Annotated in this window: 32 protein-coding genes, 1 tRNA gene and 45 pseudogenes (1 of these 78 only partly in view); 51 read left to right on the top strand and 27 right to left on the bottom strand. The window is 72.1% G+C overall.

From position 1 onward, the window contains the following. From UK94_RS37960 to UK94_RS34540, 9 genes and pseudogenes are all read left to right on the top strand, one after another. Positions 1-295 (top strand): annotated as a pseudogene (locus tag UK94_RS37960) (histidine kinase); its annotated part reaches 25 nt to the left of the window's first position; the annotation flags it as partial. Between the two features lie 17 nt (positions 296-312). Continuing rightward, positions 313-674, top strand: a pseudogene (locus UK94_RS37955) (response regulator); the annotation flags it as partial. 1 nt (position 675) lies between these two features. Further along, positions 676-1107 (top strand): response regulator transcription factor (locus UK94_RS37950; RefSeq protein WP_235486289.1); only part of this gene is annotated, 432 nt, incomplete at its 5' end. Between the two features lie 723 nt (positions 1108-1830). Continuing rightward, positions 1831-1902: pseudogene (locus UK94_RS72675) on the top strand (hypothetical protein); the annotation flags it as partial. A gap of 1 nt (position 1903) precedes the next feature. After that, positions 1904-1976 (top strand): annotated as a pseudogene (locus UK94_RS72670) (hypothetical protein); the annotation flags it as partial. A gap of 1 nt (position 1977) precedes the next feature. Further along, positions 1978-2359: pseudogene (locus tag UK94_RS37945) on the top strand (flotillin family protein); the annotation flags it as partial. A gap of 1517 nt (positions 2360-3876) precedes the next feature. Next, a pseudogene (locus tag UK94_RS02855) lies at positions 3877-4716 on the top strand (helix-turn-helix transcriptional regulator); the annotation flags it as partial. Between the two features lie 17 nt (positions 4717-4733). After that, positions 4734-4970 (top strand): annotated as a pseudogene (locus UK94_RS02850) (DUF397 domain-containing protein); the annotation flags it as partial. Positions 4971-5930: 960 nt separating this feature from the next. Further along, positions 5931-6089 (top strand): hypothetical protein, encoded by a 159-nt coding sequence (locus UK94_RS34540; protein ID WP_173402671.1) that lies wholly within the window; start codon positions 5931-5933, stop codon positions 6087-6089. 1583 nt (positions 6090-7672) lie between these two features. On the opposite strand, the gene UK94_RS37935 is transcribed toward UK94_RS34540, so the two are convergent. Then, a partial coding sequence (locus UK94_RS37935; protein ID WP_235486287.1) for an SPFH domain-containing protein occupies positions 7673-8300 on the bottom strand: 628 nt, incomplete at its 3' end. An 81-nt stretch (positions 8301-8381) separates the two neighbouring features. On the opposite strand from UK94_RS37935, the gene UK94_RS02835 reads away from it, so the two are divergent. Beyond that, positions 8382-9212 (top strand): NUDIX domain-containing protein, encoded by an 831-nt coding sequence (locus UK94_RS02835; RefSeq protein ID WP_157734093.1) that lies wholly within the window; start codon positions 8382-8384, stop codon positions 9210-9212. Between the two features lie 203 nt (positions 9213-9415). Here the strand turns inward: UK94_RS02835 and UK94_RS72665 are convergent, their stop codons facing one another. From UK94_RS72665 to UK94_RS02810, 14 genes and pseudogenes are all read right to left on the bottom strand, one after another. Next, complete coding sequence (locus UK94_RS72665) at positions 9416-10675, bottom strand: DMT family transporter (protein ID WP_011601763.1); 1260 nt, start codon at positions 10673-10675, stop codon at positions 9416-9418. A gap of 239 nt (positions 10676-10914) precedes the next feature. After that, positions 10915-11420: pseudogene (locus tag UK94_RS37930) on the bottom strand (glycosyltransferase); the annotation flags it as partial. A 1-nt stretch (position 11421) separates the two neighbouring features. After that, positions 11422-11751, bottom strand: a pseudogene (locus UK94_RS37925) (glycosyl hydrolase); the annotation flags it as partial. A gap of 59 nt (positions 11752-11810) precedes the next feature. After that, a pseudogene (locus UK94_RS37920) lies at positions 11811-12258 on the bottom strand (glycosyl hydrolase); the annotation flags it as partial. A gap of 55 nt (positions 12259-12313) precedes the next feature. Continuing rightward, positions 12314-12632, bottom strand: a pseudogene (locus tag UK94_RS37915) (epimerase); the annotation flags it as partial. Between the two features lies 1 nt (position 12633). Beyond that, positions 12634-12691 (bottom strand): annotated as a pseudogene (locus tag UK94_RS37910) (hypothetical protein); the annotation flags it as partial. 39 nt (positions 12692-12730) lie between these two features. Then, a pseudogene (locus tag UK94_RS37900) lies at positions 12731-12796 on the bottom strand (hypothetical protein); the annotation flags it as partial. Between the two features lies 1 nt (position 12797). After that, a pseudogene (locus UK94_RS37895) lies at positions 12798-12975 on the bottom strand (NAD-dependent epimerase/dehydratase family protein); the annotation flags it as partial. A gap of 1 nt (position 12976) precedes the next feature. After that, the coding region (locus UK94_RS37890; RefSeq protein WP_235486285.1) for an NAD-dependent epimerase/dehydratase family protein at positions 12977-13238 on the bottom strand (262 nt) is incomplete at its 3' end. A gap of 8 nt (positions 13239-13246) precedes the next feature. After that, positions 13247-13623: pseudogene (locus UK94_RS37885) on the bottom strand (DegT/DnrJ/EryC1/StrS family aminotransferase); the annotation flags it as partial. Position 13624: 1 nt separating this feature from the next. Beyond that, positions 13625-14024: pseudogene (locus UK94_RS37880) on the bottom strand (DegT/DnrJ/EryC1/StrS family aminotransferase); the annotation flags it as partial. Between the two features lies 1 nt (position 14025). Then, positions 14026-14200 (bottom strand): annotated as a pseudogene (locus tag UK94_RS37875) (DegT/DnrJ/EryC1/StrS family aminotransferase); the annotation flags it as partial. Positions 14201-14225: 25 nt separating this feature from the next. Beyond that, positions 14226-14377, bottom strand: a pseudogene (locus tag UK94_RS37865) (DegT/DnrJ/EryC1/StrS family aminotransferase); the annotation flags it as partial. A 1036-nt stretch (positions 14378-15413) separates the two neighbouring features. Further along, complete coding sequence (locus UK94_RS02810; protein ID WP_055748610.1) at positions 15414-16325, bottom strand: metallophosphoesterase family protein; 912 nt, start codon at positions 16323-16325, stop codon at positions 15414-15416. A gap of 590 nt (positions 16326-16915) precedes the next feature. Between UK94_RS02810 and UK94_RS37860 the strand changes: the two are divergent. The 12 genes and pseudogenes from UK94_RS37860 to UK94_RS02780 all read left to right on the top strand — a co-directional run. Then, positions 16916-17137: pseudogene (locus UK94_RS37860) on the top strand (sulfur reduction protein DsrE); the annotation flags it as partial. Position 17138: 1 nt separating this feature from the next. Next, on the top strand, positions 17139-17425 hold a 287-nt coding region (locus UK94_RS37855), incomplete at its 5' end, for an MSMEG_0572 family nitrogen starvation response protein (RefSeq protein WP_235486283.1). Positions 17426-17650: 225 nt separating this feature from the next. Next, a pseudogene (locus UK94_RS02800) lies at positions 17651-18893 on the top strand (AIR synthase related protein); the annotation flags it as partial. A gap of 1 nt (position 18894) precedes the next feature. Continuing rightward, a pseudogene (locus UK94_RS37850) lies at positions 18895-19180 on the top strand (AIR synthase); the annotation flags it as partial. Between the two features lie 268 nt (positions 19181-19448). After that, positions 19449-20230: pseudogene (locus UK94_RS02795) on the top strand (alpha/beta hydrolase); the annotation flags it as partial. 1 nt (position 20231) lies between these two features. After that, positions 20232-20333: pseudogene (locus tag UK94_RS37845) on the top strand (alpha/beta hydrolase); the annotation flags it as partial. Positions 20334-20449: 116 nt separating this feature from the next. After that, a pseudogene (locus UK94_RS37840) lies at positions 20450-20779 on the top strand (YihY/virulence factor BrkB family protein); the annotation flags it as partial. A 1-nt stretch (position 20780) separates the two neighbouring features. Then, positions 20781-21023: pseudogene (locus UK94_RS37835) on the top strand (YihY/virulence factor BrkB family protein); the annotation flags it as partial. A gap of 1 nt (position 21024) precedes the next feature. After that, positions 21025-21577 (top strand): YihY/virulence factor BrkB family protein (locus UK94_RS37830; protein ID WP_235486281.1); only part of this gene is annotated, 553 nt, incomplete at its 5' end. Positions 21578-21669: 92 nt separating this feature from the next. Then, a complete protein-coding gene (locus UK94_RS02785; protein ID WP_011601753.1) occupies positions 21670-22236 on the top strand; it encodes a phage holin family protein in 567 nt (188 codons plus the stop codon). A gap of 79 nt (positions 22237-22315) precedes the next feature. After that, positions 22316-22389: pseudogene (locus UK94_RS72660) on the top strand (DUF3618 domain-containing protein); the annotation flags it as partial. A gap of 1 nt (position 22390) precedes the next feature. Next, the coding region (locus UK94_RS02780; protein ID WP_235486279.1) for a hypothetical protein at positions 22391-22861 on the top strand (471 nt) is incomplete at its 5' end. Between the two features lie 156 nt (positions 22862-23017). On the opposite strand, the gene UK94_RS02775 is transcribed toward UK94_RS02780, so the two are convergent. After that, a complete protein-coding gene (locus UK94_RS02775) occupies positions 23018-24211 on the bottom strand; it encodes a DUF4407 domain-containing protein (RefSeq protein WP_011601751.1) in 1194 nt (397 codons plus the stop codon). A gap of 270 nt (positions 24212-24481) precedes the next feature. Between UK94_RS02775 and UK94_RS02770 the strand changes: the two genes are divergently transcribed. After that, entirely contained in the window at positions 24482-24925 is a 444-nt protein-coding gene (locus UK94_RS02770) for an SRPBCC family protein (RefSeq protein ID WP_041938704.1), read from the top strand. 48 nt (positions 24926-24973) lie between these two features. Here UK94_RS02770 and UK94_RS37825 read toward each other — a convergent pair whose 3' ends face one another. From UK94_RS37825 to UK94_RS02760, 3 genes and pseudogenes are all read right to left on the bottom strand, one after another. Further along, the gene (locus tag UK94_RS37825; protein ID WP_235486384.1) at positions 24974-25372 is read right to left on the bottom strand and encodes a transglycosylase SLT domain-containing protein; all 399 of its coding nucleotides are present in this window, start codon (positions 25370-25372) and stop codon (positions 24974-24976) included. Between the two features lie 114 nt (positions 25373-25486). After that, positions 25487-25762, bottom strand: a pseudogene (locus tag UK94_RS37820) (hypothetical protein); the annotation flags it as partial. Positions 25763-25808: 46 nt separating this feature from the next. Continuing rightward, the gene (locus UK94_RS02760; RefSeq protein WP_011601747.1) at positions 25809-26921 is read right to left on the bottom strand and encodes an anti-sigma factor RsbA family regulatory protein; all 1113 of its coding nucleotides are present in this window, start codon (positions 26919-26921) and stop codon (positions 25809-25811) included. A gap of 433 nt (positions 26922-27354) precedes the next feature. Between UK94_RS02760 and UK94_RS37815 the strand changes: the two are divergent. From UK94_RS37815 to UK94_RS37800, 4 genes and pseudogenes are all read left to right on the top strand, one after another. Next, a pseudogene (locus UK94_RS37815) lies at positions 27355-27718 on the top strand (Tex-like N-terminal domain-containing protein); the annotation flags it as partial. Between the two features lie 2 nt (positions 27719-27720). Continuing rightward, positions 27721-27794: pseudogene (locus tag UK94_RS37810) on the top strand (hypothetical protein); the annotation flags it as partial. Between the two features lies 1 nt (position 27795). Beyond that, positions 27796-28711, top strand: a pseudogene (locus UK94_RS37805) (RNA-binding transcriptional accessory protein); the annotation flags it as partial. Position 28712: 1 nt separating this feature from the next. After that, on the top strand, positions 28713-30042 hold a 1330-nt coding region (locus tag UK94_RS37800; RefSeq protein WP_235486277.1), incomplete at its 5' end, for a helix-hairpin-helix domain-containing protein. Between the two features lie 235 nt (positions 30043-30277). Here the strand turns inward: UK94_RS37800 and UK94_RS02750 are convergent. Then, the gene (locus tag UK94_RS02750; protein ID WP_157734092.1) at positions 30278-31225 is read right to left on the bottom strand and encodes a DUF4394 domain-containing protein; all 948 of its coding nucleotides are present in this window, start codon (positions 31223-31225) and stop codon (positions 30278-30280) included. Positions 31226-31554: 329 nt separating this feature from the next. Here UK94_RS02750 and rpsR point away from each other — a divergent pair. The 7 genes and pseudogenes from rpsR to UK94_RS37785 all read left to right on the top strand — a co-directional run. Next, the coding region (rpsR, locus tag UK94_RS02745; RefSeq protein WP_235486382.1) for a 30S ribosomal protein S18 at positions 31555-31732 on the top strand (178 nt) is incomplete at its 5' end. Positions 31733-32419: 687 nt separating this feature from the next. Beyond that, positions 32420-34645, top strand: coding sequence for an ATP-binding protein (locus UK94_RS02740; protein ID WP_055748604.1), 2226 nt, complete (start codon positions 32420-32422; stop codon positions 34643-34645). A 28-nt stretch (positions 34646-34673) separates the two neighbouring features. Beyond that, the gene (locus UK94_RS02735) at positions 34674-35093 is read left to right on the top strand and encodes a roadblock/LC7 domain-containing protein (RefSeq protein ID WP_011601739.1); all 420 of its coding nucleotides are present in this window, start codon (positions 34674-34676) and stop codon (positions 35091-35093) included. Next, a pseudogene (locus tag UK94_RS37795) lies at positions 35090-35292 on the top strand (DUF742 domain-containing protein); the annotation flags it as partial. The gene UK94_RS02735 and the pseudogene UK94_RS37795, both read left to right, overlap by 4 nt. A 1-nt stretch (position 35293) precedes the next feature. Then, positions 35294-35449 carry a DUF742 domain-containing protein gene (locus UK94_RS37790; protein ID WP_235486380.1) on the top strand — a complete coding sequence of 52 codons (156 nt, stop codon included), beginning with the start codon at positions 35294-35296 and terminating at the stop codon, positions 35447-35449. Then, positions 35430-35937, top strand: a pseudogene (locus UK94_RS02725) (ATP/GTP-binding protein); the annotation flags it as partial. The gene UK94_RS37790 and the pseudogene UK94_RS02725, both read left to right, overlap by 20 nt. 1 nt (position 35938) lies before the next feature. Next, positions 35939-36056 (top strand): annotated as a pseudogene (locus UK94_RS37785) (ATP/GTP-binding protein); the annotation flags it as partial. A gap of 1418 nt (positions 36057-37474) precedes the next feature. On the opposite strand, the pseudogene UK94_RS37780 reads toward UK94_RS37785, so the two are convergent. Together UK94_RS37780 and UK94_RS37775 are read right to left on the bottom strand one after the other, a co-directional pair. Continuing rightward, positions 37475-37907 (bottom strand): annotated as a pseudogene (locus UK94_RS37780) (alpha/beta hydrolase); the annotation flags it as partial. A gap of 1 nt (position 37908) precedes the next feature. Then, the coding region (locus UK94_RS37775; protein WP_235486378.1) for an alpha/beta fold hydrolase at positions 37909-38212 on the bottom strand (304 nt) is incomplete at its 3' end. A gap of 260 nt (positions 38213-38472) precedes the next feature. Between UK94_RS37775 and UK94_RS02710 the strand changes: the two genes are divergently transcribed. Continuing rightward, positions 38473-38545 (top strand) — tRNA-Lys (locus tag UK94_RS02710). A 42-nt stretch (positions 38546-38587) separates the two neighbouring features. On the opposite strand, the gene UK94_RS37770 is transcribed toward UK94_RS02710, so the two are convergent. Then, positions 38588-38797, bottom strand: a complete 210-nt coding sequence (locus tag UK94_RS37770; protein ID WP_235486376.1) for a hypothetical protein — start codon at positions 38795-38797, stop codon at positions 38588-38590. A gap of 391 nt (positions 38798-39188) precedes the next feature. Between UK94_RS37770 and UK94_RS75705 the strand changes: the two genes are divergently transcribed. After that, a complete protein-coding gene (locus UK94_RS75705; RefSeq protein ID WP_011601699.1) occupies positions 39189-39383 on the top strand; it encodes a hypothetical protein in 195 nt (64 codons plus the stop codon). Between the two features lie 669 nt (positions 39384-40052). Further along, a complete protein-coding gene (locus UK94_RS34300) occupies positions 40053-40436 on the top strand; it encodes a hypothetical protein (RefSeq protein WP_041938693.1) in 384 nt (127 codons plus the stop codon). 3444 nt (positions 40437-43880) lie between these two features. Here the strand turns inward: UK94_RS34300 and UK94_RS34535 are convergent. The 4 genes and pseudogenes from UK94_RS34535 to UK94_RS37760 form a co-directional block, all read right to left on the bottom strand. Further along, complete coding sequence (locus tag UK94_RS34535) at positions 43881-44114, bottom strand: hypothetical protein (RefSeq protein WP_041938691.1); 234 nt, start codon at positions 44112-44114, stop codon at positions 43881-43883. A 1421-nt stretch (positions 44115-45535) separates the two neighbouring features. Next, positions 45536-45688 carry a hypothetical protein gene (locus UK94_RS33515; protein ID WP_157734089.1) on the bottom strand — a complete coding sequence of 51 codons (153 nt, stop codon included), beginning with the start codon at positions 45686-45688 and terminating at the stop codon, positions 45536-45538. Beyond that, positions 45685-46256, bottom strand: a pseudogene (locus UK94_RS02665) (SDR family NAD(P)-dependent oxidoreductase); the annotation flags it as partial. The pseudogene UK94_RS02665 and the gene UK94_RS33515, both read right to left, overlap by 4 nt. A gap of 1 nt (position 46257) precedes the next feature. Further along, positions 46258-46383 (bottom strand): SDR family NAD(P)-dependent oxidoreductase (locus tag UK94_RS37760; protein ID WP_235486373.1); only part of this gene is annotated, 126 nt, incomplete at its 3' end. Positions 46384-46486: 103 nt separating this feature from the next. Between UK94_RS37760 and UK94_RS37755 the strand changes: the two are divergent. The 14 genes and pseudogenes from UK94_RS37755 to UK94_RS34530 all read left to right on the top strand — a co-directional run. Further along, a pseudogene (locus tag UK94_RS37755) lies at positions 46487-46692 on the top strand (helix-turn-helix transcriptional regulator); the annotation flags it as partial. Between the two features lie 34 nt (positions 46693-46726). Continuing rightward, positions 46727-47240 (top strand): annotated as a pseudogene (locus UK94_RS37750) (XRE family transcriptional regulator); the annotation flags it as partial. 819 nt (positions 47241-48059) lie between these two features. Then, positions 48060-48312 (top strand): annotated as a pseudogene (locus tag UK94_RS37745) (sigma factor); the annotation flags it as partial. A gap of 1 nt (position 48313) precedes the next feature. Next, positions 48314-48596: sigma factor-like helix-turn-helix DNA-binding protein (locus UK94_RS37740; RefSeq protein ID WP_268761191.1), on the top strand; the 283-nt coding region annotated here is incomplete at its 5' end. 82 nt (positions 48597-48678) lie between these two features. Further along, complete coding sequence (locus UK94_RS02645) at positions 48679-49668, top strand: hypothetical protein (RefSeq protein ID WP_011601687.1); 990 nt, start codon at positions 48679-48681, stop codon at positions 49666-49668. Between the two features lie 690 nt (positions 49669-50358). Beyond that, positions 50359-50673 carry a hypothetical protein gene (locus UK94_RS02640; protein WP_011601685.1) on the top strand — a complete coding sequence of 105 codons (315 nt, stop codon included), beginning with the start codon at positions 50359-50361 and terminating at the stop codon, positions 50671-50673. Positions 50674-51000: 327 nt separating this feature from the next. Continuing rightward, positions 51001-51705 (top strand): annotated as a pseudogene (locus UK94_RS37735) (serine/threonine-protein kinase); the annotation flags it as partial. A gap of 1 nt (position 51706) precedes the next feature. Continuing rightward, positions 51707-53312, top strand: a pseudogene (locus tag UK94_RS72655) (NHL repeat-containing protein); the annotation flags it as partial. A gap of 167 nt (positions 53313-53479) precedes the next feature. Beyond that, a pseudogene (locus tag UK94_RS75700) lies at positions 53480-53598 on the top strand (hypothetical protein); the annotation flags it as partial. 1 nt (position 53599) lies between these two features. Beyond that, a pseudogene (locus UK94_RS37720) lies at positions 53600-54060 on the top strand (serine/threonine-protein kinase); the annotation flags it as partial. Between the two features lies 1 nt (position 54061). Then, positions 54062-54161, top strand: a pseudogene (locus tag UK94_RS37715) (hypothetical protein); the annotation flags it as partial. A gap of 1 nt (position 54162) precedes the next feature. Further along, positions 54163-54919: pseudogene (locus UK94_RS37710) on the top strand (serine/threonine protein kinase); the annotation flags it as partial. A gap of 772 nt (positions 54920-55691) precedes the next feature. After that, positions 55692-55992, top strand: a pseudogene (locus tag UK94_RS37705) (protein kinase); the annotation flags it as partial. Positions 55993-55997: 5 nt separating this feature from the next. Continuing rightward, positions 55998-57671, top strand: a 1674-nt coding sequence (locus UK94_RS34530; RefSeq protein WP_235486275.1) for a serine/threonine-protein kinase, incomplete at both ends; no start/stop codon positions are given.

The following is a 57671-nucleotide window of genomic DNA, read 5'->3' as shown; positions in this document are numbered from 1 at the left end:
TCATCACAGCGAGGCGACACCGGCAGATCGCCGGATCGACCAGGCGCGCTGCGGCCTGGCCGATGCACCGACCGGCTCAGCCTCGGGGCGACCCGAGCCGGACACAGCATCAGGCCCCGGGCTGGGCCTCGTCGGGATGCGCGAGCGAGCGGAGCTCTTCGCCGGCACGCTCAGCGCCGGCCCCCATGAAGGTGGGGGATTCGCGGTCGTGGCCCGGTTCCCCCTCCCACCCGCAATCGTCATGGCAGATCGGTCCTGTGAGCGCCCGCCGACATCGGTCCAGCCGTGTCCTGCCNGACAGGATGCAGTCTGATGGTGGTGACAGCCGATGGCTCTGCATCGGCGGAGACCCAGGAAGGGCTCAGTAGCCGCGCTGATTCCGACCGTCCGTCCCGCCCCGTGCCGGCGGCGGACGGTCGCGTCCGGGTCCTCATCGCCGACGACGAGGCTCTGGTGCGCGCCGGTTTCCGAGTGCTGGTCGACTCCGCTCCCGATCTCGCCGTGATCGCGGAGGCCGGGACCGGCGCGCAGGCGGTGCGGTTGGCCAGGCACCTGCGCCCGGATGTCGTTCTCATGGACATCCGTATGCCGATCATGGACGGCTTGGAGGCGATGCGGATCATCGCTGCGGACCCTGGCACCGCCGCGACACGCGTCCTCGTGGTGACGACCTTNGATCAGGATGAACACGTCTTCGCGGCCCTGCGTGGCGGCGCCAGCGGATTCGTCCTGAAGGACACTCGTCCGGAGGACCTCCTGGCCGCGATCAGGATCGTGGCCGCCGGCGACGCGCTGCTGACCCCGAGCGTCACCCGGCGTCTCATCGCCGAGTTCGCCCAGCGGCCACAGCGGCCCGTCCGGGGCGAGGAGCTGACCCGGTTGACGGAGCGGGAGCGCGAGGTGCTCGTCCAGGTCGCAGCGGGGCTGTCGAACTCCGAGATCGCCAGGCGGCTGTTCGTCGGCGTCACCACCGTCAAGACGCACGTCAGCCGGCTACTGACCAAGCTTGGGGCGCGCGATCGGGCGCAGCTCGTGGTCGCCGCGTACGAGTCCGGCGTAGCAGTCCCCGGCGCCGGTCCGCTCGCGCCGGGATCGGACCACTCGTGAGACCGATTCAGATGGGGGCGTGCCCTGTTGTCGCTTCCACGTGGCTGACCGCCGAACGGGTCACCTTGGCCTGCCGGCTGCTCGAACGGGGGGAACAACGCCTCGATCTCGTGGCCCGGGCCAGTGGTCTCGGGACCGCCGCGGGTCTACGGGTCGCTCTGCGTCGACGCACCGGCCTCACGCCGACCGCCTACCGGCGCCGGTTCGAGCCGGGCCGACGAGCGCCAGAACCGGNCGGTCCGGCCGTCAGCGGCTGACGGAGATGCGGTCAGCGTGGACCGGANTGCTCCAGACGACCAGCGTCTGGTCAATACAGAAGGCGACAGCGACAAGCTCCTGATCCCAAGGATGGCGACTTGTAGTCTCTTCTCGCCTGCAACGACCGTTCAGCCATGGCCTTCCGCGCCCCGCGTGCGAGGAGGAGGTTCGAGGATGGTGGGCGATCCGTCCGTCATCGGCCGCGTCGGCGCNCTCATCGTGGGCACTCGGGGCGACGCCGGGCCGGGCGAGGTGGTGGTGCGGGTACGCGGNGGAATCGAGACTTTCCTCGCCCTGTCCGACACTCCGCTGCCCAAGGGCGCCTCCGTGCTGGTCATCGGAACGCGCGGGCCTCGGACCGTCGAGGTGGTGCCGTGGCTGGATCCCGCCGCCGTCTTCGGCGGCGATCTCTGACGAAAGGTTCACGGCGTGTTTGGTTACCGAGTCCCCGCACCCGACCAGGCGATGCTGATCTCGGGCGGGAAGAACCGCGGTGGGATGCCTTTCAAGGTGATCACCGGTCACGGCGGATTCATTNTGCCGTTCTTCCGCAAGGTCCGCTTCCTGACCCTGGCGATGTGCGAGGCCGAGGTCACGGAGACGTGCGTCACNCACCAGGGAATCTCCCTGAACGTCCGCGCCGTGATCGCCTTCAAGGTGGGCAACGACAGCGAGAGCATCGTCAACGCCGGCCAGCGCTTCCTGTCCGACCAGGGCCAGATGGCCGTGCTGACCGGGCGGATCTTCTCCGGCCACCTGCGTTCGATCATCGGCTCGATGACGGTCGAGGAGATCATCCGTGACCGGCAGAAACTCGCCACCGAGGTACTCGACGGGTCGAAGGCGGAGATGGCCCGGATCGGGCTGACCGTCGACGCGTTGCAGATCCAGTCCATCGACGACGGCAGACTCGGCTACATCGCGGCGATCGCGGCGCCGCACAACGCCGCCATCCAGCGCCAGGCGCAGATCGCCCAGGCCGAGGCCAACCAGGNCGCCGCCGAGGCCGAGCAGCGCTCGCAGCGGGCGCAGGCGGAGTACGCCCGGCAGACCTCCATCGTCCAGGCCCAGTACCGGGCGGAGATCGACCGAGCCCAGGCCGAGGCCGCGCAGGCCGGACCGCTTGCGCAGGCCCAGGCGGAGGTCGCGGTGACCGCGGCCCGGACCGAGCTGGCCGAACGGGAGGCTCAGCTGCGCCAGCAGCAACTCGTCACCGAGGTCGTCAAGCCCGCGGAGGCGGAGGCCGAGCGGGTTCGCGTCCTCGCCCTCGCCGAGGCCGAGAAGATGAGGATCCAGGCCGAGGCCGCCGCGTCGCACAACCGGGTTGCTCTCGACCGGATGCTCATCGACCAGCTCCCGGAGATCGTCCGGCAGGCGGCCTCAGGGCTGGCGGGCGCGAACGTCACGGTGCTCAACGGCGCCGAGGGCATCGGTGAGATCGCCAGTGGACTTGTCGGGCAGGGTGTGGCCATCTTCGAGGCCCTGCGCGCGGGCGTCCGGCAGCCGGCCTATGCCGCCGACGGCCAGGACACCGGCGCCAGCACCGGACACCCCGGCATCGCGACCGCCCGGCCCGTTCAGGAGACGTAGACGTGCTTACGGCCGGCGCCGACGGGACGCGCCTCCGGCCGACCGCAGTATCCGTATTCCACGCGGCGCCGCCACACTGTGAGCCGGCATTGATCGGCATCGATCGTCCAGGTCCGCCGCTCGACCCGGTCCTCGACCTGAACCGGGTTTCGGGTTCCTNCCTCGCCGGCGCGGCGATGTGCCCAGGAGTGCGCCGCCTCCCACTCCAGGAAGGTGGCCACCAGTTCGCCATCTCCGTCGTAGACCTGGAATCGGCGAGTCGCCATTGTCACGCCTTTCAGCCAATTGCCGAATAATGAGAGCCGTGGAGCTGTCCCCGGTGCGCGGTCACGCCCGCAGAGGCGTCGGTCCGGCCCGCGACGGTGGGTTGGCCGGCTCCGGACGGGGCTCGATGTCCACCCGCCCGGAGCCGGCGGTCGACGGCCGCCCCCGTCGCCCCAGGCCAGCACGCCGACGTGCCGCGCCGTCGTGGACCGACTCGTCGCCGACCAGGTGGCCGCAGCCCTCACGATGGCCGCCCACGCCGTGGTCGTTGTGGTGGCGATCCGAACGTCCGGAACGGACGGGAAGGACAGGACGGCAGGGGCGGACAGAGGTGCGGAGGTGGCGAGAGTGTCGGGGGCGTGCGGCAGGACCGATGCCGCCCAGCCAGTCGTTCCGGCACGGTTGCCGGACCGACGCCTCGGACCCCACACGATCGCCATTGACTACTCCCCGTGATTCCTCACCATACCAAGTTCTCACCCAGAGGGTTGAGTTCGCCACTCAAAGTAAACCAAGACTCGAAGCATGGCCCCCGCCTCGACCGCCTGCAAGAGCTTCTGTAANAGTTTTGCTACCCAGAGCTGTGCACTGTGTATGAGGAGTGGCGATCCAGTGGCAGGATGCACTCATCACTCCCAGCAGACCGAAGGACTAGCGATGGCCACGAGCGGCGGTCCGACTGTGCGGCGGCGGCGGCTGGGTGCCGAGTTACGGCGACTGCGAGAGGCGGCGGACGTCTCGGTCGACGAGGTGTGCCAACTGCTGCGCTGCTCGGTCTCCAAGGTCAGCCGCATGGAGAACGGGCGGGTGCCGGTACGCACTCGCGACGTGTCGGACCTGCTCAACCTGTATGGCGTCACGGAGGGTGAGCGGCGCGACGCGCTGATGGCGCTGGCTCGGGAGTCCCGCCGTCACGGCTGGTGGCACTCCTACCACGACGTCGTCCCGGCCTGGTTCGAGATCTACATCGGCCTGGAGGGTGACGCGGCATCGATCCAGGTGTACGAGCCCCAGCTCGTCCACGGGCTGCTCCAGACCGGAGACTACGCCCGGCAGGTCATCCGGGCCGATGACCCGGAGGCCGACGACGAGGAGGTCGAACGCAAGATCGCCCTGCGGATGGACCGGCAGCGCCGGCTCACCGCCCCCGACCATCCCCGGCTCTGGGTGGTTCTGGACGAGGCGGTCCTGCGTCGGGAGATCGGCGGTCGGGCGGTCATGCGCGATCAGCTCGATTTCCTCGCCAAACGGTCCGAACTCCCGAATGTGACGATCCAGGTCCTGCCGTTCGCCGTGGGCGCACACGCCGGCCTGGGCAGCGCATTCTCCATACTCGGATTCCCCGATTCGGAAGACCACGAAGTGGTCTATATAGAAGAGGCGGCAGGCAGCCTTTACATCGAGCGTGCCGCCGAAGTCCGGCGCTATAAGTTGAAGATGAATCACCTTCTGGCCGCCGCCCTGCGGCCGGAAGAATCCACACAGATGATACTTTCCNTCGTAAAGGAACTAAGATGACCAGATTTGCGAAGCCCGATCTGGGCGGTCCCGCCGAGCTGGCCTGGCGCAAGAGCAGCTACAGCAACGGAGCGGGTGGCATGTGCGTGGAGGTCGCTCCCCTGGGCGAGGGCATCGTGGTGCGTGACTCGAAGAACCCCAGCGGTCCCGTGCTCGCCTTCTCCGCGGCCGAGTGGGACGCCTTCCTGGCCGGCGCGCGGGACGGCGAGTTCGACCGCACCCGGGTGGGCCAGNCCTGAACCACCCGGCCCGGCTCACCCGGCCGACCCAGCCCGGTCCGACTCGGGACTCACGCGGACCCGGACCGGCCAGAGCCCTGACGGCGAAGCGGCCGGCGAGACCGGCCTGGCCCGTGCCTGTGCTTCCCTGCGCCCGACAGCGCCGGCTCCGGCCCGGACGCCTCCACCGGAGTCGCCCGGGCCGGTCGGGGACCGCCGGGCCGGGAACGGCCACCGGGTCGAGGGGGCAGAACGATCCGATCAACGTCGACGTTCCCGCCCCGACCGGGTCGAGGTGCCTGTCATGACGGTGCGGTGGCGACCGCTCGACATGCCGGTTGGCTCTTGCGCAACGCCCCCCGGTCGCGCACTCTTGTAGATGTTCAGTCGGTCCTCGTTGTTCAAGTGTTCGTCCCGTTGTGGTCGTGGCATTTCCGGGGCACGACGTCCGCAGCGTCCATCTCGCAGGGTGGGCAGGCGGACCGGACGCTCCCGGCGCCGTGGCGGCATGGGACGGCGCTCGGCCACCTTCGCCCACTGGACGGGCCACGCGGGCTGCGAATGCCCGCCCAACGCGGAGGAGGGCAGTCGTTGTGATCATTTTTGACGGTGCGGCTACCCGCGTACGGCGCCGCAACGCCACGGTCCGGGTGACCGTGCTGCCGGCGGCGCTCGACCCCGGCGGCCACCAGGCCGCGCCTACGGCCTCGGTCCGCATAACCGCGTGTTGTCGCCCGCCGGCAGGCGGGCCTCGGGCAGGCTCGGTGGCCGGCGGTGCCGCCATCCCGTCGCCGTCCTAGCTGAGAACGGCGCTCCCGCCCGCGCGCCGGGCACCCCCGCACCTTCGATCACGGTCGGTCCGCCTCTGGATCCGCCGGGCATCGACGTCCCCGACGGATCCCCGGCCACGGGCACGACTCCGAGATCCACCCGCGTAGCACCATCCTGTTCCCCTGCCACTGGGAGGTGATTGCCGTGGCCACCGCCACGACCAACCTGCTCAACACCCCGATGAAAGATCAGCGCGTCGAACGTGTTCGGCGCGCGGCGCTGTCGGCGTACGTGGACGGGAAGATCACCTTTGCGCAGGCAAATCTTCGGGTAAGCAAGGCTCTCGAACGCTTCGGAGTGTGATGGGCAGGCCCAGGCCGGGCGGGCGGCGCCGTCCGCCGCCCGGCCCCTCCGCGACCGGCGCGGTGCGCCGGCCTGGCCGGCCCTGGACCTCCCGGCCAGGCCGGCGGGCTCGCCGCCGCGGCTGACCACCGAGGGACGCAGCCGGCGAGGGACGCAGCCCGAATAAAGCGCGGCAGGCAAGGCGCGTAGCCGGTAAGGCGCGTAGCCGGCAGGGCGCGTAGCCCGAGAGGCGCGGCAGGCAGGGTGCTTGCTAGGCGAGGCGCAGGCGGCGGTCGGCCACGCCGACGGTGAGCTGCTGCCCCCAGGACAGCTCGATCGTGTCCGCCTCGATGCCGTCGCCGAACACGACCATCCGATCAGCCTCCACCAGGACCTCCAGTCGCGCCGGCCCGGTGAGGCGGCCCTCGGTGCAGGCGGTGCCCGTGGCCGGTGACGGCCACGCCTCGCGGACGAACCAGGCCAGGGCGCCGGCGGTCGGCGCCGGTAGCGGAAGCTCGCTGCGCCGCTGCGCCCAGACCGAGCGGCACCAGCCCGTCGCCCCGGTGCCGGTGCCGACCAGCAGTCCGGACGACGCCTGCCGCTCGGTCACCGGGACGCCCTCGCCGGGGACCCGCAGCCGGTACCGGGCGGTCTGGTGACCGGGGTGGCCGACGTAGATCTCGTTCAGCGCGACGAGGCGCTGGCCGTCGTCGGAGCGGGCCTCGACCATGGTCAGTTCGCGCAGCAGGNGGCCAAGCCCCCGAGCGGGGTCCGTGGGAGATCCCTCGACGGTGCGCAGCAGGGCGGCGGCCTCACCCGGGGTGTGCCGGACCAGGACACCCGGCGTGCGGGCGGGTTCGGCGTTGATCCCCAGGACGAGCTGCCCGTCGAGGTACTTCGCGACGTTCGCGACGAGCCCGTCCTGCCCGACGCAGACGACCACGTCATCCGGAGCGAACAGGAACCGGTCGAGGTCGGTCCGCTCCACCTCGCCGCGACGCCAGTGCGGCGGGATCGCCGCGGCGACCACCCGCCTGGCCGCCTCGGCGCCGTCGTGGGCGGCCTGCACCTCGGCCAGCTCTCGTCCGCGGGTGGCCAGGAAGAACGCGGCCTGGCCGCGGGTGCCGTGCCGGTCCATCAGCTCGGCGTACTCGGTACGCCGGTGCACAAGCACCGCGCGCGGGGCGAGGCTCACCGCGGGGTGCCGGCGCGGACGAACCGGGCGACCGCCTCGGTGACCACATCGGGGGTGATGGTGAGCGCCCCGATCGCGGGCAGATGGTCGGCCAGGTCGCGCACCGCCAGCGCGACCACCGCCGAGCTGTCCAGACCGGTGACCGCGGCGACCCGGGCCGCCTCGGCGTCGGCCTCGGCCTGTCCGACCAGGCGGAGGGCCTCGGCCTGCGCTGCCGCCTCCACCCGAACCCGCTCGGCCTGCGAGCGGGCGGCCGTCTGCGCCCGCTCCGCCTCCGCCGCGGCGGCGATGCGCGCCGCGGCTGCCTGCTCGGTCATCCGGCGCTGCTCGTTGGCTCCCTCCTGGGTCACGAGCCGCTCCGCGCGCACGGCCAGCTCGATCTTGCTCTGCAGTTCGTTCTCGGCGATGNGCCGCTCCTGCTCGACGGCGAGCGCGCGGCGGCCATAGGTGGCCCGGTCGGCCTCGGTCTGGATCTGCTCACGGGTGGGCGTGCGCAGCGCCTTCTCCACCTCCGGCGCCGGGCGGACGGCGACCACGCGGACGCCGACCACGCTCACCCCCGTCTGGACCAGGCGGGCGTCGCCGCGCAGACCGGTGGTCACCCGTTCGCGGATGACCGGCACCCCCTCGGCGAGCGCGGTGGTGAGCGACGTGCGGGCGAGCAGGTCCGAGGCGTACTCCTGGGCCGACTCATTGATCATCCCGGCGAGCTGGTCGAGGGGCTTCTCCCGCCAGGTCCCGAGCTCGGGGTCGATGCCGAAGTCGAGGCGGGTGGCGGCCAGCACCGGGTCGGCGATCCGGTAGGTGACGGTGGCCTGCACCGCGACGTCCTGGAAGTCGGCGGTCCGCGCGTGGAAGAGCACCGCGAGCTCCCGGTCGTCGACCGGCACCTCGCTGATCACCGCCGTGCGCGGCCGATACCAGAAGACCAGGCCGACGCCCTCGTGGGCGACGGCTGTGCCGCGCTGGTGGCGGATGTACGCGGTGGGGGTGCCCCGCAGGTGGCACAGGAACGGCGCCCGGCTGATGTCCGCCATGGGAAGGTCCTCTCTTTATCGTCGATTTGACGATAATCCGGGATCGCGGTTCTCGTCAACATGACGAGTAGGGTTCCCCGCATGCCGTCCCCACCGGAGTCGTCCGCCGCCACGACCGCCCACGACCACCCCGACCCCGGCCCCGACACCGACGCCCACGCCGACACCCACGCCGACGCAGACACCCACGCCGGCGGCGGGGCGGGCGGGCTGCCGGCGGAGGTCGTGCCGGTGGCGCTCAGCGTCGATCTGGTCCTGCTGACCGTCCGCGAGGAGCAGCTCCAGGTGCTGCTGGTGCGCCGCGGGATCGAGCCCTACCGGGACCGATGGGCCCTGCCCGGCGGCTTCGTCCGGCCGGGCGAGGACCTCGCCGCGGCGGCCGTGCGGGAACTCGCCGAGGAGACCGGGCTGCGCCACCCCCCGGCACATCTCGAACAGCTCGCGACCTACGGCGCGCCGGATCGCGATCCCCGCGGCCGGGTTGTCACGGTGGCGTTCCTGGCGCTCGCGCCGCAGTCGCGTACGCCGATCGCCGGCACGGACGCCGCCGCGAGCCGCTGGGAGCCGGTCTCGACCCAGGGCTGCGGGTCCCGGCTGGCCTTCGACCATGCGGCGATCCTCGCGGACGGGCTGGAACGCGCCCGGGCGAAGATCGAGTACAGTGCGGCGGCGGCGGCCTTCTGCGAGGACGAGTTCACGGTGGCGGAGCTGCGCCGGATCTACGAGCTGGTCTGGAACTCACGGCTGGACCCCCGCAACTTCCACCGCAAGGTGACCGGGACCGCGGGCTTTCTCGTCCCGACCGGGCGCTTCACGAGCCGAGACGGAGGCCGGCCCGCGGAGCTGTACCGCCGGGGCGACGCCACGGTGCTGCATCCCGCGATGCTTCGGCCCGTCCCGCGGCTACCCTGAGCGGGCAGTGGTGGCCGCGGGCGGGAGACGGCCGGGCGCCCGGGCGATCGGGGGGTGAACCCGGGCGGCCGGCCACCTCGACTATCTCACCGAAAGCACATGCCGCGTCACTATAAGTTCGGGCTCTTGCCGTCAGGGTTAACGACCGTGCCGGTCCGCGCCCTTGATGACGGTTAGTCGCCCGGGCCGCACACCCCAGCGGCTCAGCCGAACTCCCGCAGCGCGGCGCCGGGCCCACCGTCTCCCCGCCCCGGCGGGTTCCACGGGTCGTCGCCGTGGCGGGTACGCCGCCCGAGGTCGGAGTCCACCCGCTCGGAGCGCCCGAGATCCACCCGTTCCAGATCCATGCGTCCCGAGTCCAGCGGCTCGGAGTCCAGCCGCTCCGGGTCCAGCCGCTCGGCCGGATCCAGCCCGTCAGAATCGGCCCGCCGTGAATCCGGCCGACCCACATCCGGCCGACCCGCGTCCGGCCGATCCACGTCCGGCCGACCCGAACCCGGCCGATCTGGATCCGGCCGACCCGAACCCGGCCCGTCGGCGGGGCGTGCCGCGGCGCCCTCCAGCTCGTCCACGGAACGGTTGGCCGCCATCCGGTCGCGCCCCAGTGCGGCGATGCCGGCGGCCACCATCACCATCGCGACGACGAACGCCACCCGCTGGGCGCCGTCCGGGGCCGGCTCACCGAACAGGGTCAGCCCCAGGGTGACCGGCAGGAAGGCGGACACCCCGCTGGTCACGGGGAATGCGATCACCGCCGCCCGGCCCTGCAGCCCACGCTGCTGTAGACCGAGCGCCAGCACGGAGAACAGCACGAGGACGTACGGCGTCGGGGTGGTGAGCAGGTCGGCCAGCGCGGACTGGCCCTCGCGGCGATCGTTGACCGCCAGGCCGATCTGCCGGGTGGCGAGGGTGGCGATCGCATAGCAGACGCCGGCGGCCGCGCCGAATCCGAACGCCGCCCCGGCAATCATGCTCCGGGCGGCGGCGACATTCGCGAGGAACGCGCACACCAGCGCGAAGACCAGGCCGAGGACGAGGAAGGCCAGCAGGACGTCCGTGCTGGCCGCGCTGCCGACCTCGGCGCGGCTGGCGAAGGCGTAGGCGAGCAGGCCGACCCCGGCGACCATCGAGCCGACGCCCAGCCAGCCGGTCAGACTGATCCGTTCACCGAGCACCCGCTGGGCCAGCAACGTGAATATGATCATGTCGAGCGCCATCACCGGGGCGACCATCGCCACCGGCGCGACCGACAGGGCGTAGACCTCCAGCAGGAACGACGTCGCCTCGACGGCGAGCCCGAGCAGCCAGAGCGGGCGCAGCACCAGCCGCGCCAGCAGGCCCAGCCCCAGGCCGGAACTCTCCTCCTCGCGCCGGGCGGCCCGCGCCTGCACCAGCGGCGCGACCCCGTACAGCGCGGCCGACACCATCGCGGTGGGCAGGCCGAGCGCCAACGCCTTGCTCATACGCGCGCCATCCTGGTCACGGGCGTGCCGTCGGTCGCGCCCGGATTCCGCCGATCATGGCGGGATCCCCCTGCCCTGCCCATGCGCTGGCCGCCTCACTCGTCCCCCGCCGCCCCGTGCCCACACCCGGGACGACAACGTCTGACGGGGTCAACACCGCGGGCCGCGTGGAACGTCCCGGGCTGGACGAGTACCCGCCCGCCGCCGATCCGTTCCAGCGCCGACGCGTGGGCAGCGCATCACCAGTGGGCACCGAAGCCGATCTGCGCCAGGGCCGAACCGAACGCCTGCTCCCACGCCTGCGGCCCGATCGCCACCCGGTCCGAGGGGGGCTTGACCCGGTCGAGGCAGGCCAGCGCGGAGCGGGTCAGCGACACCGGGTCGGTGTTGGTGACCTCGGCGTGCCCGCGTTCGAGCTCCTTCTGCAGGTTGTCGCGGCCGTGCCCCGGCACGACGTCGATGAGCAGCAGGTCCCGGCCGATCACCCGCGCCTCGCTGCAGGTGTCCCCGGAGGAGGTGACGACCAGGTCGCTGGCGGCCATCAGCGCCGGGATGCGGTCGGTGAAGCCGAACGGGATGACCTTGTGCTGCCGCTCGGCCAGGGCGGTCAGCCGCGCCGCCAGCGGCTTGTTCCGCCCGGCCACCGCGAGCACGTAGATCCCCGCCGCCGCCATCGCCGCGGCGCCCTCGACCAGCGGCCCGAGTCCCCAGGAGCCGGACATCAGCAGCACGCACGGAGCGTCGGNCGGGATGCCGAGTGCCGCGCGCGCCTCCTCCTGGGTGGGCGGGTCGTAGAACGGCTCGCGCACCGGGGTGGGCACGACCGAGACGAGCGCGTTCGGCGCGAACCGCCGCACGTAGCGGGCGGCGGTCTGCGAGGTGACCAGGTACAGGTCGGTGTTGTCGTGCACCCACAGCCGGTGCACGCAGCAGTCGGTGGAGAACACCGCGGTGACCAGGCCGGGAAACTCCGGCTTGACCCGGCTGGTCGCTGCGGCGCCGGTGGCGAAGATGGAGATGACCAGATCGGTCGGTTGCTCGGTGAGCTCCTGACGCAGCGCGGGGACGACGTAGCGNCTCGACGCCCGCTCGATCGCCAGGGCCAGCCGGCCGCCGGTGCNCATCTGGGAGAAGNGCACGGCGTCGTACAGGCCCGGCACGGCGATCATCCCGCGGAAGACCTTCTCCCCGCGGGAGCCGTTGCGCCCGCCGAGCATGCGCAGGCTGTCGGCGGTCCGGGCGGTGAACCCTCGCCGGGTCAGCGACGCCCCGCACGCCTCGGCCATGACGTCGTGCCCCATGCCCAGCGAGCCGGACAGCAGCAGCGCCGATCCACGACGGGTCGCCGGCTGCCGCGACGCGGCCCCGGCGAGCAGGGCCGCGGTCGCGGCCTCCTCCACCGCGACGCCGTCGATCACCGGTCCGCCGCGGTCGGGCGCCCCGCCGTCGCCGAGCCGCTCGACCGCCGACACCACCCCCGCCGGCCGACCCTCCGCGGAGGGTCGGGTCGCAGGGGCGGCCATCGCCGCCGCATCGCCGTTTTCGGATGGTCCGCTCACCGTGATACCGCCGATCTGCGCCATGGTTACTCCGAGGACGCCGCGGAGACGTCTAGGTCGTCGACGGGCTGGACGGCCNGCGCCGGAGGCCGTCGGTTTGCCAGGTACCACTCGATGTACTGCCGTACCCCGTCCGTGAACGGGGTGGTCGGCTGCCAGCCCAGCAGATCCAGCGCCCGCTGGGCCGACACCTCCCGGCCCCGGAAGTCGCCCGGCCGGGCCGGGACGTGCTCGATCGCCGTGCCGGGGAAGTGGCTGCACACCGCCTGCGCCATCTCCAGCACGCTGACCGCCTCGGCGCCCTCCAGGGCGATGGTGGCGTTCTCCGCCTCGGGCCGCAGCGCCAGCACGTGGGCGTCGGCGAGGTCGCGGACGAACACGTAGTTGCGGAACTGCTGNCCGTCGCCGGCGACGGTCAGCGACTCGCCGTCGAGCGCCTTGCGGACGAACCGGGCCANCACCAGCTCGTCGCGCATGCCGGGACCATAGGGGATGNCGTAGCGCAGGATCGTGAAGGGCAGCCCGTAGGTCTGCTGGTAGCTGTGCAGCAGCAGCTCGGCGGNGAGCTTCGTCGAGGTGTAGACGTGACCGGCGCGACCGAGAGTGATCTCGGCGTCCTCGGTGAGGGGCGCCGGATCCGCCCGTTCCCCGACGGCGCCGTAGACCCAGACGGTGCTGGCGAACAGCACACGAGCGACGCCGGCCTGGCGGGCCGCCTCGCAGACGTTGCCGGTGCCCTCGNCGTTGAGCCGCACCGTGCGCGCCGGATCGGCGTAGGCGAAGTCCACGTTGGACATCCCCGCGACGTGGAACACCGCCTCGACCCCGGCCAGCGCCGCGGTCAGCCCCGGCAGGTCGAGCACGTCGACCTGCCGGCTGGTGGCCCGCGGGTCGCTCGGGCGGGAGTCGACGTCGAGGGAGAGGACGTCGTGCCCGGCGTCGAGGAGACGGTCCACGACGTGGCTGCCGATGAAGCCCGAGCCTCCGGTAACGGCAATCTTCATGCTCACGCTCACCCGTCCAGGTCCAGGCTCGCCAGGGCGGCGGCGAAGGAGGTGACCACATGGTCGGCCTCCGCGTCGGTCATGTCGGAATGGATCGGCAGGCACACGTGCCGGGCGCACAGGTCCTCCGCGACCGGCAGCGAGCGGCCCGCGTAGTCGCTGAACACGGGCTGCTGGTGCAGCGGGGCCTCGTAGACCTCACCGCTGAGCGAGACCCCGTAGCGCTCCTTGAGCTCCTTCTTCAGCCGCGCCCGGTCGACCCCGGGACGAGGAAGCACGATGTACTTGTAGTAGTTGCAGACGTCGCCCGCGGGCACCCGCAGGCGGGTGGCGCCGTCGAGGGCGTCGAGCGCGGCGTCGTAGCGGGCGGCCACGGCGGCCCGGGNCGTCAGGAACTCGTCGAGGTGGCGCAGGTGCACCTTGCCGGTGACGGCGTGCATCTCGCTGAGGCGCCAGGCGTAGCCCTGCTTGATGTGGGTGTTGCCGAGGAAGCCCGCCTTGCCCTGGTCGCGGTAGACCAGGGCGGCCTCGTGGATGGCGGGGTCGGCGGTGACGATCATCCCGCCCTCGCCGCTGGTGATCAGCTTGGTCGGGTAGAACGAGAACGCGCCCGCCACCCCGAAGGAGCCGGCATAGCCCTCGCCGTGGCGGCAGCCGTGGGCGTGCGCCGCGTCCTCGACGAGCGCGAGGCCCCGGTCGGCGCAGAACGCAGCCAGCTCGGCGACGTCCGACGCAATCAGGCCGCCGATGTGCACCAGGACCACGGCCCGGGTGTTGGGGGTCACGNCCGCCGCGACGTCACGGGCGGTCAGCGCGAAGGTGTCCGGACTCACATCCGCAAAGACCGGGGTGGCCCCGGCCCGGATTACCGCGAACGCGGTCGCGGCGAAGGTGTTGGTGGGAACGACGACGTCCGCACCCTGAACGTCCAGACTTCGGAGAATGATCTCCAGTGCGGCCGTNNCGCTGCTCACGGCCACCGCGAANGGGGCCCGGTGAGCGGCGGCGAATGCCGACTCGAATTCGTTGGTATGAGCGCCCAAGGTCATCGCGCCGGTGGAAAGGATCTCGATCGTGGCCGACGCGATCTCCGCGCGATCCTCCGGTGAGAAGACGATGCGCGCCGCGGGGACATGCACCTGTTCACCCCTGCCTTCCGAGTTATCCGTGTGAGCGGGCACTGCTCCGGATGCCCCGTATCGCGGTGGCGCGCCGATGCGCGGACCCCGGTCGCCCGGCACCGCGGCCCAGCCGCAATGTCGGGTCCGCGGGCATCCGCAGGACGGCATCGCCGCGATGNGGAACTTCCCTGGCGGCCGTGACCCTCACGACCCCACGGCCCCGGATTACGCCGGCCTCCCGCCGACGTGACCGCGCCCCCTCCAACTCGTCCGGATGTAACGCCCAGCTTTGTCAGTACATGCCCAAAACAGGCTATCGACCCCGGTCGACGGCGCAGCTACGGCCCACACTGGTTATCTACGAAACATCTCACATCTATCCGAACGTAGCCGAACCTGTCGGCAAAGCGACGCTGACCGTCGGATCTTTCATCCGCATCACCGTNGACACGTGATCCGGGACGGACGGCGATCGATCGTGGGTGCCCCCTCTCCCTCCCCATCGGCGGTCCGGGCGCCGCCGGGCGCACGGGGCATCGTCGCGCCTCCGATACCCGCTGTGGCACTCAGTCACCCTCTCGTCACCAGCCGCACGTCGGCGAGGCCGGCCCGCCGACAGCCCTCCGGCCAGACCCGCGCGGCGAGGTGCCACACCCCGAGGCGGGGATCGACCGGTCGGGGACACCCGCCGGCAGAGGCTGATCGGCGGGGTGAGCAGCATGCTGGCCAACCACCGGGAGATCGCGCCGGCGGTGGTCGCGGACGTGGGCGCGGGCGCGGGCGCACAGGCGCAGCGGCCCGGATTCACCCCGCGGGGGTGAGCGGCGGCACGGCGCGACGCGGGAAGACCCTGGAACGCTCCGCACACACGCTTGGACGCAAGAAGTCCCGGTGAAGCCACCTCACCTGGCGTACGGGGGGAACGCAGGTGCAGAACTTCACCGGGACTGGTAAAAGTGTACGACCCCCATCTGTCGGACGCGACAGGACCAAAGTCCCTTACATCCGACCCTTGCCACATGACGCCCTTACGTGCTTGACAATGGACGGTTAGCTATCGGACCGCTCGCTGGAAGCTGATCTCGCCACGGTCCGTGTCGTACAACAACCAGTGCGACGGCTTGCCCCGGGCGGGCCCGACGTTGACCACCAGCGTGGCAGCACCGAACCGACCGGTGTCGGTGCGACCCGTGTCGAACGGACCCCCACCGGACGGACCCCCACCGGACGGACCCGCGTCGAGGCGCACCGCGACCGGCCGGCCGGGCTCGACGGGAGGCAGCGTCCGCACGACCCCCGCAGGGTCCGGCATCCCCGCAGGCCCCGGCATCCCCGCAGGCCCCGGCATCCCCGCAGGCCGCACCAGCCCCACCGCCGGGCCGTCCGCCGCATCGCCGCCGAGGGCGGTGTCGGACCAGACGATCTCGAACATGGCCTCCTGGTGGGTGTGCCCCACCACCACTACCGGCACCCGGGGGACGTCGGCGGCGACCGGCACGAGCAGAGCCCGCCCGTCCGCGGAGCCGTCGGCCGCCGTCCCGACCGGCTCACCCGGCTCACCCGGCTCACCCGGGCCGCCGACGGGCTCGGCGCGACCGGTCGACCAACGGATTTGGTGGCCGTGCAGGCCCACGAGACCGTGCAGGCGATCCCGCTCGGGCGCGTCCAGCAGGACGGCGAGGTCGGCGGGTACCTGCTCGGGCCGCAGCAGCTCGCGGATGCGCAGCTCCTGGTTCCCCAGCACCCGGCGGATGCCGGCGAGACGCGCCCACAGCGCCGGGTCGGGGTCGACGACGCGCTCCAGCGGCCAGAACCGCGAGGGATCGTGCAGGCGACGCGGGACCTTCGCCTCCAGGTAGTCGCCGAGGCAGACGATCTCGTCGGCGCCCGCCGCCGCCGCGGCGGCGAGGATCCGCCGCAGCGCCCCCGGTCGGCCGTGGAGGTCGGCAAGCACGGCATATCGCACCCCACCAGCATCCCCGGTCCACCGTTGCGCCGCCGGGCGATTCCCGGTCCGGTGCGCACGGCGCCGGCCGGCGGCCCTGGTCGACCCGAAGGCACAAACCATCCGTGATTCGGCAAGGCCTCCGCTGGTTCTGGGGGTGCCGGCGACAGTGCNCAAATCACCCCAGGCCGGTCAATCGTTGCAAAGAAAGACCTCGATCGGGCTGCGGACAATGCCGTCTGGTCCGCCGCGGCCATACCGGGACCAGAAAGCCCGGGCTTCGTCGCGGATCGTCGTGTTCGTCGCACACGGGAATCGGCGAGGTGCTTGACTGCAACGCGTGCAACAAGGGGATCTCCGCGGCACGTGCCGACCGCCGGTACCGTCCGCGCTTTGTCGTCGACGACGACCGGCGGCGCCCCGGTGAGACCGGCGACAGGCGATCCGTGCAGTCACGTCCCGGGCCCGATCGAGGAGCGTTCATGGAGCTGACGGAGAACGACCGGCAGAGCCTCAACGAGGTTCCCCATCCGGCACTCCCCCCGGGTAGCAACCTGTACCTGTCTCTTATACACATCTAGTCACGTCCCGGGCCCGATCGAGGAGCGTTCATGGAGCTGACGGAGAACGACCGGCAGAGCCTCAACGAGGTTCCCCATCCGGCACTCCCCCCGGGTAGCAACCTGTACGGATCGACCAAGATCTTCCCGGACTACCAGGCCCGTGACGGCGAGTGCTACCTGACCCTCGTCCACGGCATCGCACACGAGTCGTCGGTCAGCTTCGTCGCGATATTGCAGGCCACCCGCGCCCTACGCAAGGGCTTCGAGTCCNTCCTCTATTTCTACGGGCCCGGCGCGATGAACACGATGGCGACCCGAGGATTTCCGCACACCGGCGATTCCGCGTTTCCGGGCGAGCACAACATCAATCACCAGATCGAGACGTTCATCAAGGAGGGCGGGAAGGTCTACGTCTGCCGGTTCGGACTGTCGCTGCACGGCCTGCGCGAGGAGGACGTCATCGACGGGGTGATACCCGCGCATCCGCTGGACATCCAGGACTGCGTCATCGAGTACACCCGGCGTGGCGCGATCATCAATTCCACCTTCATGTTCTGACCAACCGGCCACGCCCCGACCAATCGGGCCACGCCCTGATCAACCAGGCCACGCCCTGACCAACCGGGCCACGCGCGGACCGACCAGGCCACGCCCCCACCGGCCAGGCCACGCCCCGACCGACTGGAAGCACTCGATGCCGACGAACAACCCGACGTGACCGTCGACGGCGCGCCGGNCGCCCCACCCCGGCGCGCACGGGTGGCCCGGCCGGTCCTCGACGCACTGTTGTCCGCGGGTGCCGCGCCGCCCGTGACGGCCGAGCCGGTCGACACCCTCGCGGTCTGGGGCGACCGACGGACCCTGGAGCGGCTGCCCCCGTACCGCATCGAGCAGGCCGGCGACGCCGCGACGCTCGCGGCCCACCGCGAGCTCGCGAGCCCGGCCATCCACACCGGCTACGAGGGCTCCCGCGGCGACGATGCCCGAACCGACGATTCGCGGGCCGACGGTCCGTGGACCGACGATTCGCGGGCCGACGAACCGCCAGCTGATGATCCGTGGACAGACGAATCACGGGAAGACGATCCACGGACGGTCGTCCTGATCGCGCGGGCCGTCGGTGCGGGGGGCGACGGCGCCGTCCTCGGTGGGATCCGGCTCGGACCGCTGTGGCCGGGGCCGGACCTGGGCGCCTGGTACTGCGACCGGCTCGCCGTGTCCGCCCGGGCCCGCCACGAGTTCCCCGGCGTCGCCGCCGCGCTCGTGCGCGCCGCGGCCGCCCGGGCGGAGGACTGCGGGGTGCTCCGGCTCGAGGCGGTGGTGCGCCCGGAGCTGGAGCGCTTCTTCGGCCGGCTGGGCTGGTCCACGGCGGGCCCGGCGGCGCTCGCCCGCGGGCCGGGGGTGCTGATGCGATGGCCCATCGACCGGATCGCGGCGCTGGTCGCGTCCTGCAAGGCCCCGCTGGGAGCGGTGCTCGCCGGGCTGCGTCCGGGCGGGCCCGGCTTCGTCGGCGACGACGGCGCCCCGCTGCCGGGCAGCGACATCGTCGCGGCCTGCGACGCGATCATGCCGACGATGGTGGAGCGGGACCCGCACTGGGCCGGCTGGTGCGGCGCGCTGGTGAGCATCAACGATCTCGCCGCCATGGGTGCCACCCCGATCGGCCTACTCGACGCGGTGGCGGGGACGACCGCGTCCCACGTCGCCCGGGTGCTGGGGGGACTGCGCGCGGCGGCGGACGCCTACGGCGTGCAGATCCTCGGCGGGCACAGCCAGTTCGGCGTCCGGGCGGCGCTGGCCGTCACGGCACTCGGGCGCGCGGCGCACCCGGTGCCGGCCGGCGGCGGGCTGCCAGGCCACGCCGTCTCCCTCACGGTCGACCTCGGCGGCGGCTGGCGCCCTGGATACACCGGTCGGCAGTGGGATTCGGCCGCCACCCGGCGCACCGCCGAACTCCAGGCGATGGTGCGGATGCCCGGCCGCCACCGGCCCAGCGCGGCCAAGGATGTCAGCATGGCCGGCATCGNCGGCACCCTCGGGATGCTCGCCGAGGCCAGCGGCTGCGCCGCCGAGGTGGACGTGGCGGCGGTGCCACGCCCAGCGGGGGTGACCATGGGTGACTGGCTGACCTGCTTCCCCGGCTACGGAATGATCACAGCCGACCGGGCGGACCGGCCGGTGCCCCCGACCGGACCCGCAGCCTCGGCCCGGTGCGGCATCCTGCGACCCGGCGCGGGCGTGACGCTGCGCTGGCCCGACGGTGTGCGCACCCCCGTGCTGGCCGGCCACATCACCGGCCTCGGCCACGCCTGACCGGCGCTCGGCCACGCCTGACCGGCGCTCGGCCACGCCTGACCAGCCGCCGGCCGATCACCACCGGTCCACACCGCGCCCCGGGAGGTCACACGCGCGTCACGGCCCCGTCGCAGCGGGCCAGGTGACACATCGTCAATCCGACAACCTGCCCCGGAAGGCCCGGAACTCCGGGCAAGCGGTGTTGTATCAGGGTGGGACACGTCGCAGGCCGCCCGGCCGGCGACCGGAACCACNCGCCCCACGACCCGAACGGCAGAGACCTGGGATGGAAGACGAAGCACCGGCCTGGTTCGAGGCCGCCCTTGACAGCCGACCGCAGCGGCACGAGACCGAGGTCGCCGGCGCCACCATCAGCTACCGCTGCTGGGGTACGGCCGGGCGGCCGGCGATCGTCCTGGTTCACGGCGGCGCCGCCCACGCGGGGTGGTGGGACCACATCGCCCCCCTCATCCCCAGCGAGTACCGGGTCGTCGCCCTGGACCTGTCCGGGCACGGCGACAGCGACCGGCGCGAGGACTACACGCTGAGCACATGGGCGGCGGAGGTCATCGCCGTCATCGACCATGCCGGGATCACCTCGCCGCCGATCATCATCGGTCACAGCATGGGCGGCTGGGTCACGATCACGACGGCCGCCGAGTACCCGGACCGGGTCGCCGGCATCGTCGTCGTCGACTCCCCCGTCCAGGAGTTCACCCCGGAGGAGCGGGCCGCCCGCGACCGGACCGCCTTCGGGCCGCTGCGGGTCTACCCGACCGCGACCGACGCCCTCGCCCGGTTCCGCACGGTTCCGGACCAGCCGAGCTCGCTGCCGTTCATCATCGACCACATTGCCCGCGGGTCGATCGGCTCGGTGCAGGGCGGCTGGACGTGGAAGTTCGACCCGAAGGTGTTCGGCAACCGCACGCCCTCCCCGGAGGTGCTGCGCAAGGTGCACTGTCGGGTCGCGCTGTTCCGGGCCGAGTACGGCCTGCTGACGCCGGACATCGGGGTGCAGATGTACAACCTGCTCGGCCGGGTGGCGCCGGTGATCGAGATTCCGCTCGCNGGTCATCACGTGATGCTCGACCGGCCGCTGCTGCTGGTCACGGGCATCCGCACCATCCTGGCCGACTGGGAGCACTCCTCCCCTCAGGAACGCACCGACTGACGCACCGACGGAGGCCCCCCGCCGCGGCGGGCGCCGCGGACAGGGCCCGGAAGGGGGGTTGAGCAGGGCCGGACGGGTACATCTGCCGCCATGTCACGACGGCAGTGGAGATCGCCATGAATCCGTCCGTCCTTCTCGGGCACCGCCACGACGACCGCGGGCACCGCACCAGCCGGCCGGTGCGGGAGGTCGACCCGCCCGAACACGGCCCGACATCCGTCCCGGCGCGAGGCTGGCTCGCCGTGGCGAAGCGGGTGAAGTCACAGCTCGCCATCCTGTCGATCCCGCTGATCGCCAGCGGCGTGGCGTTCTGGGCGATCCTGTCGATCTTCCCAGCCGCCATCGCGGTCCTCACCGTCTACGGGCTGGTCGCCAGCCCGCAGACGGTGAGCAACCAGATCGCCGACCTGTCCGACTCCCTGTCCCCGTCGACGAGCGCGGTGCTGNGGGACTGGCTGAACGGCATCGTCTCGACGAACCACTCCGGGCTCGGCCTCGGCCTGCTGCTGAGCCTCGCGGGGGTGCTCTGGGCGGTCTCCTCCGGCACGCAGAACCTGATCAAGGCCGTGACCGTGGCCTTCGAGCAGGAGGAGACGCGCGGGCCGGTCCGGCTGCGGGGCCTCGCGGTCGCGATGAGCCTCGGGGGCGTGGTCGTCGCGGTGCTGATCGTCGGCGGCATCACCGCCGGCGNCTCCCTGCTGTCCCACCACGTGGCCGACGGGACGGTCCGGGTGGTGCTCACGGTGGTGCAGTGGCTCGTGCTGGCGATGATCGTGATGGCCGCGGTCGCCACGCTCTACCGCTTCGGGCCGGCCCACACCCCGGCGAACTGGCGGTGGGCGTCGGTCGGGGCCGTGGTCGCGACCGTGGCGCTGATCGTCGCCTCGGTGGCGTTCTCGTTCTACGTGCGCGCCTTCGGCCACTACAACAAGACCTACGGCGCGCTCGGCGGCGTCGTGATCCTCATGCTGTGGCTGTACTACGCCGTCACGGTCGTGCTCATCGGCGCGCTGCTCAACGCCGAGGCGGCCCGCGAGGCGACCGGCGCCACCGCGCCCGAGACCTATCCGGAAGCCTCCCCCGTCGGCGTCCGCCGCCCCTGGGACCGGCCGGAGGCCGACGACGAAGCCGAGACCGAAGCCGAGACCGATCGGGACGGGGAGACCGCCACCGACCGCCCAGCGGGCGCGGCCGAACGGATCAGGACGGGAATTCGTTTCCGACGCCGTGAGAGGCGTGGTTAAGCGGCCCAAGGTGGGGAATTCCGCAGACCACACGATGTTCCACGGGTGCCGCCACGCGGACGCCCCGCCAGCAGAACCCGCGAGGAGACCCCATGACGAGCACATACCGTCAGCAGCCGGACGTCGCCGCCGATCCGTACCCGAACGATGTTACCGCGTACCGGGGCGGTGTCGACGTGGACGCGCCGGACGAGTCGACCCAGGTGCTGCGCGCACCGACCGCCGCGACCTCGACCGCCCCGCCTTCGAGCGCCCGTCACGACGGAGAGGGGCATTCGGCGGGCCGCGGATCGACCGGGCAGCTCGTCTCCGAGGTCGTCACGGACATCTCCACCCTGTTCCGCCAGGAGGTCGCCCTCGCGAAGGCGGAGGTCCGCGAGGAGGCGAAGAAGGCCGGCAAGGGGGCCGGCATGTTCGCCGGCGCCGGCGGCGCCGGGTACTTCGCGCTGCTGTTCGCCCTGCTGGCCGTCATGTTCGGGCTTGGGGAGGTGATGGCACTGGGCTGGGCGGCTCTCATCATCACCGTCGTGCTCGGCGCCGTCGCCGCCGTCCTGGCGCTGAAGGGCCGCTCCACCGTGCGCAAGGTCCACCCCGCCCCGACGCAGACCGTGGAGACGCTGCGCGAGGACGTCCAGTGGGCGCAGAGCCGACGCAGGTAGGCCGCCGCGTCTCGCGCCGCTCCCCGTACACGGCTCGGACCGCAACACCGCAGATACCGACTGAAAGGCCAGGTGGGCAGTGACCAGCACGAGTCCGGACGAGATCCGGTCCGACATCGAGGCGACCCGGGCCCGGCTCGGCGACGATCTCGANGAGCTTTCCGACCGCGTCAGCCCGCAGAAGGTGGCCGGGCGCACGGCGCAGGACCTCCGGCGCCGGGTGAGCTCGGCGACCGAGTCGGTGCGGCCGAAGGTGGCCGCGACGACGGGTACCGCCACCGAGAAGGCCCGCCACACCGCGGACCAGGCCAAGGCCACGGTGCGCCGTCAGCTCGACGCGCACCCGCAGGTCGCGGCGACCGCGCAGCGCGCCAGGGACACCGCCGGCAGCGCCGCCGGCTCCGCCAGCCAGACGGTCCACCGCCAGCTCGACTCCCACCCACAGGTCGCGGCGAAGGTGAGCCAGGTGCGCGACACCGCGGGCGGGGCGGTCAGCGCCGGCCGGCAGAAGGCCGCCGCGAACCCCCGGGCCACCGGTACCGCCGCCGCGGCCGCCGCGGCGCTGCTCGCGCTGCTGCTGGTCGTGCTGCGCCACCGGCGCCAGGACACGGACACGCTCGACTGACGACCCTCGCCGGGAGATCCGGCCACCGGACGCCCGGGCACGTGTGGGACTGACCCCACGTGCCCGGGCGTTGCGACGTCCAGGTCTTCCAGCCCGGCGCACGGTTCAGCCCCATGGACGCTTCGGCCCCATGGACGCTTCAGGACGGCGGACGGTTCAGGACGGCGTGGCGCGGTGGGCGCGGTCGGCGGGGTCCGGCGCCGGCGCCGGGTCCGGCACGCGGTACCGGACGCGCAGGTCGCGGATCCGGCTGTCCCGATCGATGCGGATCTGCTCGCGGCCGACGTCGGCGTCGGCGAGGTCGGCCGCGACGCGCAGGGAGGTGCCGATCTCGTCCCGGCGCCGCACATACTGGCCGTAACGGGCGGCGGCGCCCTCGGCGAGGGCCTCGGCGAGCTCACCGCGGCGACGCGCAGTCTGGCCGATCTGCTGGGCGTCGACCTCGTCGGTGGTCTCCCCCTGCCACTGGACGAGCCGCTCCCGGCGCCGCAGCTCCGTCTGCTCCAGCGTCCGTTTGAACATCAGCGGGCCGAGGTCGATGCCGAGCAGCAGCAGGGTCAGCACCGTCCGCCAGAGCAGCACGGAGTGGTCGGCGGCCGTCAGCCGCCAGAACGCCTTCTCCCGGATCAGCAGGTCGTCGGCGGCGTCGACGGTGGCGGTCTGCTGGTCGCGGAAGTGCGCGCGGCGGGCGTCGCGGGACTGGTCGAAGACGTCCAGGCGGGCCTGGGCGGCGTCGCGCTGGCCGGTCGCGGTGGTCACCGCCGCGGTCGCGGCGCCGAGCTCGCCCAGTTTGATCCGGTACACCGCTCCCTCGCCGCTCAGGCAGCCGTCGCCCCCGGTGAGCTGGCAGTTCACCTCGGCGGTCTTGCCGGTGACGAGGGCGTGGGCGCTGTCCAGCGCACGCTGGCGGGCGGCGAGGTCGTCGCGCAGGACCCGCTGCTCGCCGAGCTGGTTGGCATCCCAGCCGCGCAGCACCCGGCCGAGGTCCTCCTGGCGGATCTGGGTGACCCGCGGCGCGATCGACGGCGCGAAGATCCTCAGTAGCAGCGTCTCCCCGACGAGCAGCGCGGCGCAGACGGCGATGAAGATCCGCATGGCGGTGGAAGGACCGGCGCGGCCCACTCGAACGGTCCCGCCGGGCCCGTAGCGGTACGGGCGGGTGGACAGCAGCACCGACCGGTCGATGAAGAAGATCACCGTCGCATAGAACAGGCCGAACGGGACCGCGCCGAGAGTCGAGCGGTGCAGACCCATCGCGGCGACCGTGGCTCCCGCGTAGGTGGCGAGCCCGGCGGTCAGCAACATCAGTGCACCGGCGGTGACGAAACGGGGGCGGTCCTGCGGAGCCACCGCGCGGCTGTCCGCGCCCGCGCAGAAGACGAGGAGGTCCCCGAAGGCACGCGGATAACCTGCCCATGCGCGAGAAATCGGCCTACCCCCTCGTCCGGCGCCCCGGTGGCGGCGGCCGGTTCCAGGGCCGCCGCCAGCGTCCCCGCAATGTAACTCTGAGTAATCGATCCGGCCATCCTCGACCGGTGCTCGGGCGGCCCCGGTGCGGCGTCCGCGGCCGGCGTGCGAATCTGACCCGTGCGGACGCCCGGCAGCGAGGGAGGAACAGCGGTGGGACAGATCAAGGTGGTGGTCCAGCGGGCCGTACCCGGCACGCCCGAGCAGGTCGTCGCGAAGCTCGCCGACTACCAGGGCGCCCGCGCGCGGTCCTGGCCGGAGAACGTCTCGGAGTACCGGGTGCTGGCCGGCGGCACCGGGGCGGGCAGCCGGATCGCCTACCGGCTGCAGGCCACCCGCAAGCGGGTCCGCCAGGTCGACGCGACGGTGTCCGCGCCGGATGCGACCACGCTCGTCGAGGCGGACCAGAACTCCTCCCTGCAGACCCGGTGGCAGGTGGCCCCCGGCGCCGGCGAACAGCAGAGCACGGTCACGGCGACCACCACGTGGGACGGCGCCGGCGGGGTCGGCGGCTTCTTCGAGCGCACCTTCGCCCCGATCGGCATCCGCCGGCTGAACACCGCGGTCCTGGAGAAGGTCACGGCGCCTGCGGACTGACCCCGCCGCGTCCCCCCGCGTCCCTCGGCACCGGGGCGGCCACCGCCGTCACCAGACGCGGGCCAGGACGTTGCTGACGTAGCCGTTCATCCGGTCGAGTTTCGGTTTGTCGGCCGGATCGGTGGCGGACAGTTCGCCCTGGGCCCACTGCGCGGCCCAGGTCGGGACATTGTGCGCGGCAATGACGTACAGCCAGTTGTGGCCCCAGCGGTCGGAATCAAAGCGTTCCCGCATCGCCTTGGCCGTGGAGTCGAGCGCCCAGAAGGGATCCAGCGCCCGCGCCGTGGTGATGTCGGGCAGCGTGGTGTTCCACTGGCAGAGCCCGAAATCCGAGTTCGTCCAGTAGCCGACCGCGCCGGGATCCCAGTTGCTCTCGATGGTGGCGATACCGCGCAGGAGTCCGCGGGGGACCGTGTACTTCAACGCGTAACGGTCCGCAATCGGCATGAACAACGCGTAGGACGTCTCCTTGTTGACGAATCCCGCCGGGCTGTGCTCGACCNCCGGCAGGTACATGTCGCGGTTGATCACGGGCTGCAGCTTGTCCTGGAACGCGATGANGGCCGCCTTGGTGGCGGCGGTGAAGCGACCGTCGGTCGGCACCGGGGTGCCCGGGCCGCCGTGCCAGTTCAGCGCCCGGCTGATCGCGGTGATGCCGGCCCGGACGGCGAGGATGTCCGCGTCGGTGCTGCCGGCGGGCGGGGCCTCGCCCGCGCCGACGCCGTAGCACCGGCCCGGCCCGGCGGCGGTTGTGCCACCCGCCGGGGCAACGGTGCCGCCCCGACCGTCCGTGGGCCAGGCGCCGCGCCCGACCCGGGTCCGCTCCGTCGACGTCACCGCAGTCTCCTCCCCCGCCGGACGTGCGCATCGGCGCCGCGACCGGTCAGACGTACATGAACATCCGCACGGTCGTGCCGACGCTCCCCGACCGGAGCTGCACGAGATCGCAGAGCTGGTTGACGAGCCACAGCCCCCGCCCGCCGCTGAGGTCGAGGTCCGGACGCCGTCGCCCGGCAAGCCGGTCGGCGAGCCGACCGGAGTCGGTGACCTCGCAGACCAGGCAGCCGTCGGCGGTCCAGAAACGCACGATGCCCCGCCCACCGCCGTGGCGGACGCTGTTCGTCGCGACCTCGTGCACGGCGAGTTCGAGGTCGCCGGCCCGGTCCTCGCCGAGCCCGTCGGCGAGGGCGGCGCGGGTGGCCGCCGCGCGAACCAGACCGAGGTCGTCCGGTCCGAACGCCACCTCGGCCCGCGGCCGGCCGAGGTCCGGCAGCGGCTCGGCGAGTGGATCCGGCCGGGTGGCCGCGGCGGCGTCGGCCACCGCCGCGGCGGAGACAGCGGGGACCGCGGAGACAGCGGGGACCGCGGAGGCAGCGGGGACCGCGGAGGCAGCGGGGACCGCGGAGACGGCGGGGACCGCGGAGACGGCGGGGGCCGGCGGGCGGTAGCGCGCGCTGACGCGGCCGAGCCCGCCGTCCACCACCACCGGATGGGTCTGCCACACCTCGTCGGCGGTCACCGCGTCGAGCGCGGTCACCTCGTAGGGGCAGCGCAGCCGCCAGGCCGGCGGGGCCGTGAACGCCTCGTTGAGCAGGGCCTCGTGAAGCATGCACTCCCGCTGCTCGGGAACGGGGCGCCCGGACCACAGCGGCTCGCCGATCCCGCGAACCGTCCGGCCCCGTTCGATCCCGAGGTCGAGGAATTCCTGCCAGGCGGGGATGATGCGCGCCGGATTCCGGCCGACCTCCGTCAGATCGAGAAATGTGACTCGCCTGGCGGCCCGGTCGAGCGCGGCCCGAAGAAGCGCCATCCGCGCGGGCGTCACCGCGACGAGAACGTCCTCGTCGGCCGCGAGGCCGGCGAGGATGAAATCCCTGGTCGCGCTGAGGAAACCGACGTCACCCCGGAACAGGAAAGCCTCGTGGCGAATGCCGCCGACGTTGGTCGGGCTCAGGGCCGGACCGCGGACTGGACCGAGAGTACTCTCCCGAGTCACTCCGCCGCCCTGCGTTGCAATCCGGCAGCGGACGACCCCGGCATGGACGAGCCGTATCCAGCCGGACCACGTCTCGAATGCGAGAAATAACAGCGTCCCGCACCCGCGTCCCCACCCCCCATGCGCACGCGCACATCATAGGTCATGTCGCACCAATGGGATATGCCCNGCAACGGAATCGAACGGGGCGGATCACACCGGATCACACCGGACCGGCCACCGCCTCCAAGGCTGCCCTCGGCGGACGGCGGCCCGGCCGATCGCCGCACCGCGGCCCACGGGCGGNGGCCGGCGCCTCAGCCCGGATGGCCGCCCGGGCGGAAAGCGGNGGGTGATCGCCCGTAGTCTCGCAGTCAGCGCGGATCGGCCGGACGGCCCGGCACCGCGCTGACGCGCACAGCAGCGACGAGGACGAGAAGGCGGATCAGGCATTGTGACGACGACATCTGTCCCACAGCGGTCCATCCATCAGCGGATCGCCGAGGAGCTCGGCGTGCGCCAGGGGCAGGTGACGGCGGCGGTCGACCTGCTCGACGGGGGCGCCACCGTGCCCTTCATCGCCCGCTACCGCAAGGAGGCGACGGGCACCCTCGACGACACCCAGCTACGCACCCTGGAGGAGCGCCTGCGCTACCTGCGGGAGCTGGAGGAGCGGCGCACCGCGGTGCTGGAGTCCATCCGCGCCCAGGGCAAGCTCGACGACGCCCTCGAGGCGCAGATCCTGGCAGCCGACTCCAAGGCCCGCCTGGAGGACATCTACCTGCCCTACAAGCCGAAACGGCGGACGAAGGCGCAGANNGCCCGGGAGGCGGGCCTGGAGCCGCTGGCGGACGCCCTGCTGGGCGATCCCACCCGCGACCCGCACGGCACGGCNAGCGGCTACGTCGATCCGGACAAGGGGGTGGCGGACGCCGGTGCGGCGCTGGAGGGCGCGCGGGCGATCCTCGTCGAGCGGTTCGGCGAGGACGCCGACCTCATCGGCGCGCTGCGGGAGCAGATGTGGTCCCGCGGCGTGCTCGTCTCCCGGGTGCGGGAGGGCAAGGAGGAGGCCGGCGCGAAGTTCGCCGACTACTTCGACTTCTCCGAGCCGTTCACCTCGCTGCCCTCCCACCGCATCCTGGCCGCGTTCCGGGGCGAGAAGGAGGAGATCCTCGATCTGACCCTGGAGCCGGACACCCCGACCGAGCCGGGCACCCCGCCCGCGCCCGGGCCGACGAGCTACGAGGTGCGGATCGCCGAGACCTTCGGGATCTCCGACGCCGGCCGGGCGGCCGACCGCTGGCTCCTCGACACCGTCCGCTGGGCCTGGCGCACCCGCATCCTCGTGCACCTCGGCGTGGACCTGCGGATGCGGCTGTGGACGGCGGCGGAGGACACCGCCGTGCGGGTGTTCGCGGCCAACCTGCGCGACCTGCTGCTCGCGGCGCCGGCCGGCAGCCGGGCGACGATGGGCCTGGACCCGGGGTACCGCACGGGCGTGAAGGTCGCCGTGGTCGACGCGACCGGCAAGGTGGTCGCCACGGACACCATCCATCCGCACGTTCCGGCCCGGCGCTGGGACGAGTCGATCGCCACCCTGGCCCGCCTCGCCGCCGAGCACCACGTCGACCTGATCTCGATCGGCAACGGGACGGCCTCGCGGGAGACCGACAAGCTGGCCGACGACCTCATCCGCCGGCATCCGGAGCTGTCCCTGACGAAGGTGACCGTCTCCGAGGCGGGCGCGTCGGTGTACTCGGCGTCCGCCTACGCCGCGGCCGAGCTGCCCGGGATGGACGTCTCGTTGCGGGNCGCGGTCTCGATCGCCCGCCGTCTGCAGGACCCGCTCGCCGAGCTCGTCAAGATCGATCCGAAGTCGATCGGGGTGGGCCAGTACCAGCACGATCTGGCCGAGGCGCGGCTGTCGTCGTCCCTCGACGCCGTCGTGGAGGACTGCGTGAACGCCGTCGGCGTGGACGTCAACACCGCGTCGGCGCCGCTGCTGACCCGGGTGTCCGGAATCGGGGCGGGCCTCGCCGAGAACCTGGTCCGCCACCGCGACGCCAACGGGCCGTTCCGCACCCGCGAGGCGCTGCGGGACGTGCCCCGGCTCGGCCCGAAGGCGTTCGAGCAGTGCGCCGGCTTCCTGCGCATCCGCGGCGGGGACGACCCGTTGGACGGCTCCAGCGTCCACCCCGAGTCCTATCCGGTGGTCCGGCGGATCCTCGCGGCCACCGGCGGCGAGCTGAGCACGCTCATCGGTAACGGCGCGGTGCTGCGGTCGCTGAAGCCGACCGAGTTCGTCGACGACACCGTCGGGCTGCCGACGGTCACCGACATCCTCGCCGAGCTGGAGAAGCCGGGGCGCGACCCGCGGCCGGCGTTCCGCACGGCGGCGTTCACCGAGGGGATCGAGACCCTCGCGGACCTGGTGCCCGGGATGACGCTGGAGGGCACCGTCACCAACGTGGCCGCCTTCGGCGCCTTCGTCGACGTCGGGGTGCACCAGGACGGCCTGGTGCACGTCTCGGCGATGTCGAAGAACTTCGTCAGCGACCCGCGGGAGGTCGCCAAGCCCGGCGACATCGTCACGGTGAAGGTTCTCGACGTCGACATCCCGCGCAAGCGGATCTCGCTGACGCTGCGCCTGGACGACGAGGTCGGGGCGCCGGCGGGCGGCGCGGGGCGCGGTTCGGGGCGCCGCGGCGGCGACGGCGGCGGTACCGGCAGCAGCGGTGGCAACGCCGGCAGCAGCAGCAGCGGCGGCGGCGAGCGACGGGCTCCCGGCGGCGGCGCCGGCACGGGTCGGGAGGGCGCGCGGCGCGGCGAGGCCGGCGGTGAGCGTCGCGACGGCGCCGGTGGCCGGGGCCGGGGCGGCGGCCGCGACGGATCGGCCGGTCGGGCTCCCGGTACGCGCGGCGGTGGTCGCGGCGGGGCAGGGGGTCCCGGCGGCGTGGGGTCCGGCGGCGGCGCGGGTGCCAACCGGGGCGGCGGCGGCGCGGGTGCCAACCGGGGCGGCGGTGGCGGGCGGGGCGGACGCGGCGGTGCGCCGGACGGCGCCATCGCCGACGCGCTGCGGCGGGCCGGGATCGTCACCGGCGACCGGATCACCCTCGACGGCTCCGACCGCAAGCGGAGCTGACCCCGCCTGGGGCACGTCGCGGGCGCGGTAGTCGGCAGGCAGGGCCCGCGGCGGGTCGGGACGGTGTGATCACCGCCCCGACCCGCTGCGGGCCCGGTGACAGTCCCGCCTGGTTCGGCCTGCTCCAGACTCGGCCTGCTCCAGACTCGGCCTGCTCCAGACTTGGCCTAACTCCAGATTCGGCCTACTCCAGATTCGGCCTACTCCAGGTTCGTTCCGCTCCTGAATCAGCTCGTTACTGGTTCGGCGGGATCGCGATGTCGGCGACCTGGGCGTTGCTCGGGAACGAGCCGTGGACGCGGATTCGCCCGGTCAGCGGGTCGATCTCGGCCAGCCGGTAGGTGGACCCGACCAGCAGGGTCGCGAAGGCCCGGTTGCCCACCGCCCGACCGCCCGACCGCCGGGTGAAGATGTCGAAGCCGGCGTCGCCACCCAGGGGCAGGCCGAACTGCCCCGTCGCGACGAGCTGACCGGAGTGGGACGGCGAGCCGACGACCACCTGGCCGAGGGTGGTGTCGACGCCGAACAGGGTGGTCGACGTCGCCGGGTCCAGGTCGTTGTTGGTGTAGGCAGCGCCGGTCAGGCCGGTCGCCACGATGGCCGTCGGCGGGTAGTTCAGCGGTGTGTCGACGACCGTGGTGCCGATCGGCGGGACGCCGGCCCGGTCGTCGATGTTGTGCCGCAGGCTCTGGCCGGTGTTGCTGATGATGCGCAGCCGGTTGGCCGCCGGGTCGAAGTCGACGTCGAAGGCGGTGCCGCTGAGCGCCACCGTGAGGTGCGACACCCGGGTCGCGACCGCGGTGGACGTGTTGATCACATAGATGCCGCCGAGGTTGCCGACGCCGTAGAGGCGACCGTTCTGCACCCGATAGTCGATCCCGATGAGGCTCGTGTCACCGCCGACGAGGCCGCTGACCTGGCCGATCCGCACCAGCCGGGAGGGCGAGTCGACGTCGAAGCGGACCAGGACGCCCGTCGTCGTCAGGCCGAGGCCGACCGCCCGCAGGTCGTCGAACCGCGCCGGGCGCTCGAACAGCGCCGGGCGCTTCGAGACGGCCACGGCGCCCGGGACCGCGGAAGAAGCGCTCGCCGCCCCGGCCAGGCCGGGGAGGGCGGCGACGATTCCGGCGGCCAGCGCGGTGGTCAGTGTTGCCGCGCGTGCCGGGGAATGCCTTCTGGTCACGAAAGTCTCCTTCGGAAGGGCCGATGTGAGGCGGAGGGCCGCGATCCCCGTCACCCCACGTGACTGCCACCCGGGCGCAGTAGATGCTTAGCGTTACCTGAATTCAACGATGTGCAGGACCGGCGGTTTACCGCCAAACCGGGGTGGGCGCCGCCAGCATGGCGACCGAGCACGGATTGTCGTCACCCGACCATCACTGCGCGCTCCGTGAGATAACCGAGTGGACACCGACGGTCGACAGGAGGTCATCCCATGNCCACGCGTCGCACCCCGAAGCCGGGACAGCNCAAAAAGCCGAACATTCTCCGCGAACGCGGGATCACCTACGNCGACTACAAGGATGTCGCCCTGCTGCGCCAGTTCATCTCCGACCGGGGCAAGATCCGGGCCCGGCGGATCACCGGGCTGACACCTCGTCAGCATCGGGAGGTGACCCGGGCGATCAAGAACGCCCGGGAGATGGCGCTGCTGCCCTACCCCGGACCCGCCGCGGCCCGGGGCCGCTGAGCGCACCGCGCCGAGCCCGCCNCCGACAGCGAGCCCCGGGTTCTTCCGATGGCCCAAAAGTGCCAACAGTTCGCTCGTCGCCTCGTCCATGCCGGCTTCCGCATCACCATGCCGCCGTCATGCGGGGAATCCGCGAGACGGTTCCCCGGCACAGCCACATCGTCCAGATGTGTGCAAACCACCACTAAGGCGGACGGGCAAACGGGGCATTCAGGACGGCGCTCGGGAATCTAGGCCGTTCGCGCATAGGCGGGACCGCCGCCTCTTGCGGAACCGTTCCCTTGTCCCCGGATGGTTCCGGGCAGCCTCGGGGACCATTCGGGGACAACAGTGCCCCATCTCTGCCACTAGGGGTCGATCGTCCCGCTCAATGCTGGTTGCTGGCCGTCTGCGAGCCGTGAATGCGTGCCTAGGCTGTCCGACATCGCCGCCGACCCGGGCCGGCCGCCGCCGGTGGCCTGGGCACATGGTTGACCGGCCGGATCGGCAACGTCCTACCGGCCGGATCGCGGGACCGGCGGGACCGGCGACACAGGCGAGACCGGGGGGTCGAAACCGTGGCAGTCACGAATCTGGGCTTACGCACGTCCCACCAGGCCGAACGCGCCCACGGCCGACGGCGCGCCCTCGGCGGCCACCCGGACCGTCCCCGCGTGCTCGCCACCAGCCGCTGACGAGGACCGCCTCATGCCGACACATGCCTCGCCCACCCGCCGTGGCCCCCGCACCCCGACCGACCAGACGCCCGTCGTCCTGCTGATCGCCGTGCTGGCCGTCGTCGGCGCGGCCGCGTGGGCGAACGCCGCCACCGCCGGCCCGGACCGACCGCCGGTGATCGTGTCGGCGGTGGTGGCCACCGCGGTCGTGCTGCTCACCGTCGCGCTCGCGCTCGGCCGCGGTCGGGCGGTCCGTCGGTTACGCAGCCAGGTCACCGACCTGGAGAACCGGCTCGCCGGCGCGCAGTCCCAGGTCCAGACGCAGAACGTCCGCGCCGCCCAGCTCGCCGACCAGATCCTGCCCGCGGTCGTGAAACGGCTGCGTGACGGTGCCTCGCCCGAGGCCGCGCTGGCCGAGATCGTGGAGATCGGCGAGATCGGCGCCGCCGGCACCGCCTACCCGGGCCTCGCCCGCGGAACCGACCCTGCCGTCGGGACGGTCATCGGCCAGGAGGCGGGCGTCATCGGCCGCGGGGACGCCGCCGCAAGCCCGGAGATCGGCGACGGGGACCGCGAGGCACGCGAGACCCACCGACGCATCCTGCGGACGCTGGCGACGGAGATCGGCCGCGGCGAGCGGATGCGCGCCGCGGCGATGTCCGCCTGCGCCAACGCCGCCGGCCGGGTGCAGGCCCTGGCGACGAGCATGCTCGCGGACCTGCGCGAGATGGAGGAGCGCCACGACGAGGAGGTCTTCGGCGACCTGCTCCGCCTGGACCACGCGACCGCGCAGGCGGGCCGGCTGGCGGACAGCATCGCGGTACTGACCGGCGCCCGTACCGGGCGGCGATGGACCAAGCCGATCGTGATGGAGAGCATCCTGCGCGGCGCGGTCGGCCGGATCAGTGCCTACCAGCGGGTCCGTCTGCACTCGACGAGCACGGTCGCGGTCGCCGGCTACGCCGCGGAGGGCGTCATGCACGCTCTCGCCGAGCTGATGGACAACGCGACCAGCTTCTCGCCTCCGTCCGAGGAGGTGCACGTCTACGTGGAGGAGGTCCAGGCCGGCATCGTCGTGACGATCGAGGACGGTGGCCTCGTCATGGGACCCGCCGCGCTGCGCCGTGCCGAGGCCGCCGTCTCGGCGGAGCCGCTGGATCTGACCACGCTGTCCGGCACCCGCCTGGGCCTGGCCGTCGTCGGCGTGCTTGCCCGCAAGCACGGTCTGATGGTGTCGTTCCGGCCGTCCTCGCGCGGCGGTACCGGCGTCGTGGTGATGATCCCCCGCCGGCTCATCACCCAGCCGCGGCCGAACCCCACCGCGGCCGGGCTGCCGGTGGGCGAGATCGTCGGCGCGGCCGCGGCCGCCCCGGGCGCGGCGGCGCGCGCGGACGCGGCCGGCGCGGCGCCTCGGGGCACGAGCAGCAGGCTGGAGCGCCCCACCTCGGTCGAACCCAGCCTCGACGGCGCCAGCTTCGACGGCGCCAGCTTCGACGGCACGAGCTTCAACGGCACCAGGTCGACGGGAACCGGGTCGACGGGAACCGGGTTGGCGGGAACCGGGTTGGCGGGAACCGGGTTGGCGGGAAGCGGCCTGGCGGACGGCGCCGCGGCGGGGCGACCCGCCGCACCCGGCACACCCGTTCTGGGCAGCCCGACGGGGCCGGTCGCGCGCGCCGATGTTCCCGGCGAGCCGGCCGCGCCCGTGCCACCGGCGCCCCGCGAGGTGCTGCCGAAACGGCGTCGCGGGGAGACCATGGCGAACGCGGTGGGCCGGGTGCCGGTTCCGCCGGCGCCGACGCGCGCCTCCCCGCCCGCCGACGCCGGCGCCCGCTTCGGCGCCTTCCGCCGCGCGACCCGCGGCGAGCGGACCGACGCGGTCGCCTCGAACACCTCCAGCGCGCCCGACCGGCCCGGCGTGGGTCGCCCGCCATCGCCGCCGCCTCCGCTGCCTCCGTCACGTACCGGACCGACCGCGTTGCCGGGACCGACCGTGCCACCGAGACCGACCGTGCCACCGAGACCGACCGTGCCACCGGGACCGACCGTGCCACCGAGACCGGTGGAACCGCACCCCGCCTCCGGGGGCAGCGCCGGCGGCCCGGACGAGAGCACCTGGTTCCAGACGCGGGGCGGGACCGACGCCGACGGGCCCACTCCAGGCGGGTCCACGTTCGACGGGCTCACCCCGGACGGGACCAGGTTCGACGGACCCACCCCCGGCGGCCTCCCCACCTGGCGCAACGGCAACTCCTGATCGCTCCTACGCACGGCCGGAGACAAGCATGAACACGAGAACCCGTGACCTCGACTGGCTGCTGGAAAACCTGTTGGAGCGGACTCCGGGAACCCGACACGCCCTGGTGCTCTCCAAGGACGGGCTCAAGCTCTGCCGCAGTTCCGGTCTCAGCGTGGATTCCGCGGACCAGCTCGCCGCCATCGCCTCCGGTATCCAGAGCCTCTCGCATGGCGCGTCGATCGAGTTCGGGGACGGCAGCGGGGGCGTGCGGCAGTCGATGACCGAGTTCCACGGCGGCCTGCTGTTCATCATCGAGGCCGGCCAGGGCGCCCATCTCGCCGTCGTGGCGACCGATGACGCCGACGCCGGCGTCATCGGGCACAACATGAACGAGCTGGTCGAGCAGATCGGCGACTACCTCAGTGCCCCGCCGCGCGAGGCCGCCCCCGGGTTCGCGGCCTCGTGATCCGCGAGGCCATCGACGGGGAGAACCCCGACCGGCTCTACACCGTCACCGGCGGGCGCAGCCGCGCCGACGAGAACGCCTTCGACCTCGTCACGCTGATCGTCAGCGAGAGCGACCCGGCGCCGGGCATGCAGTCCGAGCACGCCGCGATCCTGCGGATGTGCCGGTCGCCGGTCGCCGTCGTGGAGCTCGCCGCCGANCTGAAGCTGCCGGTGAGCGTGGTGAAGATCCTGCTCTGCGACCTGCTGGACACCGGCCGGATCGCGGCGCGCCATCCCTCGGCCTCCGTCGTCAGGACGCCGTTGCCCCATCCCGAGATCCTGAAGCAGGTGCTCGTTGGACTCAAGAAGCTCTGAGCCCGCCGTCCGGGCGTTACCCCGTTCCCGCGCCCCGCTGGCGAGCACGGTCGACGACGCGCTGAAGATCGTGATCGTCGGCGGGTTCGGTGTCGGCAAGACCACGATGGTCCGCGCGGTCAGCGAGATCCGCCCGCTGAGCACCGAGGAGACGATGACCGGTGCCGGCATCGGCATCGACGACACGGGCGGCGTGCGGGAGAAGACCACGACCACCGTGGCCTTCGACTTCGGCCGGATCAGCCTCAACGAGCGGATGGTGCTCTACCTGTTCGGCGCCCCTGGGCAGGAGCGGTTCTGGTTCCTGTGGGACCGGCTGTTCGCAGGGACGCTCGGCGCAGTCGTCCTGGTCGACACCCGTCGGGTGGCGGACTCCTGGTACGCGATCGACCGGCTGGAGCACCACGGGATGCCGTTCATCGTCGCGCGGAACAACTTCGGCGAGCCGGCGCACACGCTGCCGCAGCTGCGCGAGGCGCTGTCGCTGTNCGACGACGTCCCGCTCGTCGACTGCGACGCCCGGCACCGCGCGTCGAGCAAGTCGGTCCTGATCGCACTGGTCAACCACCTGTACGCCCTGTCCACCGCCCAGGAGATCTCGCCGTGACACCTCCGTCCCACGACCGCGTCGACACCTGGGCGCCGGCGCCGGCCGCCCCCGAGCTCGCGGCTCCGGCGCCGGGCTTCCCCGACCACCCGGGCGCGGTCCGGTTGTACGGCCCGCGCTTCCAGCACAACCCGGCGCAGATGTACCGGGAGATGCGCCGCGTCCACGGCCCCGTCGCGCCGATCCTGCTCGACGGCGACATCCCCGCCTGGCTGGTCCTCGGCTATCGGGAGTTGCACTACGTGACGAGCAACCCGGAGCTGTACGGTCGCGACCCGCGCCGCTGGAACGCCTGGGACCGCGTCCCGCCGGACTGGCCGCTGCTGCCCGTCGTCGGCTACCAGCCGTACACGATGCACCTGGAGGGCGCCGAGTTCGAGCGCCGCTCCGCGATCATGAACGACGTGCTCGGTGACGTGGACCTGTTCGAGCTGCGGGCGCTGTGCGAGCGGACCTGCGACGAGCTGATCGACGGTTTCGCCGGACGCGGCGAGGCGGACCTCATCACCGAGTACGCCCAGTCNATGCCGATGNTGCTGATCGGACGCATGATCGGCATTCCCGAGGCCGGCCTGCCGGAGCTGCTCGCGTCGATGAACGCGGCCACCGACGGCTCCGGCCCGGAGGCGGTCGCCGGCCACTCCCGGTTCGTCGCCATCATCAACGCGCTGCTGGCCGACCGGCGGGCCCGCCCGCGGCCGGACCTCCCGTCCGCGATGCTCGGCCACCCCGGGAAGCTGACCGACGAGGAGGCGTCGTGGGACCTGTTGCTGATCGTCGGGATCGGCCAGCAGCCGATCACCGACTGGATCGGCAACACGCTGCGGCTGATGCTCACCGACAGCCGGTTCGCCGTGACCCTTTCCGGGGGCCGGCGCAGCGTCGGGCAGGCGCTCAACGAGGTGCTGTGGGAGGACACGCCGCTGCAGAACATGTCCGGCCGCTGGGCGGNCCGCAGCACCCAGCTCGCCGGCCAGCACATCCAGGCCGGTGACATGCTCGTGCTGAGCTGCGCGGCGGCGAACGGCGACCCGCAGGTGCGGCCGGACTCCTTCGAGGGCCCCGGCGGCAACCACGCCCACATGTCGTTCGGCCACGGCGAGCACCGCTGCCCGTATCCCGCGCAGGAGATCGCCGAGACGATCGTGCGGGGCGCCGTCGAGGTGCTGCTCGACCGGCTGCCCGACGCCGTGCTCGCCGTCTCCCCCGACGCGCTGGTCTGGCGTCCGTCACCGTGGATGCGCGGCCTGTCCGCCCTGCCGGTGCACTTCTCGCCGTCCTGAGCAGCCGAGCCGCCCGGCCGCTGGCCTGCCGAGACGGCCGCCTGCCGAGACGGTGAGCTGCCGAGCTCAGACCTCGCCGGAGCGGGGGGCCAGCGCCCAGGCGAGGGCGAGGTCGGCCACCTCTTCCCAGCCGGNCACGCTGGCCGTCAGGTGCGGACGACCCGGGAACTCGTGGTACGCCGTGATCGCTCCCGACCTGCGCTGGCGGGTGTACGTCTCCCGGCTGACCGACGCCGGGACGGTGTGGTCGGCGCCGTTGCCGAGGACCAGCAGCGGCGCCCGGTCGGCCTTGGTGAAGTCGACCTTGCTCACCGCCTTCGGGTTGACGTTCGCGAACGCGGCCTGCCACAGCGGCCGGCCCGGAGTGGGCACCTGCAGCCGCGCGTACAGCTCATCCGACTCGGCCCGGCTGACCGTGTTCGCGAACGCGTAGAACCACTGGTCCGCGGTCAGCCCGACCAGCCGGCCGCGGGTCGCCGGCTTCGTCAGCACCGGGGCCGACGAGCGCAGCGTGGCCAGCGGCAGCCGCAGCACGCCCTTCACCGGCGCCGGCGAGATCGCCACCCCGNCCGCCCCGAGGCCGCGGTCGAGCAGGAGCTGGACGATCAGCCCACCGAACGAGTGCCCGACGAGGATCGGCGCCTCCGGCAGCGCCGCGACGATCTTCGCGTAGCTGTCCGTCACCTCGGTCACGCCGATGTGGTTGTCGGCGGTCGGCTCGCCCCGCAACGCCTCGAGGTCACGGTCCATCCCCGGCCACTCCGGCGCGAGACCGGTGTGCCCCAGGGCGGCGAACCGGTCGATCCACGGCTGCCAGCTCGCCGACGACAGCCACAGACCGTGGATGAAGACGATCGTGTGCCCCGCACTCACGGCGCTCGGTTCCGACTCGGCGGCCGGGCTGATCTCGCTCACGTGGGCTCCTCGACACTCGCGGATGCTCGGCCCCCGGCCCGCCCCGGTAGCGTGACGCGTCCGGAAACCGGGAGGAGAGGTCGGAGATCGCCATCATCGACGGAAGCGACAGTCCGGCGCACTGTGACCCGTGCCACAGGACGACCGTCCGTCGACTCGCGCCCCCCACGCCCGGAGGCTCCGACGACCACGCCCCATCCGGGTAGGATCGCCCCGCGGGGCCGTTAGCTCAATTGGCAGAGCAGCCGGCTTTTAACCGGCGAGTTCAGGGTTCGAGTCCCTGACGGCCCACCCCGCGGCAGGCGTGTTAGCTGCATGGTTTGCATTTCCTACTTACTCGTTTCGCGTGCGCTGATCGCTGTGGGTGGATTGTGGGTGAGATGGCCGTCTCACCCGCCGCGGAACCGCGTTCGCGACCGTCTCCGCCGCCGCCTGACCCGTCGACCGCAACAGGTGCGCGTACAGCCGAGCGGTGATCGCCGGGGAGCTGTGACCAAGCCTCTTACTCAGCAGCGTGAGATCTCCGCCCTCGGAGAGATGGATGCTCGCCGAGCTGTGCCGGAGGTCGTGNAGCCGCTTGAGGGACAGCAGATCCTCGCCGAGCTCGACGCCGGCCTCCAAGTCGAAAGGCAGCGCCTCGGCGAGGTGCAGCACCGCGCTGGAGCCGCGACGCCGGGTGCAGCCGATCACCTCCACCTGTCCGCACGGCACCCGATCCCGGTAAACCGTCCATATGCCTTCTGGCGCCCGGTACCGCTTGCCGACCGTCGGCGTCTTTGCGCCCCGCTCGGCCGAGCGCACGAGTTGGCAGCACAGCCCCACCCGTCGGGCAATCACCTGCATGTGGCTCGTGACGTATGCCGGCGAGCAGGGCGCCGTTGTTCCACGCCGGTCCGACCGCGTCCCGCTCGGCGTCACGCTCGCGGACCGACGTATGAAATGGCGTGCTGGTTGCATCATCGGGAGCCAGGACGACGGTCTGGGCCGGGTCGAGGGGAGTTTCGACATCTGCGCCGCGGCCGTCGCCGTACCGACCCGACTCCGACTCCTGTCGATGATCTACTTCCGCGGCGGCGCGGCCTACGCCTGCGAACTCACCGAACCCCTCGGCCTCCGCGCCGGACCGTGAGTCGCCACCTGCAGGTCCTCGTCGACGCCGGCCTGATCAGCCGGGACAAGCGCGGTGTCCGGGCCTCCTACCAACCGGCCCCGTTCCCTGCGCCCGCACCGCACTCGGGACCCTTTTCAGCCTCCGATCGGTCGCCGGTGACGCGCGGCCGGGGGCCGCGTGCACTGCTGAACTAATACATCCTCATCACATCAGGTGTCCCTACCGTGGAACCGTGCAATGGAGAGTCGACAAGATCGACAAGTCGTGGTGGAGATTTCTTGGCATAGCGATGATCATCGGTCTGGCTGTGGCACTGCTGTCCGGAGCGGCCGATCACTGTCAATTCCTCAAAGATCTCACGCTTTGGACATCGTGACGCTTTCTGGCGCCCGGCCGAGTGTGGCAGGTGAGGGGAACCGCAGTGCGGTTCGTGTCGCGGCGAGGTTCGGCCGGGCGGGTCAGCGCAGGGCTCAGCGTGAGGATGGGACCAGGGTTTCGCCGACGACGTGGGTCAGGTAAGAGCGTCTGCCAAGCACCCACGCAAGNCGTACCCCAGGGACCTGTCGGACGGCCCGCTGAGCGCTGATCGCACCGACGTTACACAATCAGGACAAGTTAAACGCCCTCGCGGAGGGGGAATGCCGTTCGCGCTCGACGCGGAGTGGCATCGGTGGGCCTTGGATCACCGTGTTCGCGGGCATTGCCGAGCAGGACGCCGACGATCTGATCGGTGGCCCGGCCCGGGACCCGCAGCGCCTCGCCGCCGGGTTCGACCGTCACGACGAGCCGGCGCCCGTCCTGCGCGAACGTCCCGTGCCACCGACGCTCGGCCCCGCCGAGGAGTTCGGCCGCCGGTGGCCGTGGCGCTGGCGGCGGTGCGGCTGGTCCGCGCCGACGCCTGAGCGAGATGTCGGTGCTGCTTACCGCCGCGCGTACTGTAGTACGCCGGGCATTTCACAACAGCCACCGGCCTCACCGCTCCCTGACGTTGCGGGCAAGAACGCCACGGCCGCGGCCATGGTGATCGACGCGATGGACAGGGGCCAGTGGGTTAGGCGCCGCCGGCGGTGACGATGGCGTCGGTGATGAATCCGGCGGCGAGGCCGGCCAGGACTCCGAGGTAGAGCAGCTCACGGCGGCCAGCGCGCGACGCGATGCCGATGAGTTGGATGACGACGTAGAGGATGGAACCGGCGGCGAGGGACAGGAAGATCACGCTGAGCGGGTCGCTGGTGAACTGCCGGCCGATCGCGGTGCCGATGAGGGTGGGTCCGCCGCCGATGAGTCCGGTGAGCAGGAGGAATCCCCAACTGGGCCGGTCGGCGTCGGCGGCGAGCGGGGCGACGATCCCGAATCCTTCGGTGGNGTTGTGCAACGCAAAGCCGATCACGAGGAGGGTCGCCAACGTGATCTCGCCGCGGCCGGCACTGCCTCCGATGGCCAGTCCTTCGCCGAAGTTGTGCAGGCCGATCCCGACCGCGATGGTCAGCGCGAGCCGCCGGGCGGCTGACAGGCCCGTGGTAGCGGGTGGCTGAAGTGTGGCAAGTTCGTCGGCGGCCATTGCCCCGGGCCCGAAGCGCGCCCCGGCGCCCGGCTCCGGCTGCGGCGGGGTGGGCCGGCGCATGAGGACGCGTTCGTAGCCGAGGAGGCTGAGCAGTCCGATGGACAGTCCGCCGAGGAAAAGCGTGCCGTAGCCGAAGACGGGGCCGAGGCCGCCGCTGTGGTCGTGGACCTTGCTCAACGCAGCGTCGAGAGGTTCCCAGGCATGCGCGAGCACATCCCACACGAGGAAGATCAGGATGCCGATGGCGGTCGCGTTCAGGAACTGCCNCACTCCTGGCATCGGGCGACGTAGCCGCCCGATGGGGAGCCCGATCAGGATCGTTGCTCCCGCGATGAACCCCAGTATCAGCGTCCGTGTCTCGCTCACGTTGCCTCCCCGTCAAGTCAGCCGAATGCGGTTGAGATTAGGTAAGGCTTAGCTACGGCGCAAGGAGGGGGGCTGGGAGCATTTCGGCTGGCCTCGGTCGAGTGATGATGTGACCACGCTGCCGGGGTCGCCGGCTTGGACATCGCCAGCAGTTCGGGCCCCGGCGGGTGGGTGTCGTGGTCATGGAGAGAGAGAGGCGGTTAGCGGTTCAAGTCCCCATGCCGGCTCCAGACACACCCCATCTGACCTGCGGATTTGCGGCTACCGAGATCGCCTACGCCGCCAGTTTGCCTGGCGAGCTGCCCGAGTCCGTGGCGGACAATCCCATCGGCATCGACCTCACTCCTGGGGACTACCCGAACGTGGGCGAGCGCCCTCAGACCTCGGGCTCGAGCCGCACTGGGATCCCGGACATGNGGACCATCCCGGTCAGCGCGTCCGTCTCGTCAACGATCGAGGTGAGTCGGTTGACGTCCGNCTCGGTCCAGCCGTGCGGAAGCGACACCGTGCCCGCCCGGATCTCGTCGGTGACCCTGGCCTGTGCGCGGGTCGCGCCATGGGCGCCGAGGACCCGTACCATCACCCCGTCGGTGATCCCGGCGGTCGCCGCGTCGGCCGGGTGGACCAGGAGTTCGGCCTGCGGTGTTGCGCCAGCCTGGCGGACGTCGTGCAGTTGGCTGTTCATCGCCCGCGGCAGNCGGCGCGGGACCAGGAGCAGGCCGTCCGGCGCCACGTCCACGCCCGGTTCCGACGTGAGCAGCTCGGCAAGCTGAGCGAGCAGCGGCGGCGGTGCCAGCCGCCAACGCCCGCCTGGCAGCACATGCCCGGTCACCCAGCCGAACCGCTCCACCGACGAGAGCACGACGGCGGGTGCCTGCGCGAGGGCCTCCGGATCGCGGGACCGGGCGACGATCGGGTCGATGATCGCGTCGTCGTCGGCGGTCTCCCAGGTGAGCCCGCGGGGCAGCACGTCGAGGCCCAGCTGTTCGGCGAGCCGAGCGAACGACCACCAGACCGGCCTGCGCTCGGCCACCGGTGGCACCACCGCGGCGGTGCGCTGTGACATCACCCGGTCGGTGAAGGCGTCGAGCAGGACGGGTACGTCGGCCCGCTCCAGCTGTCCCACACTCGGCAGCACATGCGTGGCCAACCGGGTCGTCTCCGTCTCGACGACATCGGCTACCGCGCACACCTCCAGCGAGCGCAGCGCGGCACGGATCCCGCCGCTGGCGGGGAAGGAGGAGGCGACGTTTCCGCCGACGACGACCAGCGCCCGGACGTTGCCCGCCTCGATCTCCGGGGCGAGCGCGGCGCACGGATACTCACCGAACCGACGAGTCAGCTCCGGCCTGGAACGAGGTCCGGGCTCGATCCTGCCCTCAGGCGGTGACACGGGCAGATCCAACCCGTCGACAGGGCGCAGGAATCCGGGATGGAACCACATGCCGCCCNGCCGGTCGAGGGACCCGGTGACGGTGAGCAGCGCCAGCCGCAGCCACTCGGTGACGTTGGCGGAAGCGGCCATCGTCGCGCCGGTTCCGGTGACAACGGAGATCCGTCCCGCGCGGCGTATCGCGGCGAGCAACTCGTGTAGCTGGTCCACCGACACCCCGGACACGGCGGCGGCACGCTGCGCGTCCAGCGGCGACACCGCCCGGGCGAGGTCGTCGACGCCCGAGGCGTGCGCGCGCAGGTACGCCTCGTCGGCGCCGTCGGCGAGCAGCTCACGGACCAGAAAGCCGAGGACGAACGGATCGCTACCGGGGCGGGTCTGCAAGTGGCGGGTAGCCATCCGGGCCGTCTCGGTACGTCGTGGGTCGAGGACCCACAGCTCGCCGCGCTCGCGTTGCGCCCGTAGCCGCGCCCGGGGGTTGGACATCGACGTGGTGTGACCATGGGAGACGATCGGATTGATACCGACCAGCAGCGACAGACGGCACTCCTGGTCGTCGTCGACCAGGTTGAGCCACGGCCAGCCTCCCACCATCTCGGCTGTCAGCGGTTTGGCCGGGCTGTCGATCGTGAGCGAGGAGTACTTCTGCCGCGTGCCCAGCCGGTCGAAGAACCGTTCAGCGGTCCGCCTGCCCGCGGCGTCGAACGCGGCGCCGGTGGCGTAGAAGACGGCCACGGCGTCGGGCCCGTGCTCCGCCACGATCCCGGCGAGACGCCCACCGAGGTCTGTGAGCAGGGTGTCCCAGTCCACCGGCCGCTGCGTGCCATCCGCGTCGCGCAGCAGCGGCTGCTCCAGGCGCAGCGGGTGGTGGTGCAGCGCCGGTAAGGCGCGACCCTTGGCACAGGTGTAACCCTTGGACACAGGATGCTCGGCATCACCGCGGACCTGGCGTACGACAGGCGAGGCCGGATCGCCATCGACCGTGACCAGGGTGCCGCACTGGGCGATGCAGATGCGGCAGTAGGTGCGGACCTCTCGGACAGGTGTACCCATGCGAAGGGACTCCTCAGGGGCTTGAGTCGGCGGTGACCGCCGCGCGGCAGCCCGNCCGTCACCTGACGATGATCTCACCTCACGGCGCAGTAGCGTAGGCCCGTTGTCGAGCCGACTCCAGCGGTCCGCCGCCCGAGGATCACCAATCCTGGGGCGCCGGTGCCGGACTCACCGGCAGCGATTGACGTTCGTTCTTCGTGGCCTTCGTCGCGGCCAGCGGGAATGTGACGCCGGTCAGCTCCTCGGAGACCGTCCACAGGCGACGGGCGAGCGCGCCGTCCCGGGCGGCTCTCGACCGGCCGACGAGCTTCGGCGCACCGCGCCCCTGCAGGAAGCCGCCCGGGCCGGCGTAGCGGCCGCCCTGGCCGATCACGTGTGCGAGCAGGGCGGCGAGGTCCCAGCCGTCGCACGGGGTGGGGCGACGAAGGCCGGCGGCGACGGCCTGAGGGAATGGACGAGGCTCAGTGGCTACAGGATGACCAGTGTCGCCAGTGCGATGCTGTTGTCGATGCCTGTCGTCAAGCACTGGACCAGGTCGAGCTGCGGGATCTGGATCGTCTCGACGGCCCTCCTGCCCGCGAACTCGCCGGAGGTGATCGTCCCCGTCAGGGTGACCAGGGACGCGGCCGGGAGCGTCTGGATCTGCGCGGTGAAGGTGAAGGTGCTACTCCGTCCGTCGCTCCAGACGATCACTCGGCTGCCCGGGCCGTTGAACAGGGCCTGCACACACGAGGCACCCGGCCGGTCGAAGACCTCCGTATAAGTCGCGGACGTGATGCCCTTGCCGGGCGCCACGCACAGGCCCGGGTTCCCGGCCGAGCCGAGGAGGCTGTTGATCGTGACCGTGGTGTCATGNGGGGTGAGGGTCAGCCCGGGGCTGTAGCTGACCGCTTCCTGCCCCGTGCAGGTGACACGAGCGAGGGCGGCCGAGGCAGCGACGGGCGCGAACCACAGGTCGGCCGCGACAGCGGCGACGGTGAAGGCACCGGCGAGCGCGCGCCGGGGAGACAGCAAGCGTCTCACGACTACTCCTGTTTCTAGGCCTCCGATTTTTCGGAGTAGGTGGAAATTGTTCTTCTGGCACATCTTCCTGGCTGCGCCACAAACCCCCCGTAAACAGACACACGCAGCCCGGGTCGTCGGGAATCCCCTGCATTCAAAGAAACCGCCACGTGATGACAGGAGTGGCGTGCGCGTTCAAGNTAGGGCGTCGGGCGCCCCAGCGTCCAGAGTCCCGTCGAACGAGTCGGGCCGGACGGTGACCCGAATGTCGTAATCGCACGCTGGCCGCCCGATAAGCTGCCGGAAGCAGCGTCCACAGCCTTCGACCTCCTCCGAGGAGGATCGACCACCCGCCGACCTGACGGACAGCGCCGAAGACTTAAGTCATCGACCTCCACCTGGTAGCGAAGGCGTACCTGTGCTGAACCACGTTGACAGGTCGATCCGCTCGGCACGACGGGCCAGCATGTGGTGCCGGTACTTCCCGTGCTCCACCTCGCGCACCAGCGTGAAGCCCTGCTGCTGGTAGTAGGCGGCCAGACCGGNCCACAGACAGTCTCGGCGGACCCAGCCGGCGCCACGCCGCGCAGCCTGGTCCACCGCCCACAATGCGATCAACGCGCCGAACTTCCGGTCCCGGTACGCCGGATCGGTCACCGTCGTGTTCAGGTACAAGGTACCTCGCCGGTCAGCGGCGGTTGCCTTCCGCATCACCAACATGGCGCACATCATCGCTCCCGCCGACCTCGGGAACCACGGTGCGTCCCCCGACGCAGAGCCTACCCGAGCCGCTCAATGCACGATCTCACCGTCGGACAACATCCCGCGCTGCGGCGGGTGTTTGCCCATCTCGCCGAGGAATCCTTCGAGGAACGATTCGAATTCGGCGTCACGAAACTCCTGGTCCACTGTGGACGCATGCCGGGTGCACGGGCTGGTGGTCACCAGGGGACGACGCCGTCTCGGTTGACGTAGGCTCCGGTCGGGCCGTCCGCGGGAAGCGTCGCCAGTTCGACGATGGCGTCAGTGCCCTCTTGCACGGTCTGGATGCCCCGGAAGTTGTTGAGGTCGGTCGCCGTCCAGCCAGGATCGGCGGCATTGACCCTCATATCGGGCAACGCGTGCGCGTAGAAGACCGTCAGTTTGGTCAATGCGGTCTTGGTCGCCGCATAGATCGGGGGCACATACTCCGGATCCCACCAGCTGTTCTTCTCGGTCAGCGCGAAAGAGCCCGTTCCGCTGGAGACGTTGACGATGCGCGGGTTGTCGCTGGCGCGCAGCAGCGGCAAAAAGGCGGTTGTCACCCGCACGACGCCCAGCAGGTTCGTGTTGAAGACACCCGCGACGTCGGCCGCGGTGGCCTGGTCGATCGGAATCGACGGCCCGTTGATGCCCGCGTTGTTCACCAGTACGTCGAGTCGTCCGTATTGATCGCGGACCCAGGAGGCGGCCAGCGCCACGCTGTCCTCGTCGGTGACGTCGAGATGTACGAACGGGACGGCCAGCTCTCCTGNGGCAGCCTGGCCGCGTTCAGGATCGCGTGCGGCGAGCAGCACCGTGTGTCCCGCCTCGCGCAGTCGGCGGGCACTCTCGTAGCCGAGGCCCTTGTTGGCCCCCGTGATCAAGGTGATCGTGTCCATGCCGGTGAGTCTGTCGGGATCGACCGCACCCGAGGAAGGTACGGCTCGTGGGTGGGACTGACAGCACCAGTCAGCCGGTCCGCCGTAGCGCCATACTGGTTCCGTGTCGAGTGAGTTCGGGTTGCTGCTGCGCGGATGGCGGGACCGCACCAGTCCAGCGTTCGTCGGCGCGATCGAAACGAACCGGCGCTCGCCGGGACTGCGCCGCGAGGAACTCGCCGCGCTAGCCGGTCTCTCGGTGGACTATCTGGTGCAGCTGGAGCAGGGCAGGGCGGCTCGGCCCTCACCGCAAGTGGTCGCGGCGCTGTGNCGAGCGCTGCGCCTGGCCGAGGACGACGCCGCCTTGCTGCACCAAGCCGCCGGTCTCGCTATACCGAAAGGCGCGGTCAGCACCGAAATTCCGTCCGGAATCGAGCGTCTACTCCAGCGCCTCGACGACTGGCCAGTCGCCGTCTACTCCGTCGACTGGTGGCTGCTGCGCTGGAACCGCCTGTGGGCCGCGCTTCTCGGCGACCCGGGCGCTTTGCTCGGCCGAAGCCGCAACCTGATCTGGCACGAGTTCACCGACACTCCGTCTCGGGTCGCGTTGGCCCCGCCCGAACGTGACGCCTTTCGCGATGCCCTGGTAGCCGATCTTCGAGTAGCCTCCATCGAATATCCTCACGACCCTGGTGTGCGGCAACTGGTAAACGAACTTCGCACCCGCAGCACCGACTTCGTGAGTAGGTGGATCGCCGGTCGCCCCGTCCGGCATCAAACCGCCCGCAAACGCATCGAGCAGCCTCACGTCGGTCACCTCACGCTTGACAGCGATGTTCTACAAACCCCCGGAAGCGCTCTCCGAATCATCGTCTACTNCGCCGAGCCGGGCAGTCAGGACGCCAGCCGCCTCGACCTNCTCCGAGTGCTCGGTACCGAGGCTTTCGCTCACTGAGTGACTGTATTGGATCTTGATTCTTCTGTGTTGATTGTGGTCGTCGGGCTGGGGGGCTGGCGTGTTGGGGTGATCGGTGGGGCTGGGGTCGCGACGGTCGGGTCATGCCTCGTTCTGACCCGTATCCCGCCGATCTGTCCGACGCGGAGTGGGCATCAACAACGTTGCGATGGCACTTGCCGCCGAGCATCTCGGGACCATGGCATGGGACGACCGGGGCGGGACGGCGGCCTCCCGGGCCACCGGCCGGTCGGAGCTGGTCACCGTTCCGGTGGGCCACAGCGACACGCTGCGCGAGCTGGCAATCGACGAGGTGAAGGCCAGCGACCTCACCCGCTCCGCCGTCCTGCAGCCNTTCCAGAACGTCTCGGGNGGGTCCTCGCCATGATGGAAGCCGAACGTGTCGGCTGGGTGCCACTGCNCTGTCAACAGTGCCCTCCTGCGATGGCCGTTCAGATGGGGCTCCATCATCTGCGCGGTGAGCGAGAGCGCGGAGATGAGCGCAGGTGGTGAGGCCGCAACCCGTGGGATTCCGCGACAGTTGCCGGCCACCGCGGAGTCGGTGCCCACCGCCGCCGGCGTACCGGTGATACCGGCTCCGCCGACACCGATCAGGCGTACCTTCGGCGGCNCCAGTACCCCGTTCCGAGACGGCCCCGACACCGATCCTCCTCCCACCACGGAGCCGGATCTCTCCTCGGCGGTCAGCGGAGCGCAGCGGGGAGACGAGGCGTCCTTCCGGCTGATCTACCGGACGGTCCAGCCGGGTCTGCTGCGATACCTGCGGGTACTGGTGGGCGACGACGCGGAGGATGTCGCCTCCGAGGCGTGGCTGCAGATTGCTCGTGACCTGCCGACGTTCCGCGGGGACGCCGATGGTTTCCGCGGCTGGGCGGCCACGATCGCGCGTCACCGGGCGCTCGACCACCTGCGCAGACGGGGTCGCCGCCAGCGGGAGGACGTCCCGGTCGAGCTGGTGACGGCGCAGCTGGCCGNCCCTGACGACACCGCAGGCGAAGCGTTGGAGGCGATGTCCACTGAGGCGGCCCTGCGTCTGATCGCGGGCCTGCCGTTGGACCAGGCCGAGGCGGTGCTGCTGCGGGTGGTGATGGGGTTGGACGCGAAGACCGCGGGACGGGTCCTGGGCAAGCGGGCCGGTGCGGTGCGTACCGCGGCGCATCGGGGGTTGCGCAGGCTCGCCGAACAGCTCGGTGCGGTCGAACACCTCGGTGCGCGAGGGGATCAGCAGGACCGGTCGGCCAGGAGCAGACGAACATGATCGGGATATCGGCGTGCAGCGATGACCACGGGTTTCGGTCGGGTGTAACACCGGCGAGGACTTCGACGCTGAAGGACGTGAGATGAGCACATACCGACCTCGTCCGGACGGTCGGGTCGACGCGGAGCGGCTGCTTCGCGGCGACCCGGTCAACGCCGGGATCGGTACGGATCCCCTTGCCGATCTGCTTGCCGCCGCGTCCGCTCCGGCCCGCGACGGGGAGCTCGACGGTGAGGAGGCGGCGGTGGCCGCCTTCCGGGAGGCGCGTCTCGTTCACGTCCCCCAGCCGCGGAGAAAATCGATGTTGAAGTTGATGCTCGCGAACGCCCTGACCGCGAAGATCGCCGCCGCGGCGGTCGGAGCCACCGTCCTCAGCGGCGCTGCCGTGGCCGCCAGCACCGGAGTACTCCCGCTCACCGGTGGAGGCGGCCGCACCGTGTCGGCCACGGGTACGCCGTCCGCCACGGTGACCACCCCGGTGGTCGCCGTGGCGAGCCCCGGCGCCGCCGTCTCGGCGTCGCTGCTCGCGCTGTGCCACACCTACACGGCGACCGCGGCGAGCGGCGCCAGCACGGCTCTTGACTCCCCGGGTATGACTGCCCTGGTCACCGCAGCCGGCGGTCGCGACAAGGTAGGCCCCTTCTGCGTGCGGGCACTACAGGCTCAGGTCGACGCCACGGTCGCACCGGGCGCGCAGGCCGATACCCGTCTCGACCCGGGCGGTGTCGGGGCCGGCGCCGCAGTGGGGCCGAACGCGGCGGTGGGCGCGACCGCGGGGCCGGGTAGCGCCGGGGCCGGCGCTCGCGTCGGAGCGGGCACCGGGGTGGGCGCCCAGGCGGGGCAAAGCGGCACGGGTGTTGGCGCCACCGCGCCGGGCGCGGGTGTCGGCGCCAGTGCCGGACCGGGCGGCCTCGGTCTCGGTGCCAGCGCGCCGGGCACCGGGGTGGGCGCGCAGACGGGGCAAAGCGGCGTGGGTCTCGGCGCCACCGTGCCAGGAGCCGGTGTCGGCGCCAGTGCCGGACCGAACGGCCTCGGTCTCGGGGCCAGCGCGGCTCCGACGCCTCGCCACTGACCCTCAGGACCACTGACCCTCAGGACCACGGACCCTCAGGACCGCTGACCCCGGAGCCTGGCCGTCAAGCCGCTGGCCATCGGAGCCCACACCGCAACCGGTAGGCATCTGCCAGACAGCCGGGCACCGCAGCCGACCTGCCGCCGTGGACATGACCCCCCGGCGGCGGGTCTCCCGCCGCGGCAAGCCCGAGTTCGCCGGCTGCGGGTCGGGTGACGGGACTGGCCGCGGTGGCCGAGCTGGTCGACCGGCTCGGTGTCGTCGAGACGCTCGACGAGCGGGTCGGCCCGGTCAAACAGCCGGCGCCGGGGCTGACCGGCGGGGAGCTGCTGGTCGGGACGGCGAGCGGGCAGATGGCGAGGCCGGCGTCGCCGTCGGGGTTGGACCGGCTGCGGCGACGCCCCTCGGGGGGNGGAAAGATCCCCGCGCGGGCGGGGACGACGATCCCCCCGAGCGCTTTGGCGTCCGCGACGCCAGCCTTTACACCCACATCCGGGGGCTTGCCGACCTGCAGGAGCGCGTGGCGATGCTCGCGCTCGGCGAATGGGCCGACACGCTCGGCGCAGCCATTGCCGGACGATCCGGCCGCACCGCCCTCAGCGCCTTCGCGGAGCGGTCCGGACGGCCGCGCGGACCAACGGCCCGGCCGCGGCGGCACGGCTCATGACCGCCGCCATGACGACCCCCGCCATGACGACCCCCGCCACGACGACGCCCAGCGCCGACGCCACCCCCGCGAAGCTGCACCACCCCGGCGCCTGGTTCGACGGCTACGCCGACACGCAGCCCGAACCCCCGACCCCGGAACTCCTGGAGCTGTTCATCCGCCTCGCCGACCTACACCTCGACGACCACAGCATCGGCTCCGCCCTCGAGGACATGCTGATCACCCCGCTCGATCAGGCTCTGAGCACGCACAGCCCAACACGGTCGGGCACCTTGACCACCCTGACGGTGACCGACGTGGCCCGCGAGTACGGCGCCTGGACGGTGTCACTCGCCTGACCAGCGCGAAACGCTCGCTCACCCGGTTGGCGATGCTCGATCTTGGGCCAAGGCGTGGCGGCCCAGGCGTCATCCTGACCGCCGTCTGACCGCCGTGCCGGTCTGGCGGCATCCCGGCGCCATCGCCGCCCGTCCCCCCGGCAGCCGGCCGCAGGCACGCGTGGGAGTGGCAAACAGGCGACAAGCGTCCCGTGCGCGCGGAGATCNGTTGTGTCATGGTGTGGTCCCCTCTTGGGGTAGCGGACGGAAAGTAGGCGCAACTTCGCGCGGGCCAGCGTGCGCCAGACATGGACGACGTGGTGNTGGGGACGCGGCCGAGGAGAGGACATGCCGGCAGTCGACCGTGACAGCGTCATCGCCGCGCTGCCCGACTACACCGTCGGTCGGGAACTTGGGATGGGCGGGTACGGCCGGGTGCTCGCCGGGCATCACCATCCGCTCAACCGCGACGTCGCCATCAAGATCCTCTCGCTGCGGGCGGTCCACGGGGAGAGCGCGACGGAGGACTTCCGCACCGAGGGCCGCCTGCTGAGCCGGCTTGACCATCCGCACATCGCCCAGGTCTATGACTTCGTCTCGCGCGGCGACGTCCGCCTGCTGGTGATGGAGCTGCTCTCCGGCGGCAGCCTGACCCGCCAGCACCTGTCCGGGCCCGACGCCTGCGCGGTCGGCCTCGCTGTCGCGGACGCGCTCGTGCAGGCGCACGGGCTCGGCGTGCTGCACCGGGACATCAAGCCGGACAACATCCTGTTCACCACCGCCGGCCAGCCCAAGCTGACCGACTTCGGCATCGCCAGGATGTTCGACGACCCGGCGACCGTCGCCCGCGGTGTCATCGGCACTCCCCGGTACATGGCCCCCGAGCAGATCCGCGAGGCCGCGCTCGGCCCGGCGACCGACCTGTACGCCCTCGGTGTGACCCTGTACGAGCTGATGACCGGCGGCCCGCTGTTCCCGCCGGAGCTGTCGGTCCCGGAGCTGCTGCGCCACCACTGCGAGGTGCCGGCGCCGGTTCCCGTCACCGTGCCCGAGNCGATCGGCCGGGTGGTGCTGCGCGCCCTGGCGAAGGATCCGGCGGCCCGGCCCCCGTCCGCCCGCGCCTTCGCCGCCGACCTCGCCGCCGCCGCCCGGGTCGTGTACGGGCCCAACTGGCTGCACCGCGCCGGCGTCGTCGTTCGGATCATCGAGGACGCCGGGGATCCCCCGACGGCGACCGCGACCGCCGCGGGGCCCGCGACCACCGTCGCGGCCGGGGTCACGGCGGATGCCGACCTGACCCGCCGGGTGGGGACACCGCCGCCGATGCCGATGCCGGCGTACGGCCCGGATGGATCGGCGGCGGTGCCCTGGTACGGGGCCGAGTCGGGGGACGGCGGCGGCCTCGGCCCGGCAGGCGTCCTGGCATCTCCACCCCAGCCGGGCGGTGCGGACCCGGGCTCGGGCGGTTCGGGGGCCGACGGTTCGGGCGTCGACGGGTCGGAATCCGGTGGTCCGGCGTCCGACGGGTCGGCGGGCGAGGTGTCCCGCGCCGACCCGCCGACGCGTGTGCGCCGCCGATGCCGCCGGCCGGCGGCGGCCGCCACCGGCGTGCTGGCCCTGGTCGCGGCGACGAGCCTCTATCTGACCTGGGGCGGCTCCTCGTCACCGGTGTCGCGGCCGGCCGTCTCCGGAACACTCCCGACGCCGAGATCACCGCAGGTCACCAGCGATCCGGGGGCCCGGATCCTGCCGGTTGCCGGCACCGGAGCCAGGGGCAGCCCCGTCGATGGCGCGCTCGCGCTGCGGACCAGTCTCGCTGATCCGTTCGGCCTCACCGCCGACGCGTTCGGCAACCTGTACTTCGCCGACTTCGGCAGCAACCGGGTGATGCGGATCAACGCCGCCGGGGTCATCACGACCATCGCGGGCACCGGCGTCGCGGGGTTCTCCGGCGACGGCGGCCCGGCCGTGGCCGCCCAACTCGACCAGCCGGCGGGGATCGCGCTGGACAACCGCGGCGACCTCTACATCGCCGACAGGCTCAACCACCGCATCCGCCGGGTCGACCCGAGGGGGATCATCACCACCGTCGCCGGGATCAATGACCACTTCATCGTCGGCGACCCCGTCGGCTACTCCGGCGCCGGCGCCGGCGACGGCGGCCCGGCGCTCGCGGCCCCGTTGTCCTTCCCGACCGCGGTCGCCACGGACGACGCCGGTGACCTGTTCATCGCCGACCAGGGCGAGAACCGGATCCGCAAGGTCGACGCCCGCGGCATCATCAGCACCTTCGCCGGATCCAGCGGCCGGGGTTCGTTCGGCGACGGCGGCCCGGCGACGGATGCCCTCCTCGACGTCCCGTTCGGCGTCGCCGCGGACGCCGCGGGCGATGTCTACATCGCCGACACCGACAACTCCCGCATCCGCAAGGTCGACACCCACGGCGTCATCACCACCGTCGCCGGCAACAGGTTGCGCGGTTTCGCCGGCGACGGCGGCCCGGCGGTGAAGGCGTCCCTGCAGGATCCCCGCGGCATCGCGGTGGACGCCGTCGGCAACCTCTACATCACCGACCGGGGGAACAGCCGCATCCGCAAAGTCGACACCCACGGCATCATCACCACCCTCGCCGGCTCCGGCCGCCCCGGCTCCGCCGGGGANGGCGGCCTGGCGGGCAACGCCGAGCTGGGCCGGCCGGACGGCGCTGTCGGCGTCGACCACGAGGGCAACGTGTTCTTCTCCGACCGGGCCAGCGGGCGGATCCGGGTGGTGGTGCCGTCGCATCCCCTCCCCTCGACGCCCGCGTCCACGAGAGGGTGAGCAGNCCGTGCCAGTGATCGACCGTGACCGGGTGGTCGCCGCCCTGCCCGGCTACACGGTGGGAGAGGAGCTGGGTTCCGGCGGCTACGGGCTGGTCCTCGCCGGCCGGCATCTGGACCTCGGCCGNGACGTCGCCATCAAGGTGCTGTCGACCGCCGCCGCCGGCCGGCCCGACGTGGCCGCCGGGTTTCGCACCGAGGCCCGGCTGCTGGGCCGGCTCGAACATCCGCACATCGTGCAGATCTACGACTACGTCGATCACGGCGACCTCTGCCTGCTGGTGATGGAGGTGCTCTCCGGCGGTACCCTCACCCGGCAGCAGCTCGGCCAGCAGTCCGCCTGCGCCGTCGCCCTGGCCGTCGCCGACGGGCTCGCCGCCGCCCACGAGGCCGGGGTGCTGCACCGGGACGTGAAACCGGACAACGTCCTGTTCACCATGGCCGGTCAGCCGAAGCTCACCGACTTCGGCATCGCGAAGATCTTCGACGGCACCGCGTCCACCGCCAGCCGGGTGGTGGGCACCGGCCGGTACATGGCCCCCGAGCAGATCCTCGGCGGGCGGCTGAGCCCCGCGACCGACCTGTACTCNCTCGGGGTGCTGCTCTACGAGCAGCTCACCGGGGGGCCGATGTACGGCCCGGGGCTGTCCATCACCGACCTGTTCCGCCACCACCAGGAGGTCATGCCGGNACCGCCGCCGGGAGTGCCCGAACCGGTTGCCCGGGTGGTGATGCGGGCGCTGGCCAAACAGCCGCAACAGCGCCAGCCGAACGCCCGGGTCTTCGGCCACGCGCTCGCGCTGGCCGCGCGCCAGGCGTATGGCCGGGACTGGACCGCCGGCACCGGGATCGTCCTGCACCTGCCCGACGAGCTGCGCGAGCCGACCCGGCATCGCCCACGCCGGTCCCGGATCCCCGCCGCCGCCGACGGGACCGGGGTCGACGGGTGGGGTTCGGACGGGACGGGGGAACACCGTCGCCGGCCGCGCCGGCGGGTCTGGCTCCCGGCCGCCATCGTCGTCGTGCTGGCTGCCGCCGGCGGGATCACGTTCGCGGCCACCCGCGGCTCCGGACCCGAACCGCTGCCGGCCTGGGTACCGAGGACGCTGGCGGTCGGGCAGATCGGGGGGGCCGTCGGCACGGGAAACGACGGGTTCTCCGGCGACGGCGGCCGGGCCGCCGGCGCCGGGTTGAACAAGCCGGACGCGATGGCCGTCGACACCGCCGGCAACCTCTACATCGTCGACAAGAGCAACCAGCGGGTCCGCCGGGTCGACCGCGACGGCGTCGTCACGACCGTGGCCGGCAACGGCATCAGGGGGTTCACCGGCGACGGCGGTCCGGCCATCCGGGCGGAGCTCGCCGATCCCGCGGGCATCGCCGTCGACGCCGCCGGCGACATCTACATCTCCGACCAGGGCAACCAGCGGGTCCGGCGGGTGAACCCGNCCGGAGTGATCACCACCTTCGCCGGCACCGGGGNGTTCGGGTTCTCCGGGGAGAACGGCCCGAAGATCGGCGGATTCTCCGGCGACGGTGTGCTCGCCCGGCAGGCCATGCTCGACGAGCCGAGCGCGTTGTGGGTCGACCGGGCCGGCAACGTGTACATCTGCGACGGCTCGAACGACCGGATCCGGAAGGTCGACACCGCCGGGGTCATCTCGACGGTCGTCGGTTCCGGCGGAGACGGGTTCGGCGGCGACGGCGGGCCTGCGACCGCCGCCCGGCTGCAGTGGCCCGAGAGCCTCGCGGTGGATGTCGCGGGCACCATGTACGTGACCGACCAGGGTAACAACCGGGTGCGTCGGATCGACACCCACGGGATCATCACCACCGCTGCCGGCACCGGCACCATGGGGTTCTCCGGCGACGGCGGACCGGCCACCAGGGCGGCGATCCACACGGTCGGCGCGGGGGTGACGGTCGACGACGCCGGCAACATCTACCTGGCGGACCCCCAGGTCAACCGGATCCGGCGGATCGACACCCACGGCATCATCACGACCATCGCCGGTACCGGGGTGGCTGGCAACGCGGGGAACGGCCAGCGGGCCCTCGACGCCNCAATCAGTTATCCGTCGAGCCTCCTGTTCTACCGGGGATATCTGTTGGTGTCCGAGGTGAACGGCTCGCGGATCCTGGCCATCGCGCTGGGGCCGGCATCCCAGGGGGCCCACCGCCGATGAGCGCCGGGCGCCGGGCGGCGGGGAAGGGGCGCCGGTGGTAGCCGTCGACCGCGACCGGGTGCGGGCCGCGCTGCCCGGTTACACCATCAGCGGCCAGCTCGGCACCGGCAGTTCCGGGCTGGTGCTGGCCGGGCACCACCGGGACCTCGACCGGCCGGTCGCGATCAAGGTGCTGTCCACGGCCGCCACCGACCCGGCGGCGGTGGACGCCTCCCGCGCCGAAGCCCAGATGTTGGGCCGGCTGGACCATCCACACATCGTCCGCATCCACGACTTCGTCGTCCGAGACGACCTGTGCCTGCTGGTGATGGAGCTGCTGCCCGGTGGACCGGTGGNCCNNCGCCGGCTCAGCCCGCCGGCGGCGTGCGCGGTGGGGCTCGCGGTGGCCCACGCGCTGTCACAGGCCCACCGGTTCGGCATTGCGCACCGTGACGTGAAACCGGCCAACATCCTGTTCACCGGCTCCGGCCTGCCGAAGCTCACCGACTTCGGCATCGCGAAGATCCTCGAGGGGACGGCCGGCGAGGCCAGCCGGCTCGCCGGCACCCCCCGCTACATGGCCCCCGAACAGATCCGCCGCGGCAGGCTCAGCCCCGCCACCGACGTCTACGGGCTCGGCGTGGTGCTCCACGAGCTACTGCGCGGCGAGTCGATGTTCCCCCGCGGCCTGCCGGTGTCCGAGCTGTTCCGCTGGCATCTGGAGGTCGAGCCGCCACCGCTGCCCGCCGTCCCGCCGGCCCTCGGTGAGGTGGTGGCGCGGGCGCTGGCCAAGGATCCCGCCGCGCGCCACCCGACCGGCCTGGACCTCGCCCGCGAGCTGGCTGTGGCGGCCGGCGCCGCATTCGGCCCGCGGTGGCTGCACGGCTGCGGCGTCACCGTGCGGGTCGTCGACGATCTCGTGGAGCAGCCGTCGCCCCCGGCCGGCCGGGATCTGGCCGGCCGGGACCTGGCCGGCCCGACATCTCTTCCGACCCCGCTCCCGCTGCCGACCCCGGCTTCGACCCCGCGGTCGGACTCGACCACGGCCTCGATCCCGGCCGCGGTTCCGACGTCGGCCTCGGATCGGTCCACCCTGGCCGGGCCGTCGCCCGGCTCCGTGCCGCTCGGCGTGGTCAGGCCCGGGGCCTTCCGGCCGGGTGGGTTCCGGCCCGGTGGGGCCGATGCCGCCGCCCCGGTAACGCCGCCGCCCGCAGTGCGGCCTCTCAGGCGGCAGCGGCTGGCGGTCACCGTTGCGGCCACGGCCGCCACCATGGTCCTGGGCCTGATCGCATGTCTCGTCATCCCGGGTGGCTCCGCGTCGTCACCGCGCTCGGGGGCGACGACTACCGCGGCGGTCGGCGACGCCGGTGTCACACCCCCGGGCCCGGACGGCGTGGCGGCCATCAACGAGTTCAAGGACCTGACGGTGGACGCGGCCGGCAACGTGTACCTGGCCGATCAGGCCGATCCGCGGATCCGCCGGATCGACCGGCGGGGTTACGTGAGCACTGTCGCGGGCAGCGGCGAGACCGGTACCTCCGGCGACGGCGGTCCGGCCCTGCAGGCCGCCTTCCAACGGCTCGGCAGCGTGGCGGTCGATGCCGCCGGAAACATCTACATCTCGGACGAGAGCAACCGCGTCCGCCGGGTGGACACCCACGGGACCGTCACCACGATCGTCGGCACCGGCGATGACGCCGACACCGGCGACGGTGGTCCGGCCATCCAGGCCGCGCTGGACTTCGCGACCACCGAGAAGATCAGCGTCGACGTCGCCGGCAACCTGTACATCTGTGTGCTGGACGGACTCCGCCGGGTCGATCGGGCCGGGATCATCACCACGCTGATCAAACGTGGCACCGGGCTCTCCCCGAGCCCGCCCGGCGACGGCGGTCCGGCGAGCGCCGGCCGGCTGCAGGCCACCACCGCAGCCGTCGCGGACCGTTCCGGCGATCTCTACATCGCCGACTCGGAAGCCAACCGGATCCGCCGCATCGACTCCCGGGGCATCGTCACGACGGTCGCTGGTACCGGG

Source organism: Frankia sp. AvcI1 (assembly GCF_001420875.1).
Classification (GTDB): domain Bacteria; phylum Actinomycetota; class Actinomycetes; order Frankiales; family Frankiaceae; genus Frankia; species Frankia alni.
Note: the sequence above shows the minus strand (reverse complement) of the source record. Positions and strands in the feature narration are given on the sequence as shown.

Coding starts and splice junctions, on each gene's coding strand:
- UK94_RS02640 (WP_011601685.1), top strand. CDS start 50,359: ATGACGACCCCCGCCACGACGACGCCCAGCGCCGACGCCACCCCCGCG.
- UK94_RS02740 (WP_055748604.1), top strand. CDS start 32,420: ATGCCGACACATGCCTCGCCCACCCGCCGTGGCCCCCGCACCCCGACC.
- UK94_RS02835 (WP_157734093.1), top strand. CDS start 8,382: ATGCCGTCCCCACCGGAGTCGTCCGCCGCCACGACCGCCCACGACCAC.
- UK94_RS02785 (WP_011601753.1), top strand. CDS start 21,670: ATGACGAGCACATACCGTCAGCAGCCGGACGTCGCCGCCGATCCGTAC.
- UK94_RS02645 (WP_011601687.1), top strand. CDS start 48,679: ATGAGCACATACCGACCTCGTCCGGACGGTCGGGTCGACGCGGAGCGG.
- UK94_RS02735 (WP_011601739.1), top strand. CDS start 34,674: ATGAACACGAGAACCCGTGACCTCGACTGGCTGCTGGAAAACCTGTTG.
- UK94_RS37825 (WP_235486384.1), bottom strand. CDS start 25,372: ATGCCGATTGCGGACCGTTACGCGTTGAAGTACACGGTCCCCCGCGGA.
- UK94_RS75705 (WP_011601699.1), top strand. CDS start 39,189: ATGAAATGGCGTGCTGGTTGCATCATCGGGAGCCAGGACGACGGTCTG.
- UK94_RS72665 (WP_011601763.1), bottom strand. CDS start 10,675: ATGAGCAAGGCGTTGGCGCTCGGCCTGCCCACCGCGATGGTGTCGGCC.